This window comes from Brevundimonas sp. (assembly GCF_041648615.1).
In the GTDB taxonomy this organism is placed as follows: domain Bacteria; phylum Pseudomonadota; class Alphaproteobacteria; order Caulobacterales; family Caulobacteraceae; genus Brevundimonas.
The window spans coordinates 1-56510 of record NZ_JBAZOS010000004.1 but is presented as its reverse complement, the minus strand read 5'-3'; the positions used below and the strand labels follow the sequence as shown (position 1 = coordinate 56510).

Here is a 56510-nt window from a genome sequence, read left to right as displayed (position 1 = left end):
CTCGTTCGGGGCGACGCGGATGGCCTTGTATTCGATGTCGGCGTGCGATCCGGCGCCGGCGACCGTGTCGATGCGCAGCGCATCCTTCTGATAGGTCTTGGCCAGCTGCACGATGTCGCGCGCCAGGGTGGCCGAGAACATCAGGGTGCGGCGCTCGGCCGGCGCGGTCTCGAGGATGAAGGTCAGGTCCTCGTGGAAGCCCATGTCCAGCATCTCGTCGGCTTCATCCAGCACGACGGCCTTGAGCGTCGTCAGGTCCAGCGAGCCGCGCTCGAGGTGGTCGCGCAGGCGGCCGGGGGTGCCGACGACGATGTGGCAGCCGCGATTCAGCGCCTGGCGCTCGACCTTGGGGTCCATGCCGCCGACGCAGGAGACGATCCGCGCCCCGGTCTGGGCGTATAGCCACTGCAATTCGTTCGAGACCTGCAGGGCCAATTCGCGGGTCGGGGCGATGACCAGGGCCACCGGCGCGCCGAACTCGGCGAATTTCTCGGCCTCGCCCAGCAGGGTGGGGGCCAGGGCCAGGCCGAAGGCGACGGTCTTGCCGGAGCCGGTCTGGGCCGAGACCAGCAGGTCGCGACCCGAGCCGTCCTCGTTCGGCGCGGCGTCAAGGACGGCGGACTGAACCGGCGTCGGCTCGGCATAGCCGCGGTCGGAAAGGGCGCGATCGAGCGCGGGATGGCTGGCGGGGAAAGGCATGGGCAGTCCGTAAGGCGCCAACGCGGCGCGCGCCAGCCTCGCCCCGGAGAAGGGGCGACCGGCGAAGGGCGGGCGATGTATGCTTGGAACAAGGCCGAAGGGTGGCCCCCGCTGATTTAGGCCCCGACGAATGGCCGCTGACAGACCCCCGTTTCGCGGGCAGAGTGGGATTTCGGGGGATCACATGCTCAAGACCATACTCGCCGCCACCACCGCGCTGACGCTCGTCTCCATGGCCGGCGCCGCCTGCGCGCAGGCGTTGACCCCGCCGCAGAGGCCTGTCGGGAGCCGGCAGGCCGCGCAACAGACGCCGACTCCGGACGCGCAGGGCGCGGGGGTCCTCACCAGCGGACGGCCCGTTAGCGGCCGGCTGGCGCGGGGCGACGACACCCTGCAGAGCGGCGAATACGCCGACGACTGGACCTTCCCGGTCCGCCGGGGGCAGACCTATGAGCTGAATCTCTCGTCCTCGGCCTTCGATCCCTATCTGATCGTGCGCGGCCCCGGCGGGCTGAGCGAGGACAATGACGATGATCCGGCCGCGCGCGGCTCGCACGACAGCCGGGTGCGGTTCACAGCCCCGGCCGACGGCGTGGTCGAAGTTTCTGCGACCAGCTACGAGCCCGGCGAGACCGGGGCCTACACCCTGACGCTGGGCGGCGCGGCGACCGGCTCCGTCGCATCCCGGGCCGCCGTAACGGCCTCGGACCGCGCCATTCGCCTCGGCCAGACGCTGGACGGGCGGCTTGGCGCCGGCGACCGTCAACTGGACAGCGGCGAATACATCAACAGCTATGTGCTGCACGGGCGGCGCGGACAGACGCTGGATCTGCGGCTGACCTCGACGGCCTTCGATCCTTACGTCGCCATCAGCGGCCCCGGCGATTTCTCGGCCTTCAACGACGACGATCCGGCGGTGACCGACGGGCGCAACAGTCGGCTGGTCGTCACCCTGCCGGCCGACGGCGACTACCGCATCACCGCAACCAGCTACGCCTCGGGCGAGCAGGGCGGATACCGTCTGGCGGTGCTGGACGGCGCAGGGGCCGCAATCCCCGCCCCGCCGCCGGTGCGCCCGTCCGAGCGCGCTTCGGCCAACGGCGGGATCACCCTCGGCCAGGCCGTCAGCGGTTCGCTGGACGCCGGCGACGACACCCTGGAATCGGGCGAATACGTCGATCATTTCCGTTTCACCGGCCGTCGGGGCCAGCGGGTGGCGGTGGAGCTGACGTCCTCGGCCTTCGACGCCTACACCATCCTGACCACCCCGTCGGGGGACCAGCAGGAGAACGACGACGCCCGCGACGGCGGCCACGACAGTCGGCTCGACACCGTCCTGGCCGAGGACGGCGAATACGAGGTCATGGTCACGTCCTACGCCCCCGGCGAGACCGGCTCCTATCGCTTCAGCGTCAGCCCCAGCCTCGGCTCGCCGCGGCAGGCCTCGGTGCAGGGCGGGGCTCGGGTGTTCGCGGTCCTGGTCGGGGTGTCCGACTACGGCGGGGCCCAAAGTTCCCTCGATTTCACCGACGAGGACGCCCGCAAGCTGGCCGAGACCCTGCGCGCGGACGGCTCGCTGAACGACGCCAGCGTGGTGCTGACCAACGCCGAGGCCACGGTCGCCGGCGTGCGCCGCGCCTTCGCCCGGGTCGCGGCCCAGGCGGGGCCGCAGGACACCTTCATGTTCTTCTTCTCGGGCCACGGCGACCAGTCCGATACGCAGGTCAGCGGGCTGGAGCCGGATGGCAGGTCCGAGTCCATCGTGCTGCGCGACGGCGAGATCAGCGACGGCGAAATGGCCGTGCTGTTCGGCACATTGCGCACGCGACTGTCGCTGCTGGTGATCGACTCCTGCTTCTCGGGCGGCTTCGCGCGTAATGTGGTGGACCGGCCCGGGGTGATGGGGCTGTTCAGCTCGGAAGAGGACCTGACCAGCGCCGTGGCCGATAAATTCCAGGCCGGGGGCTATCTGTCCCACTTCCTTCGCGCGGGCATGGGAGGCGAGGCCGACGGAGACGGCGACCGGCTGGTGACCGCCGGTGAGCTCTCAACCTACCTGCGCCGCCAGTTTCGGGAGCAGGTCGAGAACGTCGAATCCGAGACCCAGGAAGGCCAGCGCAACTACCAGAACCTCGTCGTCGACCGGGGCGGGGTGCAGGTCGATGATGTGATCGTCCGGCTGCCCGCGACGGCGGCGGGCGCTCAATGACCGGCGTTTGCGCTGACAGGGAGGAATGGTGGATGCGACAGGGATTGAACCTGTGACCCCCTCGGTGTGAATCGCCTCAAGAGCCATTTCAGGGTGTTTCACTACATTCCAAAACTCGTGTAATATTTTGAAAACGTTGATTGTCGGATTTTTTGGCATTTCAGCGGTTTTCAACGAGTGCTGCATAAAATGCCCCACTGGCGCCCCACGAAAGGCTAGTCTGGCCAGCCTGTCCCATGATTTGCGAACAGGCGGAGGGTGTCTTGGGAACGTCCATTCAGCTTGCCACAGACCGGCAGATAGCGGCGCTCAAGCCGGCGGCCAAGGCTTATGAGAAGAAGGTCAGCGGAACCCGGGGCCTCGGGGTTCGGGTCTTCCCGTCGTCATCCAAACAATTCGAGCTTCGCTACCTCACCGAGAGCGGCACGCGCAGACGTCTGGTGCTTGGTCTCTATCCCGGTCTCTCGCTCGCCGAGGCCAAGGCAAAGGCGGCAACAATGCGCGTCGCGGTGCATGAGGGACTGGACCCGGTCGGCGAGAGGACTGCAGCGCGAGACCGGGCGCTCGAGGAAGCGAAGGCCGGAGACACGCTCGACCAGCTCGCCGAAGCCTACTGGAGTGCCGCGGAAGTCGGATTGCACGGCGGTCGGCGCAAACCGAAGCGCGCGGTCACCATCCAGAATGAGCGCAGCGTCTGGAAAAACCACATCCAGCGTCCGCTGGGCGGACGCGAGTTCGCCGAGATTCGGCGCGCCGACGTGAAGGCATTCATGCGAAACCTGATCACCGAAAAGCGTTTGTCGGCGGCGAGCGTGGCCTCGATCGGAGGTGTCCTGCACGCCGTGCTCGGGTTCGGCGTTCTTGAGGAAAGGCTCGAATCAAACGTCGCCGCCGGTCTGGCCCGGCCGCTCGCCCTGACATCCCGCGAACGCATGTTTGACGATGCCGCACTCCAGGTGCTCTGGCAGGCGGCCGTGGAGGCCAGCACGCCGAGAACTCCGGGCGAGAAGACCGCCGGGGTCCACGCCCGCCTCGAACCGGTGATGGGGCTGGCGATCCAGCTCCTGATGCTGACCCTGACCCGCCGCAACGAGGTCGCTGGCGCGCTCAAGACAGAGTTCGATCTCGCCGCCAAGGTCTGGATCATCCCGTCGACGCGCGCCAAGGCGAAGCATCAGCACGTCGTGCCCCTCGGTCCGGATTGCCTGACCGTTCTCGAGGAGGCTTTCGCGCTCGATCCGAAAAGTCCGTTTGTATTTCCGTCCGGACGGGCGCCTGACCAGCATCTGGATCCCCACGCCATCACGCGGGCCTTTGCGCGCACCTGCGCCCGCCGAAAGATCGCGGTCGGCTCTCCGCATGATGTACGGCGTTCGGGAGCGACCACTTTGACCGGCCGGTACGGCGTCACCCGGTTCGTCGTCGGCCTGGTCCTGGGGCATACGGCAAACGAGGGGGCCGCGGTCACCGGCGTTTACGACCGTCACACCTATCTGCCGGAAAAGCGGTCGGCCCTGGCGGCGTGGGCCGGACATCTGACTGGATCAACGGCGGCCGCAGCCGAAAAGGGGGGCGGATCCCTCGACACGCTGGCGGCTACACCCGCATCAGAGATCGAGACAGCCAAGGCCCGGGCCCTTCGACTGGTTGCGGAGGGTGACCTGCACCACGCCGTCGTCTCGCTCTGCATGGACATGGCTCGCCGGCCCGAGGTCGCGTCGTCGCACATGGACATCCTCGCAAAGGCGGGCCTCGATCTAGCGCGGGGCGGGCAGAAGGTCGAGATCGAGCGCTGGATTAGAGGGTTCCGCTGACAATGCTTTGGCGTCTGGTTGATCGTGAATAGCCGCTCCTGACTCATTGGACATCAAGGACGTCTGCTCCGCAGAACCAAAGTTTCTTCAGAGCGCATGGGAAGAGGCCTCTGACACTCGGCCCGCTTGTTCGGACATGACCATCTATCCGTACGACCCGAACCGGTATCGAAGTGTCCTAGGAGATCGTCGGCCACTCAGGCATTCAGCCCTTGGACTTCGGATCCTTAGCGGGCCTGATCGTCCGCTCTTCCTGGATGGTGTTGTCGACCTTGCGGATCCGGACGGAGCCGCCGGCTTTGCCGATGGCCGCCGACAGGGCTCCGCCTTTGGTGGCGTCGGCCTTGGTGTCGAAAAGTTTGACGGCCCGGTCCGAGCCTTCTTTTTCCAGACGCCACCGCTTTGACGCCGAGTCCTTGTGTAGGGTGAATTTGTCCATCGCCATCGTCGTGTTCCTTCTTCGACCTAGAGAACCAGGGACGAATAGTTGGACTCGAAGATCCGCTGATCGCTCTCGATCGCGAGCCGCATGTGACAGTAGAGGGCCCAGTATTTGCGCCAGGTCGGATCGGACATCGGCCGGTAGTCGATCTCCAGACCCATGTCGCGGGCCGCTTCCCATCCGATCATCTGTCCGTGGGACGGGTATCGGGTGATGTCCATCAGTTCACTGGCGATCTTCGAAAAATTGGCGCCTTGGCGCTTCAGCAGGTTCTCGGCGAATTTCTGGGCCCGGTTCCGGACCGAGGTGAACTTGCGCACTACGGTCGGATCGAATTTCTCGAAGGTGATGCGCGCCGCGACGTCGTCGGGATTGGCGCGTACCGCATCCTCCGCGTCCTTGTAGGCCATCAGGTAGTTGAGCGCCGATTGAGAGTGTTCATTACCGTTGCCGTCGCGCAGGGTGACCTGGGGATCGATCGGACCGAGTTCGGAGGAATCGCTCATGATGATCTTGTTCGCGCCGAGCGACATGAGGGTGCCGGCGCTCTTGGCGTAGTCCGGAACGATTACCCGGAACTCGCTGTCGTCGCCGACGGCGGCGCGGACCAGGGTGATCAGTTTCTCCGCGGCATCGACATCCCCGCCCGGCGTATGCAGCAAGAGATCGACCGGCTGACCGGGCGTCACATTGTGCAGCATGTCGACGAAACCGAGCGTATCGGCGCGTTCGACAGGGGCCTTGGGCCCCGCCACGTAGCAAAGCAGGTTGGGGTTATCGGTCTCGATCTCCCGGATCAGCGCCTGGCGCTGGTAGCGTGCCGCGTTCATCGCCGTGAACATCGGCGTCTTTTCGATGATCGGCGCGGCACCCGCTGCAGATGGAGACTGTTTGGCGTTCGTCATCAGAGACTGTCTCCCACCCACTCAATCCGACCGTCGTGAACGAAATAATGGCAACGGCGATTGCCACCCACGTAATCTATACTCGGTGAGATTGTGATTGTGCCGCCGCTTTTCAATGTCCAGTAAGGACGACGCGCGCTGTCCGCATTGAGCATGATCCGATGACCGCGCCGGCACGGGCAGTCGAAGACGATCCATTTGAGCCGGTCCTCGCCGATCAGCACCACGCCATTGCGGGGCAGCCGCTCGGGCACGTCGCCGGCATAGTCGGTCTCGCCGATCACGCGCCAGCGCCAGAACGGCAGCCAAGTCCACCAAGAAAATCTCATGCGTCAGGCCACAATTGTCCGAGGAAGGGATCTTCGCCGCCCGCGCCCCAGTGAGCTTGGGACGGATGACAGTAATGATGCGGTCGGGGGTCGGCTCGGTTGGTCGAGATCTCGCGTTCATGAAGTCGGAGCAGGGTTTCGCTCGGCCGCTCCGGCGGACCATAGCCGATCAACCGGTCCAGCAGTTCGTTGACCGCCGCGGCGGCCACGGCGGTAGTGAAGGCGACGACGGCGGGTTCGGTCTGGCCGAGGGCGGGGGCGTAGCCCTCGTCCGCGAGCCGCTTTCGTTCGTCGGGGGTTTGCAGTTCCGCCGCGGCCCGCGCGAGGTCGATACGATCGCGGCATACGAGACAGGCGTGGCCCGGCGCCAGGGTGGTGACGCGACCGTCGATGCCGGTCAGGCCGCCATCAGCGGTGCTGCTGAGCAGGACGCCGATGTCGATCACCGGCGTGAGGAACCAGGTCGATAGACGCGACAGGACGAGACGCCCGGCGTTGTCGTCGGTGCAACCAAACACAACGTCGGCCCCCGTCAGGCGCCGTGCCGTCGCCTTCAGCGTGCCCATACCCTGCACGGTCGAGACCACGGCGTCCGGAGCGATGTCCATAAGGTGGTCGCGCAGGACCTCGACCTTGGGTCGGCTGACGTCTGCTGGGGTGGAGCCGTAGACCCGGGTGACATTGCTGTCCGAGAGCATGTCCGGGTCGACGAGTGTGAAACGCCGGACACCAAGCCGGACCAATTGCTCGGCGACTGCAGAGCCCGTGCCGCCAGAACCGACGATCGCGACATCGAGTTGGCCGAGAACGGACTGAATAGTAGGGCCGAAAGCCCGCACGTTGCGGTCGAAGATGTCTGGAAGGACCGCCTCGGCGGCGTCCGCCGCGCGGGTCAGCCGCCACGGGTCGCCGACCGACCAGATGCGGTCAATCGCAAGGCGCTTCCCCGTCTCCGGGTGCACGGCGCCGGTGAAGCTGTAATGCGCACCGTGGGGCGACAGGATAAGGGTGGCATAGTCCGGCGAACCGGAGCGGAGCCGGAACAGGTCGGCGATGTCGCGGTCCACCTTGCGATCCCAACGGCTCGGTCTGGGCGAGGCGCCCTCGCCCGGATGAGTGTGGAACCAGATGGGCACGCAGTCGTCGAGCTCTGCTGCCCCGAGGGCCGGAACATAGCCTTGCGACGCGATTACCATATGGGTCTCGCTGCGTTCCAGATAGGCGGCCTCGTCAACCCAGATCATGCGGCGCGCAAGTAGGCGCACGCCGGTGGGCGTGTCCACCCGACGGGCGAGCAGCACGCCGGCGGTCTCCAGCAGTGCGCGGGTGCTGGCCAGCAGCTCCTGCTCGATCGGACCCGGGAGGACGAGGGTGAGGGTCATGCGGCTCGCGCCATGGCCGCGACCCGCAGCTCCTTGTCGACGAGTGAGAAATAGCTCTCCAGCGAATCGACGCCCGAGCGCCACTGCCCCGGATTGAGATGCCGGGACCAGCGCTGCCAGATGCGGCCGAGATGGCTTTCCCGACATTCCGTGGCGACGATCACCTGGCCGTCAGTCCGCTGGACCGGCGGATCGAACCACCACATGTCGGGCGGCACGTCGGGATAGCCGGGCGACAGCCGGAGCAGCAGGTCGGACGCCGCCGTGGTGAAGCCGGGCGGCAGGGGATACGCGGGCAGCAGGACGCAGATCATGCCCCCCTCGACGGAGACCGTCCGGGCAGGGGCGCGTTCGTCGAGGTAGGCCTGCTCATTCGGGGGAAGCATGGTCGTTACTCCTGGATTCGGCCGGGGTTGATCTGGGCCGGCGCGGTGAAGAACCGCATGCCGTCACGCAGGCGGACTTGGGCGTCGAGCTCGACCTTCACGTCGGAGCCACCGGGCACGACCTCGAACAGATCCCGATCAGGACCGATGTCGGGCTCCGGTAGCTTGCGCAGGTCGGCGCCGGTTAGGACCGCCTCCTTGACCTTGTAGTGGGTCCGATCGATCCGGATTTGGGACGTGTCGCCCTTGCCAGGGCCATTCTCCTTGCGGTCGTCCGCGATGTCGTTCTTGCCGTTCATTGATACCTCCTAAACTTGATACCAAGATACCACACCACCGATCGTATTGACAAGCACTCGTTTTCGGTGCACTGGTGCGGCGATGAAATCTCCTAAAGCCATGACCGTCCGCCTGTCCGAAGAGCAGGCCCAGGCTCTCGAGACCGTCGCCAGCGTCGAGAACCTGCCAGTATCGGATGTGATCAGGGCCGCGATCGCGACCCATATTGATACGCGACGCCGCGATCCCGACTTCCAAGCCGGCTTGAAGGACAGAATCAGTCAGGCGAGACGGCTGCTTGACCGCTAGGGAGCGAGTTGAGGTCGTGCGCGGCCTTGCTCCTCCCGCGCGCGGTCGTGCTAGGATCGATTCATGAAGAAGCCCGTCAAAGCTCGTATCGCATCGCCGGACGCCCGCGTCTTGGGTGACCGGACCTTCGCCGCCATCTCGGCGGTCGAGGGCATCAGTCTGAGCAAGGCCAGCCTCGACCGAATCGCCTCGATGCGGCGCAGGAAGCTGTCGCCCGACGAGCAACGCGCCGAGGTCGTCCGCGCCTATTCCGGCAACAAGTCGCGCTGATGGACGACGGAGGCTATGACGCCTTCGACGACCCCTACGCCTACAAGAACTTCCGAACACTCAAGAACCTCCTGGGCATCCGCGATTTCGAAACGCTGGAGGCGTTCGAGCTCGAGATGACGACGCTGCGCGCCAACGAGCCGCTCCCGATCGGCAATTTCAGCGTGGCTCACTATCGGGCGATCCACCGATTCCTGTTCCAGGATGTCTATAGGTGGGCCGGCGAGTACCGCACGGTGCGGACCTCGAAGGGGGGCAACCCGTTCTGCTTTCCAGAGCACATCGCTTCGACGATGACGAAACTCTTTCGCGGTCTCGAAGGCGGTCCTGACTTCGGGGCGACCTCCGCAGAAGACTTTGTGGCGGCCGCTGCGGTGTTTCTCGCCGAGCTCAATGCAATCCACCCATTTCGCGAAGGCAATGGTCGCTCGCAGCTCGCGTTCTTGCACCTGCTCGGTGACGCGGCAGGCTATCCCTTCGACCTGACTCGGCTGGATCGCGACACTTTTCTGCCAGCCATGATCGCAAGCTACGACTTGAACACGGTTCCCCTGATAGAGGAATTGAGGCGTCTCCTCGCGCCAGCAAAGGCGGGGTAGGCTCCCCGTACACATTCTTTAGTTCCGGCGCGTTTCTCCTAGGGGCTGCACCTCTCGATCCGGCGTTCGACGGCCATCATGTTGGGGATCAGACAGTCGGCAGAGAGGCTGCGATCTGGCTAAGTTCCGGGAAATCCGACAGACAGACGCGTGCGCTCGCAGTCAGTCTGTCCTCGGGCGTGCCGTGGGGGGCCAGGAACAGATATCGATTTCCGCCGCGCGTGCGGGCGAAGATGAGGTGCTCACCGGTAGCCGTCGGAGACGGCCAGCATCTGGACGCCCCGGTCGATGGGGCCGCCGCATGACCAAACCGTCGCTAGGGGCCGACATCGTTCGCATCGGCGCGCCGTTCGTCTGGTCGCGGCAGGCGCAGGGCGATGCCCAGAGCCCCGGCCAGACGGGCGTCGCGCCGATAAATGTCCTCACGAAAGGCGACACGGCCCTGTCCGTCGAGGAAGGCGGTCCAGTACAGCAAGCGCACGTCGATCGGTCGCCCGGTCGCCACACGGACGGTTCGGCCGCTGTCCAGCGCCTCATCGAAGCGGGCGAGCCGATCGGGGTCGGGCGCCAGCAGCAGGCGGGCGAAGCCCACGGCGTCCTGCACCCGCACGCATCCGTGGCTGAGATGGCGGAAGCTCTGGTCGAACGCCCCGCGCGAGGGGGTATCGTGCAGGAAAATGGCGTAGCTGTCCTGGAGCTCGAACTTGACCTGACCCAGGGCGGCGTTGGGGCCCGCGCGCTGGACTACCATGCCGTTCTGGATCGTCATGTTGTTCGCCCGCATATAGGCTGGGCCGCGCGGCAGGATTTCCCGCTGGGCGATGGAGGTGGGCACCGTCCAGGGCGGATTGGCGACGACCGAAGCGAACGGCCGCTCAAGGCTGGGCGTCGGATTATCGGCGTCGCCCGTTACGACCCGCATGGAATGCACCGGCCGCCCGTCCTTCCAGTAGACCATGATGGAGGCGGCGGTGTTGACCTCGATCCGCTCCGGCGCCACGTCCCGCTTGAGCCAGCGGCGGCGTTCCAGGTTCAACGCGATCTGGCGGGCCCGGTCCTCGGCGGAGATCGACAGGGCCCGCTGTGTCGCCGGGCCGATGCGGGCGTCCGCCTCCAGGCCATGGCGGACCTGAAAGGCCCGAACAGCCTCCTGCAGCACCGACCCGTATTCGACGGCTGAAGGGTACAGCATCGAGGCCGCCGCATCGCTCAGGTCGCCCTCCACCCGCAGGCGCGGCAGGATGGCGGGGATACGCGGGTCGGAAGCGAAGGGTTCGATCGTCGCGCCTAGGGCGAAGGCGGGCCAGCCGCCGCGATCGGCGATGCCTCGGTAGCGGAGGAAGCCGTCGCACAGGCCCTGGTAGCCCCGATCCTGGGGCGCGAGGCCGGCCATGGTCTCAATCAGCGTCCCGTCTTCGACGGCCTTCGCCAGAAGCGGCGGCGTATCGATATGGTTTCGATCCATCTCCCACAAGGTCTCGACCGTCGCCGGATCGACCCGCCCGTGCGCCAGCGCCTCGGCCAGGGTTAGGATGGCCCGGGTGAGTTCGGCTTCGTCCAGAGCCAGACCGTCCGGCGCCGGGAGGCCGTGCCGGTCGGCCAGGGCCAGAGCCCGGATCGCCTCCTGGCGCGCCGGGCCGGACCAGGCGGAGCGGCGGCCGCCGCTTGCGGCGTAGAAATCTGTCGCCAGTCGTTGGACTGATGAGCCGGCCGGCATCCCGGTCTGGGCCCATGACGGGCCGGGCGCCAGCAGCGAGGCCAGCAGGATTCTGCGGTTCAGGAGGGGGGAGCGGTGTGCGGCCATGCGACCGACACCGCGTCGCCAACCTTATGGCAGCCTTAAGGTTGGCGGGTCCGTCAGCCCCAGCGCGCAAAGATGGCTGCGCCGTCTTCGGACTTCAGGAAGTCAAGGAAGGGCTGGGCGTCCGGATCCTGGTGGCCGCCTGCGGTCACGACCGCGCCCGCGTCCCGATAGATCCGATAGGGCTCCGCAACCTCGACGCGTCGGCCAGGTCTCGGCGCGGATGCGACCGTCCAAGGCGGTGACGATATCCGTCATCATCATCTCCGAGCCGAAGAAGATCAGGTCGCCGTCTGTCCTGGCCTGGTCCAGCCATTGCGGGCCCCGCGGGCCCGTCGCCCGTCCGCGCGGCTGCCAATCGTGACGCGCGTTCACGTCCGGGCGCTGACGAGCCAGACCTTGGCCGGCATCATGACTCCGTTCGGGGTGTGGCGATCATCGTATAGGTCCATGAGGTCGCGAGAAAGTCGCGTGACCGAGTCTGGTTCGATCGTTGCGATCCGGTTCCGGAATGCCATGCCGTCAAGGGCGAAGGCGACGGCCTGATCCGGCGTGGCGCCTGGGCCGCCAAACGGCAGATCGCCACTCCAGGTCTCGAATTCGATCTCGGAGAACCCATTCGTCGCGAGGACGTCGCCCAGATATTCGGTGTCCTCGAAGGCGAAGGGGCCGGGGGTCCGCGGTTCCGGGCGTGGCAGATCGATATAGCGGCGCATGATCGCGACCATGGCGGCCATCCAGAGATTATCGCGGGGCGCGGCCCAGACGGCCAGATCCAGCCGGCCGCCGGGCCGGATCATGCCGCGTAGATTGGCGAAGGCCGGATAGGGCTCCGGGAAGAACATGCTGCCAAAACGCGAGATCATCCGGTCGAAGGGGGCCGCGTCCAGCTGGACCGCCGCGGCATCGGCACAGACGAAGTCTACATCGATCTCGCTGGCTCCTGCCGCCCGCTCGCGGGCCCGACGTAGCAGAACCGGCGAGATGTCCAGCCCCAGAGCGATTCCGTCCGGCGCGACCGCGCGGGCGGCCGCGAGTGTCGTGGCGCCGCCTCCGCACCCGATGTCGACGACCCGTTCGCCCGGTGCGAGGGCGGCTCGGGCGAGCAGGGCCTCGCCGATCGGGGCGATCATCCCCTCGAATGTGTCGAGATGGGTGAGCCAGCGCGCGCCCATTTCGCCCGCCCAGTCCTCACCAGGCTCGGGGGCGTGAGCGGTGCGGGTCAGGCCCGTGGCCGTATCCGACATGTTGGTCTTCCTGTGAAGAGGCTGCGGGGCGCGGTCAGACCCCGTGACGCGCCGAATGGCGGCCGCTGACCGGTCCGCCCCGCGGCGGACGGGTCAGGCGCGGTTATACATTCCGGCCGACAGGGGGCATCAGGCCAAGGATCATCACGGGCGAGCTCCATGATCATTCCCCTTCCCAAAACCCCAATCGCTCAAGGTCGGGCCGGAACGATGATACCGAACAGGCGGTCAGGCTGCTGGCCATGACCGACGCGAGACCCGATTGAGCGAACGACATGGTCGTGATCCTCCCCGATGGCCAGCCCTCACTCTGCCTGCGGCCGTCTGGCGGTATACGGGCTTCTTCAGCTCCCGGCGAGTTCGAGCACGCCCCAAACGCATAGGCGACCACAGGTGTTCAGATCTCCGGCCAGATGGTTTCATAATCCCGGACGCCGATCCTTCCGATATCCGGCACCATCGGATCATCAGACCCACCCGCCGGCGCCTTGCGGGCCCGATCAGGGCGTCTCCATCGCCACGGGGGCCGAGAGATCGGTCTGTGGACCGGAATATCCACCACCCAGGGCCCGGACAAGGGCGACGGCGGCCTGCATCCGCGACGTCTCGACCGAGAGGGCCGCACGCTCGCTCTCGAGCGCCGCCGTTTGCGCCGTCACGACCTCGAGAAAGTCGCTCGCGCCTTCCTCATAGAGGATGAGGGCCAGCGCCTCGGTCCGTTTCGCGGCGTCCGCGGCCCGACGTTGCTGCGTGGCTTGCTCCGCCAGATCCCGGGCCGCCGCCAAGGCGTCCTCCACCTCGCGAAACGCCTCAAGGACGGTTCCCCGATAGGCGGCCGACAGCTCCGCGTGACGGGCCCGGCTCGCCGCGACCTCCGCCTTTCGCGCGCCGCCGTCCCACAGCGGGATCGTCGCCGAAAGGGGACCCAGGCTCCAGAAACTCGCGGGCGCCGCGAGCAGCGCGCCATGGGCCGCCTGATATCCTCCTCCCAGACCGATGTTGAGGACCGGGAAATAGGCGGCCCGCGCGACGCCGATCCGGGCATTGGCCGCCGCCATGCGACGCTCGGCGGCGGCGATGTCGGGCCGCCGTTGCAATAGCTCCGAAGGAACGCCGCCTGGAATATGGGGCGGCAAAGGCCGGCTGCCGGACCGGGGGACGGTGAACTCCGAAGCGGCGTCTCCTGTGAGCGCCGCGATCTGGTTCTCGACCTGGACGCGACGGCGGTGGACGTCGACGCGGCGCGCTCGCGCGCCGGCGAGTTGCGCTTCTGCCCGGCCCACATCCACCCCCGACGCGACCCCGACCTCGTGACGGGTCGCGGTGAGCGCATGGGCGTGGCTGTAGGCCGTCACGGTCTGATCCAGGAGCGCCATTTCCGAGTCCAGCCCACGAAGCCGGAAATAGGCGTCGGCCAGGGTGGCCTGCAGGCTCAGCCGGACATTGACCAGATCCGCCCCGCTGGCGTCCGCCTCGGCGCGGCTGGCCTCCACGGCGTCGCGGACCCGGCCCCAGAGGTCGAGTTCATAGCCGAGCGCCGCGCCGAGGAAGGATTGATCATAGGCGTCTGTCGGCGTCTGCCCGCCCGCGCGGGTCTGTGACTGCTGTTGGCGTTCGACCCTGCCGCTGACGGTCAGTCGGGGATGAAGACCTGCGGAGTCGAGGCCTGCGGTCGCGCGGGCCTGATCGTATCGGGCGAGCGCCGCCGCGAGCGTTGGGCTCGCGCGATCCAGCTTGAGAATGAGCGCGTCGAGCACGGGGTCCTGAAACACGCTCCACCAGCCACCTCGAGGGACGGCCTCGCCGGGCGTCGCCGAGGCCCAGGCCGCGCCGGCGCCTTGCCCCTCCGGCCCCGTCGCCAAGGCCTTGTAGACGGAAGGGGTCGGGGTGACCGGAAGTTCAAGCGGCGGAGCCAGGGCGCATCCCGAAAGCGCGGCGAACGCGAGAGGCCAGGCCAGCCTAGTCCTGAGCATTGGCGCGGCCCCGAGGTGATTGTTGTCGGACACTCACCCGATCGCCGTCGGCCAGGGCGTCGGGTGGCGCATTGATGAGGCGCGTTCCCGGTCGCACGCCGTCGAGGATCTCGACGGTGCGACCCTGGTCGCGACCCAGGCGCACCGGGGTGAGGGACACCCTGCCTTTGGAATCGACCGATGCGACGGAAGGCCCGTTGCGGCCGAGGATCAAGGCGCTCGCCGGGATGATGACGCCGCCGCCGCCGGTAACGGGGAAGGTGACTTCAGCGTAGCTTCCGGGCTTCAGCCGCCGCAGCGGGTTGTCCGCCTGGAGTTCCACCAGCATCGTGCCGGAGCGCCCATCCACGGCCTGGGCGCTCCGGGTCACCACCGCCGGAAAGGGCTCGCCGGGCGCCTCGGGCAGCCGCAGCTCGGCGCGCATGCCGGGCCGGATATCGGCAGACGCCGATTGCGGCACGCGGACCTGGACGCGCATTCGACGCGTGTCGGCGATCGTGAACAGCGGCGCTGCAGCCACGCCCGCCGTCACCAGGGCCCCGACCTCCGCCGAGCGGCTGGTCACGATTCCATCGAACGGCGCGGCAAGCCGTGTGAAGCCCCGGAGCGCGGCGAGCCGCTGGACGTTGGCTCGGGCGGCGTCGGCGACCGCCGCGCTGGCGGCCAGGGCGCCGGTCTTCTCGTCCGCGGCCTGGCGCGATACGGCATCCCGTTCCAGCAGCGCGCCCCAGCGGTCGGCGGTGGCCCGCGCGAGCGACAGATCGGCCAGGGCCATCTGATGCTGGGCGCGCGCCTGGGCCAGTTGAAGGTCGAGTTCCGGCGCGTCGAGCACGGCGAGGATCTGGCCGTCGCGCACGGGGTCGCCGATATCGACCAGCCAGCGTTCGACATAGCCGTTGGTGCGCGCGTGGATGTCAGCGGTGTTCCACGCCTGGATCTCCGCGGCCAGGACCAGCTTGCCTTCCGTGTCCGCGGCGGTCGCCTGGATCAGGCTGACGGTCGGGATCGCCGCCTCGCGGGAGACTTCGGCGAGCGCGTCGTCGTTCGCATCGCGCGCCCACGCGCCCCAGGCGATGATCGCGACCGCGCCAAGGGCGCCGGCCGCGAGGGCGGGTTTCAGCCCGACCGCGCGAACCTTACTGAACATGGGCGACATCGAGTTTTCCTGTTGCGGAGCGTTGACCCGCGCGACGGTGAACGAAGCTGAAGATGGCGGGCACCAAAAACAGCGTGGCGGCGGTCGCCAGGATCAGCCCGCCGATGACGGCGCGCCCGAGCGGCGCATTCTGTTCGCCGCCCTCGCCGATCCCGAGCGCCATGGGCGACATGCCGATGATCATGGCCAGGGCGGTCATGAGAACGGGCCTGAAACGGACGAGCCCGGCTTCCAGCGCGGCCTGGGTGGCGTCTCCGAGGACGGCGAGCCGCTCGCGGGCGAAACTGACGATCAGGATCGAATTGGCCGTCGAGACGCCCAGGCACATGATCGCGCCGGTCAGGGCGGGCACCGAGAGCGTCGTGCCGGTGACGAACAGGATCCAGACGATTCCGGCCAGGGCGCCGGGCAAGGCCGAGATGATGACCAGCGGATCGGCCCAGCTCTGGAAATTGACCACCAGCACCAGATAGATCAGCAGCACCGCGCCGATCATCCCCAGCGTCAGGCCCGCGAACGCCGCGTTCATCGTGGCGTACTGGCCGCGGACCGTGACCTTGGCGCCCTTCGGCTGGCCCTGCTCGAGATCCTTGATCACGGACTTCACGTCACCGGCCACGGCGCCGAGGTCGCGGCCATGGGCGGTGGCGAAGATATTGATCGTCGGCTGGATGTCGTAATGGCTGATCACCGAGGCGACGCCAGTTCGGCGCAAGTCGCTCAACCCGCCCAGAGTTTGCGCGGCCGAACCGCCCGCACCGGTCACCGGAAGCGATTGCAGGTCCTCGATGGAGCCGACCCGATGCTCCGGCACCTGGGCCACGACGGGGTAGGAGACTCCGTTTTCCGGGTTGAGGAAAAACACGGGGGCCGTCTGCGAGGTGCCGGCGAGGGCATTGCCGACACTGACGGTGACGTCGCGTTCGGTCAGGCCGTATTGCGCGATGCGGGCGCGATCGACATCGATGTTCAGCTGCGGATAACGGGCGGACTGCTGGATGCGCGCGTCAGCGAGTCCGGGAACGGCGCGCAGGCGGCGGAGCAGCGTTTCCGCATAGGCCGCGTTGGCCGCGAGATCACGTCCGCTGATCTGGATGTCGATCGGCGCCGGAGAGCCGAAGTTCAGAATCTGGGACGTGATGTCGGCGGGCAGGAAGGCGAAGCTCAGTCCCGGAAAGCTCTTGGGGAGTTCCTCCCGGAGCCGCTCCACATGGCGTTCGGTCGGGCGATGCCCTTCTTCCAGGGCGATCAGAATGTCGCCTTCGCTCGAACCGACCGTGCCGCTGTTGTTGTAGACCGTGTTCAGCGGGGCGCTGGACAGGCCGATATTGTCGACGATGGAGCGCAACTCGCTGTCGGGGATCAACTGGCGGACGCGCTGCTGGACGCGGTCCATGACGACCGCCGTCTCTTCGATCCGGGTGCCGGCGGGGGCGCGGACGTGAAGCGAGATCTGCCCGGAATCGACGCTGGGGAAGAAGTCGCGGCCAAGCCAGGGCGTCAGGGCGAACGACGCCAGCACCACGGCCAGAAACACGGGGATGAACACGCGCCGGCCCCCGAGGGCCCGGCCCAGCAGCCGACCATAGGCGATCCGCGTCCGCTCGAATCGCGCTTCGAACGCGCGCTGGAAGCGCACCAGGGGGTTGCGGGAGCCCGGTCTGCCGGCGGCATGGAGATCCAGGCCGGGCACATGCGGCCGAAGCAGATACTTGGCCAGGGTCGGGACCAGGGTTCGCGACAGCACGAAGGAGGCGATCAGGGCGAACACCACCGCCAGCGCCATCGGCACGAAGAGGTAGCCGGCGACCCCTGGCAACAGGAGCATCGGGACGAAGACGATGCAGATGCACAGGAGGGAGACGAAGGCGGGCGTCACGATCTGGGCCGCGCCGTCCATGATGGCGTCGCGCACGCCCTTGCCCTGCTCAAGATGCCAGTTGATGTTTTCGATGGTCACCGTGGCGTCGTCGACGAGGATGCCGATGGCCAGGGCCAGTCCGCCCAGGGTCATGACGTTCAGCGTCTGTCCGCTGGCCGAGAGGGCGGCGATCGCGGCCAGGACGGCCAGGGGTATGGAGAGGGCGATGATCACCGTCGATCGCCAGGATCCGAGGAAAAGAAGGATCATGAGCGAGGTGAGCGCCGCGGCGATCACGCCTTCGACGACCACGGCTTCGAGCGCCCCCCGGACGAAGACGGACTGATCGCCGATGGTTTGAATGGTGAGGGCGTCGGGGAGCCCCGCCGCGATTTCAGGGATCTTCGCCTTGATGCCCTCGACGATCGACAGGGTCGAGGCGGACCCGCCCCGCAGGACCGTCATCAGCGCCGAGCGCTGACCGTTGACGTGAACGACGTTGGTCTGGGGCGCGCTTCCGTCGCGGACATTGGCGACGTCGCGGATATAGATGGTGGCCCCGTCGACCACTTTCACCGGCAGATCGTTCAGCGCCTCGATCGATCCCGGGGCGTTGTTGAGCTTTATGTTGTACTGGAACTCGCCGATCTTGGCGAAGCCCGCCGGATTGATCTGGTTCTGGGCCGCGATCGCCAGCGAGACGTCCTGGGCCGACAGACCGCGGGCGCGCAACGCCTGGGGGTCGAGGTCGATCTGCACCTGCCGCTGTCGTCCGCCGGCGGGGAAGGGCACGGCCGCGCCGGGGACGGTGATCAGCTGCGGTCGAACCTGATTGAGACCGAGATCGTAGAGCTGCTGTTCAGTGAGCCCTTCCCCCGAAAGGGCCAGCTGCACGATCGGGACGGTCGAGGCGTCATAGTTGACGATGAAGGGCGGGCTTGTGCCAGGGGGCAGCTGGCGAAGCATGGTCTGGGAAATCGAGGTCAGCTGCGCGGTCGCTGTGCGGATATCGACGCCGGGCTGAAAATAGATCTTCACGATCCCCACGCCGGGCATGGACTGGCTCTCGATATGTTCGACATCGCTGACCGTGGCCGACAGGGCCCGCTCGAACGGCGTGATGATCCGCCCGGCCATTTCCTGCGGTGGCAGGCCCGCATAGGTCCAGGCCACGGCGATGACCGGCACCCGGATGTCGGGGAAGATGTCGATGGGCGTGCGAACGGCCGCCACGGCTCCGCCCAGCGCGATGAGGATGGCCATGACGATGAAGGTGAGCGGACGCGTCAACGCGATCCGGACGATCCCCATCATGACGCTGTCCGACCCAAGGCCGTCGTATGCGACGCTGCAACGCTCATCATGGTCCCTCAAGTCGTTCGGGAAGCCGAAGACGCGGCTCAGCTTAAGTCGATCTTAAGAGGCGTCGCGCCGTGACGACTGATCCGATGCGGGGGACGTTTGAGTGAGAACGCTTCATTGCCCCGGGGTCCGGCGGGCGAAGCGCCGAACCGGAGACCCGGCATGGGCGCCGCCTGACGCTGAGGTTTCCCGGGGCCGTCTCCGACGGGATCAGGACGGCGGGTGGCCGCGAGCTTCATCGCCCTCAAGCCGACGGACCCGACGTCGCAGATAGTACCAGACCAACAGGATGGTCACCGGCGCCGCGAGCGCCGCCAGCGCTTCCGGCGAGACGCCGTAGCTATGCGCCAACGGCTTGAGCCCATACCCCAGGAGGCCCAGCGCATAATAGCTGACGGCCACGACCGACAGACCCTCGACCAGATGCTGGAGCTTCAATTGGCGCGCGCTGGTCCGCTCGACCGAATGCAGCAAGGCGGTGTTCTGGGCCTGGACACGCATCTCGATCCGCGTCCTGAGCAGGGCCGTCGCGCGTTCCAGCCGCGTGGCCAGGGCGTCCAGGCGTCCCGAGAACGCCTGGCATGTCCGGGTCGCGGGGGTCAGGCGGCGGTCGATGAAGTCGTCGAGGCGCTGGAAGCCCTCGATGCGGACGCAGTCCAGATCTCGCAACCGGTCAGCCACGATGCCGGAATAGGCCGCCATCGCACCCAGTCGGAAGGCGGTGGTCGCCGTCAGGCTGGCGACCTCGGCTGACAGCCGGCTGATCTCGCCGAGCAGCGTCTGATCGTCCCGGTCCTGGGTCAGTCGCTCCGAGACGGCGACCAAGGCGGCCTCCAGTCGGTCGAGGTCGGCGGCTCGCTCCTGAACCATCGGCAAGGCCAGCAGCGCCAGGTTCCGGTAGTTGCCGAGCTCCTGGACCCGCTGCGCCAGCCGTCCCAGATCGGCCGGATGCATGCCGCCCGCGGCCAGCACCAGACGCCCCCAGCCGTCATCATGGACCTTGAAGTCGGACCACAGGCGCGCCTCGTCCTTTCGACAGCTGATCAGGTCTTCGGGATCAAGCTCGGCGACGGCCGGGACGGCCCGACGCTCGTCGGCCTCGACCACGACCCGGACCGCCCGGATCACCAGGCCCGGGGCGGTTTCCAGCCAATCCAGCAGAACGGGCGGATGAGGCTCCAGGGAGAAGGGCTCGCCCGCCGCGTCGGAGATGACCGTATAGGTCGAGGCCTCGCTGTGCCGTTCCCAGAGCCACACCGGACCGCCGGCGATCATGCCGCGTCCATGGCGCGGGAACACCTGATCCTGATCGCCCGATCGTTCGGCCAGGGCGAGGAGCGACGCATATTCCCGTTCCCGGTCCGCGCCTTCGACAAGACGCAGGACCTGGAGGATCCGGCACGGCGTCGTCAGGGGCGGCATTCGGCGTAGATGCATTTCCGAGACGATTCGGTCCCGCATCGGATGGCTCTTCAGTTCCATCGCGACGCCCCCTGGTCGGCGATCGTCAGGCGCATCGCATTGGCCGTGACCGCCAGGGAACTGGCGATCATGGCGACGGCGGCCCAGGCGGGACTGAGCAGGCCCAGAGCCGCCGCCGGCAAGGCGAAGAGGTTGTAGGCGAGGGCGAGCACGATGTTCTGTCGCAACCGGCGTCGCGCCGCCGCGGCGAGGTCCAAGACGTCGACCACCCGGCCCAGCCCGCCCCGGGTGATGACGACGGCGGCGGTCGCCGCCGCCGCGGCGTGCGCTCGCGCGACCGATATCCCGCAGTCCGCGGCGGCCAGCGCCGGCCCGTCGTTCACGCCGTCGCCGACGAACAGCACCGGCCCCCGTGCGCGCCGGACCAGTTCGCCCTTGGACAGGGGGGTGCAGCCGGCGAAAACGCTGGACGGGCTGAGGCCCACCGCGCGGGCGACGGCGTGGGCCGGACCTTCGGCGTCGCCGGTGGCCAACAGGACGTCGATGCCGCGCCGCCGCAGCTCCAGAATGGTGTCTCCGGCCTCGGGATCGATCGCGTCCCCGATCAGCAGGTCCCCTACCGGGACGTCGTCCAGCCAGACCCGCAGGCGCGTGGCGCCCTCCGACGCGCCGCCTGGCGCGCCGCCGACCCGGATCCGGCGACCGGCGGGGTCGAACCCCCGGGCGTCGCGGGAGCCACGCGATCCTCCAGCCCCGAGGGGACCGCCATGATGCGCCGTCACGGCCCGGGCGAGTGGATGGTCGAGACCCGTCTCGGCCCGAGCGGCGAGCGCCACGACCTCCGCGTCGGTCCAGCCGGCCCGGGACTCGACCGACAGGACCCGGGGCTGACCGGCCGTCAGGGTGCCGGTCTTGTCGAAGATTGCCGTACGGGCCCCGGTCAGGCGTTCGACCACGGCGGCGTCCGCCAGACGAAAGCCGCGTCCGGCGGCAATCACGCTGGCCCGCAAGTGGACGAGGGGCGCCGCGAGACTCAGGGCGCAGGGGCAGGCCGCCAACATGACGACCAGGCCCCGGACCAGTCCGGTTTCGATCGAACGCGTCAGGATCGCGGTGACCAGAACGATGAGCAGCGAAACGACGGGAATGGCGGTCGTCAGGAGGCCGGCCGCGCGGCTCACGCTGTCGATCGGTTCGCCCCGCGCCGCCAGTTCTATCGCGATGCGGCCGCCCATGCGGTCCACCTCGCGGTCGCCTGATACACGATCGACACGCACCTCGACAGCCCGGACGAGATTGACCGTGCCGGCGGCGACGCGGTCGCCGACCCCAAGAGCGCTCGCGCCGCTTTCGCCTGTCAGAATAGCGGTATCGACGGCGCTTCGCCCGCTCACGACGACGCCGTCGACCGTCGAGACGCCGCCCGCTCGAACCTGAACGACATCGCCGATCGCCAGCTGATCGCAGGCCACCGGCTCCCAGCCGCCCGCGCCATCGCGCCGCTCAGCGGTGTCGTCGAACAGACGACCGAGGGCGAGCGTGGCGTCCGTGGCGTTTCGGCGGACGCGGGTCTCGATCAAACGGGCCAGCACAAGCAGGGTGACCAGCATGGTGGCGGTGTCGAAATAGACCTGCGCCTCCCCGCGAGCGAGGGCGAGCGCCGAGGTGGCGACGGAGCCGACCACGCCGAGGCTGATCAAGAGGTCCAGACCGGGCGCGCGAAGACGGATCGACCGCGCCGCCATCCGTCCGATTCCTGCGCCGCTGAACAGGATAACGGGCCCGGCCAGGACGCCGCTGGCCAGGGCGATCCACCACGCTGCGGCGGGCGACAATCCCGGGTCCAGATACAGCACCACCGCGCAGGCCATGGACCACATGCCGAAGGCGATCGCCACGACCAGGCGCAGGGTGAGCGAACGGACCTCCCGGTCCAGTCGCAGGCGAATGGTCTGGGGGTCGCTGCGCTCCAGAAGGCGGTAGCCCGCCTCGTGCACGCAGGCACGGACGGCCTCCGCGTCGCACCGGTCCGGGTCCCACTGCACCAGGGCCGAGGCGGTGACATAGTGGACGCCGGCGCCGATCACGCCGTCGATCGCGCGGAGGCGGCTTTCCAGGCCTCGCGCGCAGCCGCCGCACCACAGGCCGTCCACGGCGAACAGCTGCCGCGTGACGGCGGCGGCGGGCACCGGCCTAACGTCCCCCGGCCGGCGCCGCTGGCGGGGCGCCGGCGCCCAGCAGCCGGCCGTGATAGATCCGCCCGTAGAAAGTCTCCGCGCCGGTGTGGTTGCGCGCGGCGTTCTCGGCGACCGTACCGGTCTGGCGGGGGTCCCTGGGGCGTTCCTGGCTGTTGATGTAGGCCGCCACGTCCCACGCCTGCTGATCGGTCAGCCGGTTGGTCTGGCCGAGGGGCATATTGGCCTTGATGAAGCCCGCGGCCGTGTTCACGCGCGCCATTCCGGCGCCCCAGTTGTAGGACTGCGGACCCCAAAGGGGCGGAAAGACCGTGCGCCCGTTGGCGTCGGCCTGGCCCTGGCCGTCGGCGGAATGGCAGACCGCGCAGTTGGCGGCGAAGACCTGCTGCCCGCGGACGGGGTCATATCCGAGGGCGGTCTTCTGCAGCTCCGGATAGCCCGAGCCCTCCATATCGACGCCCGTGGGGGCCCCGGTGGCGAGGAAATGCATATAGGTCTGCAGATCCTTGTAGACGTCGTGGCCGGCGGGCGGTGGGCCGCCGCTCGGCGAGGCCTGGGCGTTCATCGAATAGGTGAAACAGCCCTTGATCCGATCCTCCATCGTATTGATCTGCTTGTTCTTGGAGCGATATTTCGGATAGGCGACCCAGGCGGCCCACATCGGCGCCGAGTCCGGCCGTCGTCCGCCGTCCAGATGGCAGGCCGCGCACGACAGGCTGTTGCCCACGAAGTCCGAGGCATTCGCCGGGGTGTTCATGAAGATCGCCTCGCCGCGCCGAATGGCGTCGCCGGAGGGACCGTCCGGTATGGCCGAGGACATCGGCGGCTGGAAATAGGCGGCCGGCTCGAGACCCGGTCCATCGCCGCCTTCGCTGCCCTTGCGATCGCGAATCCAGCCTGCGTCGACGGCCAGGGTGCCGATCACGAAGAGGGCCAGTCCGCCGGCGACGGCGAAGATGGCGTCGCGGGCGAGGCCGCCCTTGCGCGGCTTGTCGGGGCCGGTGGCGGGGGGCGGGGATTTGGGGTCATCGGACATGGTCTAGCGCCTGTCGTCAGGAGGTGAAGCGGGATTGGGCGGCAAGGTGGCGAGATAGTCCGCCACGGCGCGGCGATCGGCGTCCGACAGGTTGCGGGAGACGGCGTTCATCAGATCGACGGAGGAATTGTCGCGCTGTCCTCCGGCCCAGGCGGAAAGTTGAGAGGCGGTATAGGCGGGATGCTGGGCGGCCAGAGACGGGAACTGCGGCGCGACCCCAAAGCCCGAGGGGCCGTGGCAGGAGAAGCAGGCCGGGACATTCTTGGACCAGTCGCCATAGAGCGCCAAGCGTTCGCCCCGCGCGATGTCTCCGCCGAGCGACGGCCTGGCCGTGGAGGGGGCCCGCAATCGCGCATAATAGTCCCCAAGCGCGCGGCGCTCGTCCGGCGACAGGGCGGAGGCCACAATGGCCATCGACTCGTTTTCGCGGGCGCCCGCGATATAGTCGTTCAGCTGTTTGACGATATAGGCCGAGGGCAGGCCGGCCAGTCGGGGCACGGTCTCGCTGCCCTGGCCCCGGGTCCCATGACAGGACGAACAGGACCAGGCGTCGCCTCGCCCCTCGTTGATCAGTCGGATCACCCCGGCGTCAATCGCGGCCGGGGGCGGCGCGACGAACACGGGTTGCGGCGCCAGGTCCGGCGCCATGCGGGAGACGATCTCGACGCCGCCCCGCCAGGGCCCCCGGTCAGGGAACCGGCGACGCTGTGCCGCGACGAAGGCGGGGGTGACCGGGGCCTCGGCTCCGCCCCAGGTTTGGCGGACGTACGAGGCGACGCGGGCCAGTTCTTCGTCGGACAGAACGCTGGAGAAGTTCGGCATATGGCCGTTGAAGGTCCGACCGCTGACGGCGATGGGGCCGTCGATCCCGTGCAGCAGTATCTGGACCACGACCTGGGGATCGGCCGAGACGAAGGCTGAGCCTTCCAGGGGCGGCACGGCGCCGCGAACCCCCACGGCGTTGGGCTGATGGCAGGAGGAGCAGCGGGCCTCGAAGATCTGCGCCCCGGAATTGACCGCATGACGGGGCAATTCGGCCATCTGGGCGGCGCGTTCGGACCGGCCGATCGCGACGGCCTGGCTGTTGTCCCACAGGGTGATGCCGCCCCAGAGGGCCAGGGCGACGGCGATCCAGAGAACCGGGAGCGGGATGCGCCGGAACTCCTCATAGGGTTCGTAGGCCTCGTCCGTCTCGCGTCGTTCGACCGGGTCGGGGGTTCGCCGTGTCCAGGGAAGGCGGATCATCGCGGCTCGCCCCTCTCGCTGTAGCCGTCATCGCGAACGCCGGCGCGGGGCGCCGGGAAAGTCCTGTCCAAACTCTTGAGATAGGCCACCAGATCCAGGGCCTGGGAGCGGGCCACGACGACCTTGCCCGCGGGCGCATAGCCCCCGGGCATGGCCACGACGACATCGCCCCTGGCCGCCTTGTCCTTGATCTCGAACAGATAGGGATAGGCGGGCATGATGCTCCAGTCGAACACGGCCCGGGGCTGGTAGAGATGGGTGAGATGCCAGTCCCGGCTGGGAAGCCGTGCGCCGACGTTCTGAAGATCCGGCCCGGTCCGCATGGTGCCCAGCTGGTGGGGCTGATCGTAGAAATAGTCCGAGGCCACCGAGGCGCGCCCCCAACCACGTTCGGCGTCGGGGGCCTGGTCCAGCGACCGGGGCTGCTGGCTGTGACAGGACACGCAGCCCTGCGAGACATAGATGTCGCGGCCGCGCGATTCCGCCGCAGTATAGGCCTCGAGACCCGGTGTGGGGGGCTCGGTCCGTATCTGGATGCCTGGGAGGATCACGAGAAGGAGGGTGGCGAAGGCCAGGATGGCGAGGGCGAGGACGCCGAGGGGAATGACGCGGTTCATGCGGCGGTCGCCGGAACGGTGTCGGGCGGCGAGTCAGTGGCGTCCGACGCGGACGACGGGGCCCGTCCGCGCACGATCACGGCCATGAAATGGATCGCGAAGATCAGATGGCCCACGGTCATCAGGATACCGCCCACGGACCGGGCCTCGAGATATGGCTTGAGCAGCGTCACGCTGTCGGCGAAAGGACGGGTCACATCCAGCATCGCCAGGCCCTGGAGGACGCCGCCCACCGTCAATGACACGAAATAGACGGCGAAGCCGGCGACCACGAGCCAGAAATGGGCCGCGATCAACCTGGGCCAGGGCCAGGCGCGACCGGTCAGCCGCGGCAGGGTGTGGTAGACGGCGCCGAACAGAACGAAGGACACGAAGCCATAGGCGCCGAGATGGGCGTGGCCGACCGTGTATTGTGTGAAGTGGGTCACGGTGTTGACGCTGCGCAGCGCCTCGATCGACCCCTGGAAGGAGGCCGCCGTGTACATGAGCGCGCCCAGGGAGATGAATCTGAGGGGGATGGAAGCCTTGAAGACCCAGAGGTTGCGCGCGACTGTGACGTGCTGATTGACGGCCACGGCGATCACCGGGACGAACATCATCACGCTGTGGACGATGGACAGGGTGACGACCCAGGTGGGGACCGGGCCGCCGATCAGATGGTGGATGCCGACCTGGCTGTAGAAGAGGGCCAGGGCCCAGAAGCCGAGCAGCGACAGGCTGTAGGAATAGATCGGCTTGCCGATGATCTTGGGAATGAAATAATAGGCCGCGCCGACACCGAGGGGGGTGAGCCACAGACCCAGGACATTGTGGGCGAACCACCAGTTCACGGTGGCTTCCTGCACGCCCGAATGCAGGCCGGGCAGGTTGGCGATGAAGAACAGGATCGGAAACCAGCACAGGGCGCCAAGATAGTACCAGCCGGTCACATAGATGTGGCCGACGTTGCGATTCAGCGCTGTTCGCAGCAGGGGCAGGACGAAACAGGCCCCGGCGGCGGCCAGCAGGATGTCGATCTGCCAGGGAATCTCCAGCCATTCCTCGCCGTCGGTCCAGCCGGAAGCGATGGCCGCGGCCCCGGCGGCCAGGGCGATGTTCCAGAGCGCGGCGCCCAGGATCGGAAGGCGCGGATGACGCAGCGCGGTGTGGAAGATGCGCGGCGCGATCCATATCGCCACCCCGATGCCGGTCAGCGACAGCCAGCCGTAGGCCACCATGTTCAGATGCAGGGTCCGGACCCGCCCGAAGGTCAGGGGACCATAGGCCGAAAGCCAGTCCGGCCAGTGCAGTTTGAGCGAGGCCATGACCCCGAACACGGACCCCAGCACAAGCCAGAAGATGCCGCTCGCCAGCAGGACCAGAACGGGCCGTCGCGAGACAGCGTCGATCCCCGCCCGCGCGGTGTCATAGTGGTGCGGGCCGAGGGCCTGTGGGTCGTCGCCGGCCATGGTGGCGTCGTCGGCCTGCCCGGCCTCGCCGGGGACGAACACCGTATAGGCCTGACCCTGGTGCAGTTCCATCTGACGGTTGGTCACCGCCCAGATCAGGAAGGCCAGCGCCAGCAGGGAGACAAGGAAGCTGAGAGCCAGCAAAAGGCCGATCGTCACCGACACGCGCGTTCTCCCGGATCAGAATGCGACGGTGACATCTGCATATCCATAGACGGTATCGCCGGTATCGGGCGCGCCGGGCGCGTCGGTCAGAACCCGCCCCTTGAACAGCCGGGCCGCTCCGACTTCCAGCCAGGCGCCATCGGGTCGCAGCGCATATCGCGCCCGCGCTTCGATCTGCTGCCCGGCGAACCGCCCGGAGCGACCCGAAGGGTCGGCGACCAAGGTCAGGCCGAGGGCGTCGGTCGGGCTGTCCAGCCAGAGCCCCCTGTACATCGCCATCGCCTCGAACCGGGGGGAGGGCCTGACCTCGACCCGGACGCCAGGCGACCTCAGGTTCTGGCGCGAGACGGGCCCGTAGAGACCGGCGGGGCCGAACTCGAACCGACGGGCGCCGAACAGTGGATCAAACCGCGCGTAATGGTCTCCGCCTTCGTCGCCGCTGGCGTGGTCATACTGGACCGCCAGCCGGGGCTTCCAGACGCGATCGAAGGTTCGGCCCACTTCGGCGTGCATGAACCAGGCGCCGACGTCCAGATCGCGCGTGTCGGCCACGGCGGCCGTCCGTCGGGCCGTGCCGACCTGTCCCGCGGCCTCGAGCTCGAAATCCACCCGACCGGTCCCGGGCCCCCGACGCAAGCGAAAGCCGGGCGTGAACAGCCGCCTGTCCCGGGTCTGCAGGGCCGGGTCATCCTGTTCGTTCAGCCCATAGCCGTAGATTTCCAGGGTGGTGGCCCGATCATCGAGCGATCCCACCCATGACGCGCCAAAGAACTGCAGGTCGGTGCTTTCGCGGTCCCATTCGACGGCATGGCCTTCCACGCCGGCCCGGTCGTCGGGCAAGCGGTACTGGGGCATGACCCAAAACGCGGTCAGGTTCCCGCCCCCCAGCGGGGTCTGAAGCCGCGCGCCCGTATAGGCGTTGGTGGTGTTGCGGAAATTCTGTCGCGAGACCAGCCGCTTGGACCCGACGTCCATCGTCATCCGGCCCAGGCGGAGAACGCTGTCGCCGTCGCCGCCGAGATCGATATCGGCAAAGGCTTGCACCAGTTCGAGTCCGTTGACCTCGCTGGTGCCCACGGAGGACAGGGGATCCTGTCCGAACGCCCGAGAATCGTACAATTCGGTCCCGAAGCGAACGCGACCGGCGTCGTAGCCCACGGCCAGGGTCGCGCGGGTGAACAGGACGTCGTCATGTTCGGCGAAACGCGGACGGAACTGGCCCGCCAGGGTTTCCGCGCGAACCCGCAGGCTGCCAGATACGGTCCAGCGCGAGGGTGTGGCGGGGGCCTCCGGAGCGATCACCGGCGCCGACTGCGCCGCGGCCGGATGGGATATCGCCAAGACCGCGAGGAGCGGTGCGATCATCGGGCGACGGGTCCAATACGACGAATCCTACCCATGGCAGGGGCGGTCAGGACGCCGCGGCGAACCATCCCCTCCTCGACGACCTGGGTGACGCTGACATCATGCACCTGGGTGTCCTGGCCCTGGGCGAAGGCGGCATAGCGATGCAGCCCTTCCAGCATGCCGACATTGGTGGCGGCGAGATACAGCCGGTCGGCTTCGATCGCGCGGCCATCGATCGTGACGTCGCTGACGCGCCGTCCAGCTGGACGGTTAAGGTCGAAGGTCCAGCCGATGCCGGAGGTCTGCACCAGGCCTCCGACGCGGTCGAAGACATCTTCGGGTCCGAGGTTGGTGGCGCTCTGTTCGAGGATCGACAGGACCTGGGCACCCGTCAAACGCAGGGTCACCATCCTCGTCGGATGGGGCAGCAGGGTGACCAGGCGATCGCGCGTGACCGGTCCCGGGGTGATGGAAACGCCGTAACCGACGCCGGGCATGAAGGCGATGTCCGCGCCCGTGCGTTCGCGCATCAGGTCGCCGACCAGAACGTCGAAGGGGCTTTCAGATTTGTACTGGCGTCCGATCCGATCATAGGCCGTGGCCAGGACCTCATCGAGGCGGGCGCGATGGGGTCCGTCCAGATCGGACACCAGGGCGGCGATGCGGGGATCCGGGTCGATCCGGTCGTTCCAGAGGTCGGTCACCTTGCCCTCGACCGCCGACACCTCGCCGTCCGCGTCCACGGTGACGGTCAGCTCGCCAAGAGCGGCCGCATCGGACACGGCTTGGGCGATCCAGACCCCGTTCACCCGCTCGGGGGGATCGATCCGGTCGTGGGAATGAGCGGCCACGATCAGATCGATGTCGGGAATCTGTCGCGCCATCTCGCGATCTACGGCGGTGCCCTGGTGCGACAGGACCACAACCACTTCGGCGGCCTCGCGCATTTGCGGCAGAAAGGCGCGCGCCGCGTCGATGCCGTTGGTGAAGGTCACGCCCCGGGTGTTGGCCTTGGATCCGGTCTCGCCGGTGTTGTGATAGCTGAGGGCCAGCACAGCGACCCGGACGCCGCCGACCTCGAACAACTCCCACGGCCGTCCGAATATGGGTTCGCCGTCCATCAGGGCGTTGGCTCCCCGCATCGGAAAGTCGGCGATGGCCTGAAGTTCCCGGGTCCGGTCCAGCCCGTAGTCGAAATCGTGATTGCCCAGGGCCATGAAGCGATAGCCGACCGCGTTCATCAGCCGGATCATCGCCTCGCCTCGCGTGGCGTTGCCGACCAGGTCGTCGCTGAAGGTGTCGCCCCCGTCCACGAGCAGCACAGAGTCGGGTCCGACTTTCCGGCGCACGTTTTCGATCGCGGAGGCGAGGTAGGCGAAGCCGCCGATCATGGCGGCCCGGTCGAACTGGGCCGGGTCGCGGCCGGGATCGCCCGTCTGGGCGGTGGCGTCGCCCGGCGCGACCGGGAAAGGCGTATGACGCCCGTGCATGTCGTTGGTGTGCAACAGGGTGAAGGCGCGATCCTGGGCCAGAGCCGGGCGCGGCGCGGCCGCGACCACCAGTCCAAGCGCGACCGCGATCATTCCGAGCTTCATGCGTTTTTCTCCCGACGTTTTGCCGCAGGAGCCACACGTCCTACCTTAAGGCAGTCTTAAGGCCGGATTCGGTCCACCATTTTTACGACCACCGGTCGCTCCGCGGCGAGAGCAAATCCGGCGTCAGGTCGGGGCGGACCGTGATTGGGGTCGGGACGGGGCGTTCGACGAACGTCGATGTTTCCGACGTTCTGGGGGCAAGGTCTTTTCAGACCTCGGCGCGCACGTCGGTTACGGGCATGATCAGGTCAACCCGCAGCCCCCCAAGCGCCGAGCGCGCATAGTCCATCCGCCAGCCTTGAGCGCGCGCGCAGGCCTGGGCGATTGACAGCCCCAAGCCGTTGCCGCCCGGACGGGCGTTGGCCGCCCGGAAGAAGCGATGGCCGAGGCTGGTCAGATCGGAGAAGCCGACGCCGGGGCCGTCGTCTTCGACGATCAGTCGGGTCAAATGTCCGTCGGCCTCCAGGCGGACCTCGACGCGGGATTCGGCATAGGTGGCGGCGTTGGACAACAGGTTGCCGAGGATGACGGAGAGCGGATGGGGTTGCGCGTGCAGGCTCAAGGGGCCGGGCCGATGGATCGCGATGCCGGGGTGGTCTCCCGCCCGCTTGATGAGATCCGGCCAGAGGTCGGCCAGCGGGATCCAGCGTCGCTCCTCCAGGGTCGATGAGAGGGCCTCGCTGCGCGACATTTCCAGCAACTGGCTGACCAGTCGCGCGGTGCGATCGACGGACTCGGTCATCTGCGCCAGGGCGCCGTCGCGCACGGTCTTGTCCTTGGCGGCGGCGGCGATCTGGGCCTGGACGCGCAGGCCGGCGAGGGGGGTGCGCAGTTCATGCGCCGCAGCGGAGATGAATTGCGACTCGCGCTGTCGCGCCGCGTCCAGACGCCCGATGAGGCCGTTCAGGGCGTCGGTGAACGGCTTGAGTTCGTCGGCGGCCTCGGGCGTCATGACCGGGGTCAGGTCATCGGCGTCGCGCGCGGCGATGGCGCGGGTGACCGACCGGATCGGGGCAAGGCCGCGACCCACCGACATCCAGATCAGGCCCGCCATCGCCAGCAGCCCCAGCCCGGCCGGGGCGATCAGGCCTGCGATCACGCTCTGAACCAGATGGTCGCGCATGCCGAGATTGTCGCCGACCAGGACGCGGACGCCGGCCTCGCGGTTCTCGACGGCGTAGACACGCCAGCGCTCCCCGTCGATCACCGTCTCGGAGAACCCCGTCGCAGCGGTCGTGAGACGCGAACCCGGAGCCCCGTCCGAACGACCGATGAGCGCGCCGTCAAGCGACCAGATCTGGCAGGACAGCTGGCGGGCGTAGGAGGTTCGGCTCGTGGCGGACGCCAGCGCCGCGGCGTCCGACGGTACGCGGGCGACATCGCCGCTGGACAGCAGAGACGACACCATGCGCGAGGCCTCAATCAGGCGGGCGTCGAGGACGCGCTCGACCTCGTGCTGGGTGCGGACATAGACCCAGCCCGCCGCCAGGCTCCAGACGACCGTCGAGGCAAGGGCGAGGATGACGAACAGTCTGAGGCGAATCGAGCTCATCGCAAGGCGTATCCCAGGCCGCGCATCGTTCGGATCAGATCGGCGCCGAATTTGGCGCGCAGATGGTGGATGTGCACTTCCACGGCATTGCTGCCGATGTCTTCCTGCCATCCATAGAGCCTCTCTTCCAGTTGTCCGCGCGACAGCACCTGGCCCGGACGCTCGATAAGGGCCTCCAGGATCGCGAACTCGCGGCGCGAGAGGGGGACGTCCCGGTCGCCCAGCCAGGCGAGACGGGCCTTCGGATCGAGAACGAGATCGCCGTGTTTCAAGGGCGCGGACGCCCGCCCGAGGACCCTGCGACGGACCGCTCTCAGCCGCGCCGCGAGCTCCTCCAGATCGAAAGGCTTGCCGAGGTAGTCGTCGGCGCCCGCATCCAGGCCCTCGACGCGATCGGGTGCGGAGTCCCGGGCGGTCAGGAGCAGCACGGCCACCGCCATCTCGCGGCGTCGGACGAAGCGCAGCACCTCCAGACCGTCGCCGTCCGGCAGGCCGAGATCCAGCACGACGGCGTCGAAGCTGGAACAGTCCAGAGCGGCCAGGGCATCCTGGACGGTGCCGGCGACATCGACGGTCCAGCCATAGGTGGTCAGACCGACCTGAAGGCCGTTGGCGAGAATGGGGTCGTCTTCTACGGCGAGGATGCGCATGGCGATCGGATCGGCCTCCAGGCTTAAGGCTGACTTAAGCTGCGATGACGATCGACGCCGCATGAAAAAGCGCTTCGCCTTCATTTCCGGCCTGAGACTGGCCCTCGCCCTGGTGATCATGGCGCTGGCCGGAACCTTGCCCGCCGCAGCCCAGGCGCCCCTGTCTCCGCAGGACGCCTTCGACCTCTCGGTCACCCGCACCGAGGCCGGCGATGTGACCTTCGCGTGGCGCATCGCGCCCGGACACTATCTTTACCGGGGCCATACCGTGGCCACGGCGGCGGACGGCAAGACGGCGCTCGCCCTGGACCTGGCTCCGGGCCAACAAAAGGACGACCCCGGCTTCGGCGTCGTCGAAATCTGGCGCGACGCCGGCCAGGCGACCCTGACCCAGGCGACGCTCGAGGGCGCCGGCTCTTCCCAAACGGTCAACATCACCTATCAGGGCTGCGTCGAGGACTCGATCTGCTACCCGCCCGTCACCGAGACCGTGGCCCTGCCGGTTCTGCCGGAAGGCCGCGCGGCGCCCGCGCAAACCCTGGCGACCAGCGACCCTTCGGACGCGGTCGCGGCGAGCGCCAGCGCCCTGGCGATCGCCGCCGCCGAAGCGTCGTTCGCCGAAAGCCCCGGCGGCGTCGCCGCCCCGGGTCCCGTCGCCTCCGGAACCGGCGAGGTGCAACTCCAGTCGGGCGGCGGAATGGTGGAATCCCTGTCCCTGCACGGCGGCGCCCCTTGGGTGCTTCTGGCCTTTTTCGGTTTCGGAATTCTGCTGGCGTTCACGCCCTGCGTCTTCCCCATGTACCCCATCCTCGCCGGCGTGATCGGACGGGGCGTGGACGGGCGCGACCCCCGGCGGGGTTTCATCCTGTCCGGGTCCTATGTTCTGGGCCTGGCGTCCGCCTTCGCGCTTCTGGGCATGGCGGCCGCCTGGTCGGGGCAGAATCTGCAGATGGCGCTGCAATCCGTCTGGGCGGTCGGCGCGCTGTCGCTGGTCTTCGTGGTTCTGGCCGCGTCCATGTTCGGACTGTTCGAACTCCAGCTGCCATCCGCCTGGACGTCGCGGCTGTCGGTGGACCGGGCACGGGCCGACGCTCGGCGCCCTCCGCGGCGGGCATGGGATTCGTATCCGCCTTGATCGTGGGGCCCTGCGTCACCGCGCCGCTCGCGGGAGCCCTGCTCTACATCGCCCAGACCGGCGATCTCGCGCTGGGGGCCGGCGCCCTGTTCGCCCTGGGTCTCGGCAAGGGCGTGCCGCTGATCATGTTCGGCACCATGGGCGCGCGCCTTCTGCCCAAAGCCGGCCCCTGGATGAACCGCGTCAAGGCCGTCTTCGGTTTCCTGTTCCTGGCGACCGCCTGGTGGCTGGGATCCCGCATCCTGCCGCCGGTCGTGACCCTGGTGACTGGCGCCGCGCTCCTTCTGATGGCGGCCGCGGCGCTCGGGCTGTTCCAGCGTGATCCGGCGCACGGCCTCGGCGCGCGGATGGCGCGTGTCGCGGGGCTGGCGGCGACCGTCTGGGGCGTGATGCTGTTGGTGGGCGCGGGCGCGGGCGCGACCGATCCCCTGCAACCCCTCGAGCCCTTCGGCGGCGTCCGGGCGGCGGCGGCTCCCCCGGACTACACCGAAACCGTGGTGACCGACGAGGCCGGGCTGCGACAGGCGACCGCCCTGGCGAGCCAGTCCGGACGGCCGTCGCTGGTCTATTTCACGGCGGACTGGTGCGTGAGCTGCAAGGTCATCGAACGCGAGGTCTTCGAGGATCCCGAAGTCCGGGCCCGTCTGGGGGAGGTCTCTCTGATCAAGGTCGATGTCACAAAGACCGACGTCGAGGCGCGGTCCCTGATGGAAGCCTTCGCCGTGGTTGGTCCCCCGACGATGATCTTCCTGGATGCCGAAGCGCGCGAGCCCGCCGATACGCGGATCGTCGGCGAAACCGGAGCCAAGGGCGTTCTTGACGCCCTGACCCTGGCGCAGGGAGGCTGAGATGGGCGCGATCGTCATCGGGCCTCTGGTCCTGTCCGCCGAACGGTTCGCCATCATTCTCGGCGTGGCGGCCTTCCTGATCGTGTCAGGGATTCTCGCGAGCCGGGTGAGCGGACGGTTCAACCCCTGGAGCACGGTGGTGGCGCTGGGCGGCGTGGCCATAGCGCGCCTGGCTCATGTGATCGGTCACTGGTCCTATTTCGAAGGGGACCTGCTGCGAATTTTCGCCGTCTGGCAGGGCGGTTTCTCCTGGCCCTGGGCCCTGGTCGCGGTCGGCCTCGCCAGCCCTTTAATTCTCAAACAGCGCCGTCTGATGGCCTATGGGCTCGCTCCCGTGATCGCGGCGGTCTTCGTCTGGAACGTCGCCTACCAACTGACCGCCCAGACCGACGCCAAGCCGATGCCGGACCTTACCCTGGCTCAGATCGACGGCGCCCCGCTGAACCTCGCCGAGGGCGACGGCCGACCGACCGTGATCAATGTCTGGGCCACCTGGTGCCCGCCGTGTCGCCGGGAAATGCCGGTCCTGGCGGCCGCCGAGGCGGCCAATCCGGACGTCCGGTTCCTCTTCGTCAACCAGGGCGAAGGTGCTGAAACCATCAACCGCTTCCTCGACGGCCAGGGCCTGGAGCTGGACACCGTCCTGCTCGACGAGGCGATGGCCTTGCCGAGACACTATGGGACCCTCGGCATTCCGGTGACGCTGTTCATCGACGCCGACGGCGCCCTGCGAAAGTCGCACATGGGCGAGATTTCGCCCGAACAGATCGACGCCGAACTGCAGGCCATCGCCCGCTGACGGTTCCACATCATTCGAGACAGCACTGGAGAAGAGCATGCTCAACACACATCATATGGTCGCCACCGTCCTGGGCGCCCTGGCGCTCGCCGCCTGCAACCCCGCGGGAGCCGAGAATTCCACGACGGAATCCGCCGGCACGGCCACGCAGGACGGCGCCCTCGTCACCAGCGTCGGCTTCGCCGACCTGCTGCGGACGCCGGCCGCGCCGTTCATCGGGGCGGAGAAGGCCGACGTCACGATCATCGGCTTCATGGACTACAACTGCCCCTACTGCCGCCAGATGAACCCGGAACTGGCGGCCCTGCTCGAAGCCGACCCCAAGGTCCGCATTCTTTACAAGGACTGGCCGATCTTCGGCGAGCCGTCCACGGCCGCGGCGCGGACCGCGCTCGCGGCTGGCTATCAGGGCAAATACGAAGCCGTTCACAACGCCTTCATGCGCTCGGCCAATCGCATCGCCGGCGAGGACGACATTCGGACCCTGGCTGAATCCGCCGGCGTGGACATGACCCGGCTGGATCGTGACCTCCAGACCCACCGGGCCGAGATCGACGCCGTGCTGGACAGAAACAAACGCGAGGCCTCCGCGTTGGCCCTTCAGGGCACGCCGGCCTTTATCATCAACGGCAACCTGATCCCCGGGGGTATGCCCCTGGCGCAGCTACAGGCGGTGATCGCCCGCATCCGCGCGGGAGAGCCGCTCCGCTGAACGGAGCACGACCGCCTTGGCCCATCTGACCCTGCTTCAGCTCAACGACCTGCACGGCTATCTCGAGCCTCATCCAGAACTGGTGCGAACCGGAGGCGGCTGGCGGTTCGAGAGGCTGGGCGGGCTGGCACGCATCGCCTCGATCTTCGCCAAGGCGCGGGTCGAGTCGGAGGGCGCCGTTCTGACCCTGGACAACGGCGACACCTTCCACGGCACCCATGTCGCCCTGGAGTCGAAGGGCGAGGCCCTGGTTCCGTTGATGAACGCCCTGAAGATCGACGCCATGACGGCGCACTGGGAGTTCGCCTATGGGCCGGCCGGATTCGCCAGGCTCGCCGCGCAGCTGGACTATCCGGTGCTGGCCGCCAATGTCTTTCGCAAATCGGACGGCGCTCCAGCCTTTGAGGGGCGTCGCGTGTTCGACCGCGGCGGACTCAAGGTCGGGGTCGTCGGACTGGCCTGTCCCATCGTCGACAAGACCATGCCCCCCAGTTTCAGCGAGGGACTGCGCTTCGAGATCGGCGTCGAGGAATGCCGGGATCACGTCGCGGCGCTGCGCTCGGACGAGGGCGTCGATCTCGTCGTGGTCCTGTCGCACCTCGGCTTTCCCCAGGACGTCCAGCTCGCCAACGACGTGGCGGGCATCGACGTCATCCACAGCGGCCACACCCACAACCGCATGCATGAGCCGGTGGTGGTGAACGGTGCGATCATCTTCCAGTCCGGCTGTCACGGCGCCTTCGTCGGACGGCTCGACCTGGACGTCGAGGCGGGGCGGATCGTCAGCCATCGCCACCAGCTGATCCCCGTTGACGACGGCTGGCCCGAGGATCCGGAGATGGCGGCCCTGGTCGAGAACGCCATGGCGCCGCACCGGGACAGGCTCTCCGAAGTGGTCGGCCGCACGACCCGGCCGCTGCACCGCTACGCCATGCCCAGCGCGCCGATGGACGACGTCCTTCTCGACGCGATCGCGGCGGCGGCCGAGGTCGAGATCGCCTTTTCCAACGGGTGGCGTTACGGCGCGCCGGTCGCGCCAGGCCCGGTGACCCTGAACGATCTCTACAACAACATTCCGATGAACCCGCCGGTCTCCCGGGTCGATCTGACCGGAGCGGAGATTCACGAGCTTCTGGAAGACAATCTCGAGCGCACCTTCGCCGCCGACCCCTATGCCCAGATGGGCGGTTACATAAAGCGCTGCCGCGGCCTGACGGTGTTCGTGAAACTCGAGAACCCGAAGGGCGAGCGCGTCGATCGCCTGTTTGTCGGCGATGAGCCAGTCGATCCGGAGCGCGTCTACCCTTGCGCCTTCGTCACCACCCAGGGCGTGCCCAGGCGATATGGAACCGGGCGTCGCGATCTGCAAATCGATGCGATCACGGCCCTGCGACGCTGGCTGTCAAGGAACGTCGTCGGCGACGGTCTGCGGCCCCCCAGCGTCATTGTCGTCTGACCCTCGCGCCGTTCATCCCGCATCCTTTGCGCAATCATGGAAGTTATTGCGCCTGACGGCATCCGTCACGCCGGAGGATCATCGATGCGATACATCAGCCATGGCGGCGCGCAGGTGGCGGCGCTGCATGACGAGAAGACCGGCAGCTGGCAGTATGTGGTCAGCGATCCGGACTCGGGCGTGGCGGCGATCATCGACCCGGTGTGGGATTTCGACGAAAAGGCCGCCGCCACCTCCACCCGCAATGCCGACGCGCTTGTGGACCATGTCCGCGAGGCCGGCCTGAAGGTGGAGTGGATTCTCGACACCCACCCGCACGCCGACCATTTCTCCGCCGCTCCCTATCTTCACGAGAAGCTCGGGGCACCGACGGCCATTGGCGAAAAGGTTCGGGGCGTCCAGGCCCTGTGGAAGGACATCTACCGGCTCCCCGAAAGCTTTCCGACCGACGGGCGTCAGTGGGACCGGTTGTTCGCCGCCGGCGACACCTTCCGGATCGGCGGACTGGAGGGCCGGGTGATGCTGTCCCCCGGCCACACCCTGGCGTCGATCAGCTATGTCGTCGGCGGCTGCGCCTTCGTGCACGACACCCTGATGATGCCCTATGCGGGCACCTCCCGCGCCGACTTTCCGGGCGGTGACGCCCACGTGCTGTACGGCAGCATCCAGGACATCCTGGCCTTGCCGGAAGAAACCGGCGTCTTCGTCGGCCACGACTACGGGCCGGACGGTCGGGAACCTGCCTGCTTCAGCACCGTGGCCGATCAGCGCCGCGACAACATCCACGTCGGCGGCGGGCGCTCCGAGTCCGAATTCGTCACCCTCAGGGAGGCGAGGGACGCGACCCTGCCGCTGCCCAAACTGATGCTCTACGCCCTTCAGGTGAACATCCGCGGCGGCGTCCTGCCCGAGGCGGAGGCCGACGGTCGTGTGTTCTTCCGTATTCCCGCCAACTATTTTCCGGTCAGCCTGGGTTGAACGACGGACGCCGCAAGGCGCCGCCGCCCTCGCCCCGCCGCCACCCGGCCCAGGAGAGAACCGTCATGGACATTCGCCCGCTCGATGAAACCCTCTCGATCTCGCCGCCGCTGAGTCCGGCGGACCTGCCGTCCCTCGCCGCCCGGGGCTATCGTTCCGTCATCTGCAACCGCCCCGATGGCGAGGCGCCCAGGCAGCCCGCGGCCGCCGAGATCGCCGCCGCGGCCGAGGCCGCCGGTCTTGAGTTTCGCCACATCCCCGTGGTTGGCGACGCGATCGGGGAAGCGGACGTCGCCACCTTCAGGGTAGCGTTGGCCGATCTGCCCGGGCCGATCCTCGGCTTCTGCCGCCCGGGCGCGCGCACGACGAAGCTCTGGGCCCTCGTAGGCAAGGACGAGCAGCGGGCGGCTGCCCTGATCGCGACGGCGAAAGGCGCCGACCATGATGTGACCGGCCTCAAGCCGCGCCTCGAAGGACCCATCTGATGCCCGCGCCCGCGGCCCAGGGACCCGGGCCGTGACGACCCTGAGCCTGCTTCAATATTTCCTCGGTGCCGGCGCCGGCGCGGTCGTGGGTTTCTCGCTCGGCTTGGTCGGCGGCGGAGGATCCATTCTGGCCGTGCCGCTGATCGTCTATCTGGTGGGCGTGAAGGATCCGCATCTGGCGATCGGGACCAGCGCGTTCGCGGTCGCCGCCAACGCCGCCGCCAACCTGGTCAACCATGCGCGCGGCGGCACGGTGAAATGGAAGATCGCCGGCCTGTTCGCCGGGGCCGGCGTGATCGGGGCGCTGGTCGGCTCCACCCTCGGCAAGGCCATAGACGGACAACAGCTGCTGGCCCTGTTCGCGGTGCTGATGCTCGTCGTGGGCGCGCTGATGATGCGCGGCCGATCGGCTTCGGGCGATGCGACGGTCCTGTTGACGCGGCAGAACGCCCCCAAGCTGATCGGCACAGGAACGGCGACCGGCATCCTGTCCGGGTTCTTCGGGATCGGCGGCGGCTTCCTGATCGTGCCCAGCCTGATGTATTCGACTCGCATGCCGATTTATTACGCCGTGGGCTCTTCGCTCGTCGGCGTGACGGCCTTTGGCCTGACCACGGCATTCAACTACGCCATGTCCGGCTGGGTCGACTGGCCGCTGGCCTTCGCCTTCGTCGGCGGCGGCGTGGTGGGCGGGTTGTTCGGCTCGCGACTGGCCAGGCACCTTTCCGACAAGAAGGGCGCGCTGAACTCGGTGTTCGCGGCGCTGATCTTCGTCGTGGCCATCTACATGCTCTATCGAAGCGCCGATGCGCTTGGGTTTGTCTAACCGATGTTTTCAGGCGACCGGAGGTTCTTAAGGCTGGCGTAAGTCTCGGGCGCTCTGGATGACGCCCAATCATCAAAGGAAACGCCAGATGACACAGTTGGTTGACGGCGAAAGAGATTTCACGACCAGGCTCGACCGGCGACGGCTCCTGGCGGTCAGCGTCGCGGCAAGCGCGGCGACCTACGCGGGGATGGCGGTGGCGGGTCCCAGGCCCGCGCCGGGGCTGGAGATCGCGACGGCCCCCAATCCCCATGTGTTTCCGCTGATCCTGGCGATGAGCCTAAATCCCTCGCTTCCAGTGAGACTGCTGCCGATCGCCGAGTCGCGGGACGCCGACGCCCTGTTCGCTTCGGGCGAGGCGGATGCGATGCTGGCGATGACCTATGTCGCCGCCCGGAAGCGTCTGTCCGGCGCCGTTCCCGACCTTCGGCTTCACACCCTCACCACCTGGCGGGGATTTTTCCAGGTCGCGGCCGCCGGGGTGCGAGGTTTCCAGGATCTGAAGGGGCGGACCACCATCGTCAGCGGCCCGGTCGGATCCGGCCGAGGCGGCGGTGGAGACCTGATCTTCCAGGCGGCCGCCCGTCGTCAGGGCATCGACCCGGTCAACGACCTACAGGTGGAGTACCTGCCGATCAAATCGGGCATGCAGCGCATGATGTCGGGCCAGGCCGCCGCCATCACCGTGCCCAGTCCGGGAAGCACCGGCCTGGTCGCGCGATCAAGGACGCCGGCGGCAGCCGGGCCGGCGGCGCCGTTCACGGCCCTGGACCTGCAGGCGATCTTCTCAGGGTTCGCCGCCTTCCCCGCCGACCAGTTACCACTCGGCGGCCTGCATGTTTCGGACAGGGTCTTGGGGGTGAGTGAGAAGCGCCGGCAGCTCGAGGTCGTCGTCGAGGCCTACCGCGACGCCGCGGAGCGGCTAACGGCCGATCCGGCGCTTTACGCGCCGGTGGTCGCGGCCAACTACGGACGGCATTTCGACCGGGTCGGCGCCGGCGGCTTGTCCGCTCCGCTGCTCGCGCGCTCCCTCCACTCAGGCGATCTCGTCTACCGCGCGGAGCGCCCGAATCCCGCGCTTGGACGCGATCTGCGGGCCTGGGTGGGCGAGGTCCTGGATCGACCGGTCGGCGCGGACTTCCTCGTCGAGGGGGGATGAGTAGACCCTGCGAATCTGGTGGCGGCGCGACCGACGGATCAAGGCGACCCGCCGTTCGTTACGGCCCTGCGAGACCGCAACGCGTCGGCCTGGCGCCATCAATAAGGACCGCCCCATGAAGTCGCATATCCTGATCGTCGGCGGCGCGCTCGCGTCGCTCCTGTGGGCCACGGCAGCCCGGGCCGATCCGTTGCATGTCTACGGGCCGGGCGGGCCTGCCCCGGCGATGCGCGAGGCCGCCGAAACCTACACGAGGACGTACGGACGCGAGGTGACCGTCGTCGCCGGTCCGACGCCGCAATGGCTGGCCAACGCCAAGCTGGACGCGGATGTGATCTTCAGCGGCTCGGAGACAATGATGACCGACTTCGTCACCGCCATGGAGGGGCGTATCGAAGCCGCAAACGTCGAGCCCCTCTATCTGCGCCAGGCGGCGATCCTGGTGCGTCCGGGCAACCCGGGTACGATCGAAGGCTTGGCCGACCTGTTCGAGCCGGGCCACCGGATCGTGGTGGTTAACGGCGCAGGACAGGACGGCCTGTGGGAAGACATGGCCGGACGCGCGGGCGACATCCGCAGCGTGCGCGCGCTCAGGAAGAACATCGTCCTGTTCGCTCCCAACAGCGCCGAGGCCAGGACGGCCTGGGTCGCCGACCCCACCCTGGACGCCTGGATCATCTGGAACATCTGGCAGGTGGCCAATCGGGAGGTGGCGGATCTGGTCGAGGTCGAGGAGCCCTACCGGATTTATCGCGACACGGGCGCGGTCGTGACCACGCTGGGGCGCGAGGATTCGGACAGCCAGAAATTTCTGGAGTTCCTTCAATCCCCGGCGGGCGCGGAAATCTTCCAGCGCTGGGGCTGGATGACCGACGCGTCTCAAGATGAGCCCAACGACGATTGATCGCCACGCGATATCTGCAACGGAGACAAAGCCGTGACCTACTATTTTTCCAGGACCCTCGAGGGCGGTTTCGACGAGGTGGTCGGCCGGACTCGCGAGGCGCCGAAGCAGGAAGGTTTCGGGGTCATCACCGAAATAGACGTTCAGGCGACGTTGAAGACCAAGATCGACGTGGACTTCCGACCCTATCTCATCCTGGGCGCCTGCAATCCGGCGATGGCGCATGAGGCGCTGCAATTCGAGGACAAGGTCGGCACCATGCTGCCTTGCAATGTGGTGGTGCAGGAACGCCCGGACGGGATGATCGAGGTCGCCGCGATCGATCCGGTCGCCTCCATGCAGGCGATCGGAAATCCGGCGCTGTCGGACAAGGCGGCGGAGGTCGCGGCGAAGCTTAAGGGGGCGCTGGAGCGGATATGATCTGTTCCCCGGCCTGCAGACAGGCCCCAGGCTGGCGGTTCCCGGGAGGATCCGAGGTCTCACAGACCAGGCCTTGCCTTTCCCTTCAGATCGCGACCATCGCTGAGCGTCGGCGGGCCAGTGCCTTGGCGGCACAGGTGTCCGGCGAACCGCAGAACTTCAACCTCGAGTGCGCCGAAGGCCTTCGAGGAACTCGACGGGGTGGGGCGGATGAAGTCCTCAGCCGACTGATGATTCCAGTGCGGTCGAGGGCGGCGACTAACGGCCAGGAAGCCGCTCAGAGGGCCGCCGTCCCTCCGCCCGGACGACGCGATACCATAGACACAAGCCCTGCCGTCGCCAGCAGGGCGAACACGGCGCCGGCGAGGAAGGTCGTCTCCGGTCCCATCCGGGACCACAGCAAGCCGGCGACGACACTGGCCGCCAGCAAGGTCACGCCGCTGGCGAGATTGAACAGACCAAAGGCCGTTCCACGCATGTGCGACGGGGCCGTATCCACGACCAGAGCCGCCAGCAATCCCTGGGTCAGGCCCATGTGCAGGCCCCACAGGGCGACCCCGATCAGAACACCGGGAATAGTCGCCACGAAGGCAAGGACCAGGTCGGCGGCGATCAGAATCGCGAGGCCCAGGATGAGCAGCCAACGTCGACCCATCCGGTCCGACAGGCTCCCGGCGGGCGCGGCCACGACCGAATAGACCACATTCATCACCACCATCACCACGGGCACAAGAGCGATGGCGAGGCCGACATCCTGCGCCCTCAACACCAGGAAGGCCTCGCTGAACCGCGCCATGGTGAACACCACGCCCAGGGCGACGACAGACCAGAACGCTCCGCCCATCGCGAGCACATCGATCCATCGGATCGGCGGTCGCGGATGACGCACGCCGTCGACGGGGCGGGGCTCCTGGACCGCGAAGATGAGCACCACGACCGCAAGCGCGGCTGGAACCACGGCCCAGGCGAATACCGCGCGGATGTCGCCTGCGAGAACGAACATGAGGCCCATTGCCACGAGGGGGCCGGCGAAAGCGCCGATCGTGTCGAGGGACTGGCGCAGACCGAACGCCGCCCCGCGGATCCCGGGCGGCGCGATGTCGGCGACCAGGGCGTCGCGGGGCGCGCCGCGAATGCCCTTGCCGACGCGGTCCGCGAATCGCGCGCCGAACACCTCGAACGGGGTCACCGCGAGCGGAAAGATCGGCTTGGTCAAGGCGCCCAGGCCATAGCCCGCCACCGCCAGCCATTTGCGGTGGCCAAGGCGGTCGCTGAGCCAGCCGGAGAAAACCCTGGTGATCGACGCCGTGGCCTCGGCGACGCCTTCTAGCAGTCCAACGAGCGCGACGCTCGCGCCAAGGCCGGTCACCAGAAAGACGGGCAGGAGGCTGTGAATCATCTCCGACGAGACGTCCATGAACATGGAGACGAAGCCGATCGCCCAGATGCTTCGGGGGACCGCTCGAAGGCCGGACCTGAGGGGTGCGCTCATGCCGTTGGTCTTAGCCCGGATCGACGCATCCAGACGAGTAGCCGACCGACGCTCATGGTTTTGAAAGCTCGCCCGGGCAAGTTGAGGCCCATGAGGACAGGATCGAAATCCGCCCAAGCCGACGCCGACCGTCGTTCCATTCAACGGGAGCGCTGCGTTTTGCGCTGCCGGATTACTTACGGTCCCTGGAACGAGGTCGTGGACGCGATCCTTCGCGACCTCCACGAGGACGGCGCGCGGCTTCGCCTGAGTTCCCGCGTCGTCTTGACGGGCCGACTGCGCCTGGAGATCCAGCCGGGCGGCGCCGTGCATATGGCGGATGTCGCCTGGCGACGTGGCGATGAAATCGGAGTCCGATTGGTCGAGACGCTTGATGAGACGGTCGAGCGGCAGATCGAGACTCTGCAGCGCGCCGGCGCACGGATGCGTCAATCAAGGTTTCCGGCGCCGAACGACGGCAGCTACTAGCCGCGAACACCGGCGTCAGTGCGGGCAGCGCAGATTTCAGGACCGGCCGATGAGCTGACCGCTTGACGGCACGTCCAACCCAGATGCCCCGGTCCGGCATCGGGTCCAGGCCCGGTCGACCCGGGCGGCCGCAAGCTTTGGACGACCATCAGTGCAGCACTTCGCCGCCGACCGGATCGACCTGGCGAAGTTGGCCGGCCGCGTCCTGGACAAAAACCTCGACCCGAGCGCCCTTGTCGATCAGCGTCGTCGCCCGGACCAACGCGGACTCGATCGCGTCGACGCTGAAGTCGAATTGTCCGGAATTCCGTCCATCGCGGAGAACGCGCCAATCGCCATCGCCGCGGATCACGGTGAACTGGATGACTTCGGGGTCTATGGCCAAGGGATCACTCCTTCCCCCACCGCCCGTGCCGCAAGCGGTCGGGTTCAACCTATCCGGCTTCAGGGCAAGTTCAACAGGACCCTGAGCCAACCGATTTGCTGGAAATGCTCAAGGCTCTCGAACAGGGGGAGGGCCAGCAGCATGACGAAACCGTCTCTGAGCGTCGTGAGGAAGAACCGGGGCCTCACCTCGATGATCTCCTGGTCTCGCCACATCGAGAAATTAGGCCAGAAGCGCGGCGTGCGCGCGACATAGGCTGCGTAGGTCGGCCCGAAGGTGTCGGCGAGCCACGCCTCCTCGCGTTTCACCGTGGCGGCGAACACCAGCACGGCGATCAGGACGAAGAGCCCTGCGATGGTCGCGCTGCCGGTCTGGGCGCCCATGCCGAAGGCGCCGAGGAAGCTGAAGACATAGAGCGGATTGCGGCTGATCGAATAGGGTCCGCGATCGACGATCTCGGCCTTCTTGCGCCCGCCAATGTAGAGCGAGCACCAGGCCCGGCCGACAATGCAGATGATGATCGCCGCCATGCCGAATGTTTCGAGGCCCTCGTGCCATTCCGTCTCGCCGCCGATGGACTGGGTGATCGCGGCCAGGGCCACGACAGACAGGATCGCGACCAGCAGAACGGCCTTGCGGATCAACTGAACGCGGCGGAGGTCGAGGGGTCGAACGGAGTTTGAGGTGGTCATCTGGAACCCGTCTTTGAGTAGCGACCGCACCGCGCCTCACGCGGCGACGATCAGAAGGATAGCGTGTCTGTTCGTCGTCGTCTCAGCGTCTGATCCCTTTGATGATCATGGTGAGACCGCGACGGTGATCGGCTGTGAGACCCGACGCAGATCCGGCTTTGGAAAGGTCCATGAACCGAGGGCGGCACAGAAGAAGGCGGGCAGGGGCCGGCCCGTCAGCCGCCAGTGGAGGCCCAGCGGCTTTTCGGTGCGCTCGCCCGCCTCCGGGCGCGGCGCGGTCAAGCGACGGCTCGCTGCTTTTTGGCCCGGAGGCTCCAGCTCGTCATCAGGACCATGGCGATCAGGATGGCGAGCAACACCGCCGTTGATCCAATGGTGCCGAAGCCGAGGCCGCCCTTGTCCGGCGTCTTGGTGAGCAGGTCGCCCATCGTCGCGCCGAATGGTCGGGTCAGCACGAAGGCGATCCAGAACAGCACCGTGCGCGAGATACGGGTGAAGAAGTAGGCGAGCACAGTCAGGCCGATCCCGGCCGCGATGAGCAGATTGCTGAGTCCGTAGCCGAGACCCGAACTGTCGGCCAGGAAGTCTCCAAGGGCGGTGCCCAGGGTGTTGGAGACGAGGATCGCGATCCAGTAGAAGGTTTCGATCTTCGGATCGCGGATGTGATCGACGGCGATCGAGCCCGTCGTCAGGCGCCAGGCCGCGAGCACGGCGACCAGCGTCGTGGCGATAAGGGTCGCGCCGGTCGCGTAGCCCAGGCCGAGACTTCGATCCATGAAATCCGAGAGGGTCGTGCCCGCCGTGCTCGTGGCGAGGATGACGGCCCAGTACAGGAAGGGGTGGAACCGCCGGGCCCTCAACTGGAGCGTGAGGGCGACGACGAAGAAGCCGATCAACACCACCGAGCTCGCGGCGTAGCCGATGTTGAGCGTCATCGACAGCAGGTCGCCGCCGGTTTCGCCGACGGTGGTGGCGCAGATTTTCATGACCCAGAAGGCGAAGGTGACCGTGGCGACCTTGCTCGCCGTATCTGCGATCGGAGGAGAACCGGCATGGGTCATGCGGCAAGGCTTTCTGTAGTCGCGCGCTCGAACCCGATCGAAGCGACCAGGCCGGGCTCGCCGGATTGAAGTGAAAGTCGGGCGTCGTGCAGGGCGGCGATCGCGGCCACGAGGGCGAGGCCCAGGCCGGAGCCCGGAGATCCACGGCTGTGATCGAGGCGATAGAAGCGCTGGGTGACCTTCGACAAATCGGCCGACGGGATTCCCGGGCCGTTGTCCCGAACCGCGAGGATGACCCTGCCGTCCTCGATGCGGGCGTCGAGGCCGATGTGAGCCGGCGCGGGCGAGTGGACAATCGCGTTTTCGACCAGGTTGGACACCATCTGAACCAGGAGATCCTCATCTCCGGTGATTGCGGCCCCGGTTTCCGTTCTGAACCCCAGCACGTGCCCGGCTTGCTCGGCGACCGGCTGATAGGCCTCGAACACCCGTTGCATCATCTGGCCGGCGTCGATCGGGCCGAAGCTCGACCGTCCGGCGCCCGCCTCGATCTGGGCGATCCGGAGCAGCGCCGCGAAGATGTCGAGCGTCTGGTCGAGCTCTGTGAGGGAGAGATCGACCGTCGCCTGAAAGGCCTCGACCGTGGTGAGGTTCGCCCTCGCATGTTCCAGGCGATGCCGCAGCCGGTTCAGCGGGGTGCGCAGATCGTGGGCGATATCGGACGAGACATGACGTATCGCCTCCATCGAGGCCTCCAGTCGGTCCAGCATGCGATTGAGGTTCCGGCGCAGCGCCTCGAACTCGGTTCCGAGCCCGATCGGCGGCATTCGGTCGCTCAGATGACCCTGCATGATCCGCGCCGTCGCCGCGTTCACGCGGTCGAGCCGGCGGGCCAGGACGGCGCCCGACGCCAATCCTCCGATCGCCGCGAGCACGGTCATGCCGATCACGCCCCAGATCGTGAGGAGCCCCATCCACTCGCGCAGTTCGTGAATGGCGTAGTTGCTCTTGCCGACCACAAGGGAACCCCGTGGGAGTTGAGTGACCAGCACCTCGATCGTGGCCAGTTCGCCGGACGTTTCCCGACCGTCCGGCGGCGCCGGCGCCGTGACCTCGCTGAAGCCTGCGACGGTGGGCCTTGCTGGAAGCCCGCCCGCTAGGACGCGGCCCTCGGCGTCCAGAACGAGGTATTTCAGCGCGTCGGCGGCCTGGATTCGAGACGCGACCCGGCGCGCCAGGATCGCAGGGTTCTCAGCGCCGCCGTCCGACAACAGAATCCGGGTTTCCGTTCGCAAGTCATCGCGGATCGAAGCGTTCGCATAGCTGGCGACCGACCAATAGAAGGCTGTGAACATCAGGGCGCCGCCGAGCGCGAAGATCACGGCGAACACGGCCGCCAGCCGCAGGGCGGACGAGGCCAGGAATCTAGGCGCAGTCATCGATCATGTATCCCGCGCCACGGACCGTATGGATGAGATCCTGACCGAAGGGCCGATCGACCTTGGCCCTGAGCCGGCTCATATGGGCGTCGACCAGATTGGTCTTCGTATCGAAGTGAAATCCCCAGACCTTGTCCAGCAACATGGCCCGGGTGACGACTTGACCGCTATGGCGGACAAGAAACTCCAGAAGCCTGAATTCCTGGGGCGTGAGGTCCAGCCGGGTCGATCCGCGCCGCGCCGTCCGGGCGGCGAGATCAAGCTGCAGATCTCCCACGTCGAGGACGGGTCTCAGATCGATGGACGGCGAGCGCCTGCCCAGGGCCTGCACCCGCGCCAGCAGTTCGCTGAACGCATAGGGCTTGACCAGATAGTCGTCGCCGCCCGCCTCAAAGCCTTCGACACGGTCGCGGACGCCGCCGACCGCGGTCAGGAATATGACGGGCGTGGCCTTGCCCGCGTCGCGAACCGCCCGGACCACGGACAGGCCGTCGCCGCCCGGCACCATACGATCGATGATCAGAACGTCATGCGCGCCCTCGAGCGCCAGATGCAGCCCGTCGTCGGCGTTAGTGGCGAGATCGACCGTATGCCCGGCCTCCGCGAGCCCGCGTTGCACGAACTCGGCGGCCTCGGCGTCATCTTCGAGAAGGAGGAGTTTCATTTGGGCCACTCGGTGAGGAACCGCCGCCCCCCGATGAGGGACGGCGTCCTGGTCAATCGTTGTCTTCGGGACCTTCGTTGGCTTCGTCGGCTTCTTCGGCGACCGCGCTCACCGCCCCGCTGGCGGCATCCACGGCATAGGTGGCGACGCGGTCGCCGCTTGCGATCTCGACTTCCCAGCTACGGCCGTTTTCGTCGTCGAACGAGGCTTCCATGGCCTTGCCCGATCCCTGGCGTTCCCCGATGGCTACGGCTTGGGCCAGCGAGACGCGCGCGCCGTTGACGGCGGCAATCTCATCGCGTTCGTCCTCGCCAGGCGGGCCCGGATTGGCGGCGACCGCCGCCCCGCCGATGGCCGCGGCCGAGATCAGCGCCGCCGCCGACAAACCGAAAATGAGTTTCTTGCGAGTCATGTGACGTCTCCATTCGCCCAGCATCGGGCGTGATCGAACACTAGGCCGGCCAACCTTCGCCAATGCTCTCGCGCGCGTTACAAGTTGGAAACACGCTTGCTCCGGGTTCACCGTGAGGGTCCTGATCGTCGCGACGCGTCTGAGTGTGGAATACAGGCCGAGGAACAATCATGCATCGTCCGACCAACTTGCTCGGCCTGAACGCGCTCAGACAGCGGCGGCCGACCCTTCGGAACATCAACGAACAGACCAGAGAGCGGTTGTCTCCGCTCGACCGCTTCGCCATCACGATCACGACACGGGTCGGAACCATGGGGTTCTTCCTGATGATCGCCACATGGTCGGTTCTCTGGCTCGGCTGGAACCTGCTCGCCCCGGTTCATCTCCGGTTCGACCCCCCGATGGGGTTCGTGCTCTGGCTGTTCATCTCCAATCTCATCCAGATCCTCCTGATGCCGTTGATCATGGTGGGCCAGAACATTCAGGGGCGTCACGCGGAAGCCAGAGCCGACGAGGATTTCGCCGTCAATCAGAAGGCCGAGCTCGAGGTGGAGGAGATCATCCGGCATCTCGAAATCCAAACAGAGATCCTCCAGCGGCTGGACGCCGCGAGCAAAGGCCCTGCGTCAGCGTGACCAGAACATCTGCCGAAAAAGCCGATGGCCCGCGACTTCGTGCAGGATCGCAAGACTGGCGTGACCGATCACATAGGCCCAGACGAGCTTGGATGACGCCTCGTGGACGCTCATGCCCGCGGTTCGGACGGATTCGGGAAGGACGGAGATGAGGCTCATCGTTCCCGTCACCGCCATGACGCTCATGACGATCAAGCCAAGACCGTGGACGGCGTGCGCGAAGGGATGAGAGTCGATGTCAGGCAGTCGTCCACGCCGCCAGGCGGACAGGTGAAGGCGAAAGTCACGCCAGACGGCCAGGGTCGCCTTCGGCGAGAACCATGGAACCAGAAGCCTGAAGCGAGCCTCGCCCCGACGGACCAGGGTCCACAACCAGTAGGCCAGCAGAAGGCCGAGGCTGGTCAGGCCCACCCATTCGTGAAGCTCGAACGCGAAGTTTTCGGCGCGTCCGGGCTTCGGCGCGATCATGAAATTGATGATCACCAGCTGATGGATCACCGCAATGGCCAGGAGCCCGTGCAGGGCTTTGGTCAGCAGGCTTCGGTCTGTTGACATCAGGCAGTCTCCTGGGGGCAGGTCAAGGTTGGCTTCGGTATGACGGCCCCTCTCCTCTATACGCAAATAGTCAGCCAAGCCATCAAACAAATCTATTGTAAAAATGAGAAGAATTCGCGAAACGGCAAGTACTGCCGTGGTCGGTTACTGATAGTATTGACCCGCTCCACCTTTCGGACTCGAAGACGGGGCAAGACAGGAAAGAGCGGGATGCTGTTGCACCGGGAAAGACACCTCGTGGAGAGGATTGGCTGGCTTCGCGCCGCGATCCTCGGCGCCTACGACGGGATCGTTTCCACCGCCAGCCTCATCGTCGGCGTGGCTGCGGCGGCGGCGCGGCCCAGCGACATCTTGCTGACGGGGATCGCCGGTCTGGTCGCGGGCGCGATGTCGATGGCGGCGGGCGAATATGTCTCGGTCAGTTCGCAGGCGGATACCGAGGCGGCGGATCTGGAGCGCGAGGCGGGCGAGATCGCCGCGGACCCGGAAGCCGAGATCGCCGAGCTCGCGGCCATCTACGTCCGACGCGGCCTCAACGACGAAACAGCCACCGCCGTAGCCCATCAGTTGATGGCTCATGACGCGCTGGCTGCTCATGCCCATGACGAGCTTGGTCTGGTTCCCGGAATGAAGGCGCGGCCGGTGCAGGCGGCCCTGACGTCGGCCGTGACATTCTCCGCCGGCGCCGGCTTGCCCCTCCTCATCGCGCTTGGAGCGCCCCCGACCTGGGTCGCGCCGGCCGTGGCGACCGGAGCGCTCGTCTCGCTCGCCGGGCTTGGGGCCATCGGCGCCGCTGCGGGCGGGGCAGGCCGGTTGCGCGCGGCCGGGCGGGTGGCGATCTGGGGCGCTCTGGCCATGGCGGTCACCTCCGCGGTGGGAGCGGCGGTGGGCGCGTCGCTCTGAAGCCCGGCGACCGGAGGCAAGATCGCGACCGCCCGGTAACCGCGAGGCATCCGCACCGCCCGAGCGCGCTCGACCCGTGACGAAGCCCGGGCGTGCTGTTCGCGTCTCCCGGGATCATCTCTCCCGGTTCTGGAACAGATCGGCGGGGGCCGCGGAGGGTCGATCGGCCTGGGATCGCCCCTGATCCTCCAGCCGTCGCAGGCGTCGCGTGAGATCCTTGAGGATCAGCTGTCGGGCCCGTGGCTGCATTTTGCGCCAGGACCGGATCTCCGGAACCGAACGGCCGCAGCCCACGCACCAGCCGGTTCGACCATCGAAGCGACAGACGTCGATGCAGGGCGAATCAGAACTCACGGCATGGCCGCCGCAGGACGGACGCCGATCGGTGTCGGCGCGGGGATCGCCTCATCCGTTCTGGCCACGGCGGGCAGGAGCCGGGCCGAGTTGAGAATGAAGGCGAGCTCCGACGCGACGTGGATGAAGGCGGCGAACAGCGGATTGAGAAAGCCCGCGGCCGCCAGACCGATCCCCAGGGCGTCGATGGCCAGGGTGCCGGCGAAATTCTGCCAGATGATCCGGCGGGTCCGTCGCGCGATCCGCAAGGTGTCGACGAGGCGCACGAGATCATTTCCCAGAAGAACGACATTGGCGCTTTCCTGGGCGACATCCGTTCCCGAGCCCATGGCGATGCCGACGCTCGCGGCGGCGAGCGCGGGGGCGTCATTTACGCCGTCGCCCACCATGGCGACGATCCGCTTCTGCCCCACGAGCGCCTGGATGCGGGCGAGTTTGTCTTCCGGGAGCAGGCCCGCTTCAATGTCCCGAATGCCGAGGTTGGCTCCTACGGCCTGGGCGACGGGAAGGGCGTCGCCGGTCAGCAGAAGGGTGCGGATGCCGAGGCCGTGCAGCCCTTCTATGGCGCGCCTGGCTTCCGGTCGTACGGTGTCGGCGACCGCGATCGCGCCCAGCAGGCAGCCGTTCCGGGCGACGTAGACCTCGGAAGCCGCCTGGACGCCGGCGCTGAGCGTGCCGGGGATCGACACCGCATTGTCCTGCATCCAGGCCTGATTGCCGACAAGGATGACGGAGGAGCCCGCCCTGGCGACGATTCCCCGGCCTGGCGTGTAGGCGAAGTGTTCCGGCTCGGTCACCGTTCGCCCCTGGTTCAGGGCGTAGGCGACGATCGCCTTGCCCAGGGGGTGTTCGGATCGCAACTCGGCGGAAGCCGCCGCGTCGAGAAGGTCGTCCGGCGTTGCGCCGGCCACGGTCACCACCGCCTGGACCTCGGGCCGGCCGAAAGTCAGCGTTCCCGTCTTGTCGAGCACGACAGTATCGACCTTGCCGAGCGTCTCCAGATGGACGCCGCCCTTGATGATCGCGCCGAGCCGGGCGGAGCGACCGATACCGCCGAGGATGGCCAGGGGCGTGCCGGCGGCGATGCCGCAGGCCCCTGCGACGATGACCACGGAAATCGTGGAGTAGATGTTCTGGGTGATCAGATAGGTCAGGACGGCCGAGCCGAGGGCGAAATAGACGAGGTAGCCCGCCATGCGGTCCGCAAGCCGTTGAACCGGCGCTCGGGAGCGCTCCGCGCGCTCCACCGCTTCGATGATCTTGCCGTAGCTCGTGTCCCTGCCGATACGTTCGGCTCGAACTTCGAGCGCGCCGGACTGATTGATGGACCCGGCGAAGACAGCAGTCCCTTCCGTCTTCTCCACCGGCATGGATTCACCGGTGATGCGGGACTCATCGACGAACGAATGGCCTGACAAGACCGCACCATCGACCGGAATACGTCCGCCTGGCGCGACGAGGATCGCATCGCCGATGCTGAGTTCCTCGGCCGAAACGGTCCGGATGGCGCCCGTTCGGCGAACCGAGACCTCGCGGGGCAGGAACTCCAGCAGATCGCGGATGGCCTTTCGGCCGCGGCCGACCGTCAATCCCTCCAGCACCTCGGCCACCAGCACGAAGAGGGTGATGATCAGCGCCGTGAAGAACTCGCCGATCGCCGCCGCGGCCACGATGGCGATCGTCATCGACAGTTCCATGGTCATGCGACGCTGAAGGACGTTCTCGAAGGCCTCCTTCACGATAGGCCAACCGCCCACCAGCAGACCGACGACCCCGATCAGGCTGATCGCTTCAAGCGGCTCCCAAATCCGGAACCACACGAGCGCCGCCGTCACCGCCACGAAACCGATGCGGATCGCCTCCGGCCACTCGAACGGATGCTCGTGATCGTGACCATCGTCGTCGTGGTCATGGTCGTGATCGTGGTGATCGCGGTCATGACCGGCGTCGACAGGGGCGTGCCCGGAACCGTCCTCACAATTCGAGGCGGCCGGGACGATAGTGCGGGCCTCCGCCTGGTCGGTGAGGGCAGGGAGGCTGCGTCCGGATTGATCGCCCATCGGAAAGTCCATTTGCTGGCTGGATGCGGGTGACGTCATGCCGACCCAGTAGGTTTGGCCGGTTGCGCGATCCGGATTTTCCGGTCGCGAGGTCGTTCGTCGGCGGTCGTCGTCGCCATGGGCCCGGCTACTTCGAATAGCGACGAATGATGGTGATCAGTTCGTCGGCCCCGCTCCGGCGCTCGGCCTCGTTAAGATCGGGGCGGGCCACGTGGTGCCGCAGGTGATCCTCGATCAGTTCCTCCAGCAGCCCCCCCATCGCTCCCCGCGCCGCTGCGACCTGCTGCAGAATTTGCGAACAGCCGGCCTCGGACTCGATCGCGCGTTCGATCGCACCCAGCTGTCCCGCAATGCGACGGACCCGGGTTACGAGCTTCTTCTTGTTCGCGGAGGTGTGCGCCATGGATACTCCCCTATAGTATCTTGCAGCGGGGCGCGAGACCCTCTAGAAGACCGCTTCCTGTTGGGGAGTAGCTTCCGGCATTTGATCGCCGGGGTCGGATCAACACACTCGCGTTTCGACGCGTGGTCCGACCAGCGGAACCGCCGCCTAGCGAGACCAGCGCGTCCCACCGCCGCACCGGCCGGAGTGGGAAGCGCTGTCTGTCGCCCGGTGGAAATCCCCAATGACCCCCGTCGCCATCGCTATCCTGTCCCTCAGCATGTCCACGGACGCCTTTGCGGCCGCCGTCGGACGGGGGGCCACGCATCGGCCGACCCTGCCCGGCGCGCTCAAGGCGGGCCTGGTGTTCGGCGTCATCGAGGCCATCACGCCGGTGATCGGCTGGGCGCTCGGCATGGTCGCCGCCGGCCTGGTCGAACGGATCGACCACTGGATCGCTTTCGGCCTCCTGGCCGCCGTGGGCGGCAAGATGATCTGGGAGGCGACCCGCGCCCGAGTTGAGGAGGAGAGCGACGCTCCACGCCGGTCGGGGGCGTGGGGACTGATCGCCACGGCGGTCGGGACCAGCATCGATGCGGCCGCCGTCGGCGTCGGTCTGGCCTTCATCGGCGCCAACATCTGGGTCATCGCCGCTTCGATCGGCTTTACGACCTTCCTGCTGACCACGCTCGGCATGCTGATCGGCCGGGCGGTCGGCCAGCGCTTCGGCAAGATCGCCGAACTCCTCGGAGGTCTGGCGCTGGTCGTCCTCGGGTTGACGATCCTGCTCGAACACCTGGGTGTTTTCGGGGGCTGAAAAGGACGACAGGGCGTGGGTTGAGCATCGGTCGGGGCCATCCTGCGCTCGTCCACTGGCCTGGGCGCACCGGCTCTCGCCTGCCGAGCGGGGCGGGCCGTTCGGAGACTGCGGACGGGCCGACGGCGCGCCGCCTGGCCGCTGTCAGAGATATTTGGTGATCGCCTTGAACGCGGCAACCGCCTGTCGGGCTTCCGCCGGATCGCCGTCCGAAGCGTGCGCGAGGCAATGGTCGATATGATCGTGGATCAGGGTTTTCTTGGCCGCTGCGACCGCCTTTTCGATCGCATGAAGTTGCTGGGCCAGGTCGAGGCAGCTGCGTCCCGCCTCGATCATGCCGATGGTCTTGCGCAGATGCCCCTCGGCGCGTTTCAGCCGATTGACGATCTCGGGGTGGGATTCATGAGCGACGTGAGCCATGATACAATGCTATCCCCCTGGAAGGGATATGGCTAGCGGCTTCATCCGCGCGTTTCAGACGGTTCCTGATGTTCTCTCCACTTCGCCACGCCGGCTATCGCCACCTCTTCATTGCCCAGGTCTCAGCCTTGCTGGGGACCGGGATGGCGACCGTGGCACTCGGGCTGCTGGCTTACGACCTCGCGGGTGCCAGTGCGGGCCAAATCCTCGGCGCGGCGCTGGCGATCAAGATGATCGCCTATATCGGCGTGGCGCCGTTCGCGAGCGCGCTTTCGGCCCGGCTGCCCAGGAAGGTGCTGCTGGTTTCTCTGGACGTCGTCCGCGCCGGCGTGGCCGCCGCCCTGCCGTTCGTCGGCGAGGCCTGGCAGGTTTATGCCCTGATGACCGTGCTCTATGTGGCCTCGGCCGCCTTTACCCCGGCCTTCCAGGCCATGATCCCCGATCTGCTGCCGGACGAAGGGGAATACACCAAGGCCCTGTCTCTCTCGCGGCTCGCCGCCGACCTGGAGAGCGTCGCCAGTCCCGTGCTCGCGGCTCTTCTGCTGGCGGTAATGAGTTACAGCAACCTGTTCGCGGGCACTGCCGTGGGTTTCGTGGTGTCCGCTCTGTTCGTGGTCACCGCTGTCCTGCCCAAGCTCGGCAAGGCGGCCCAGAAGCCCTTCCTGCAACGCCTCACCGGCGGCATGCGCCTGTTCGCCCTGACGCCGCGCCTGCGGGGCCTGCTGGCCATCAGCCTGGCGACCGCGGCTGGCGGAGCCATGGTGTTCGTCAACACCGTCGTTCTCGTTCAGTCGCGCTTTGGTCTGTCTGGCCAGGCGACGGCCTGGGCGCTGGCGGCGTTCGGCGGCGGCTCCATGACCGCGGCGGTGTTTCTGCCGCGCCTGCTCGGTCGGCTGACCGACCGCTCGGCCATGGTGCTTGGCGCGGCGACGATGACCGGAGTGTTGCTGGCCGGGACCTGGTTGGCCGTCAGCTACGTCGCGTTGTTGGCGCTTTGGGTGATCATGGGCTTCGGATATTCGCTGACGATCACCCCGGCGGGGCGGGCTCTGCGCCGGTCGTCCAACGCGGGAGACCGACCAGCCCTGTTCGCGGCGCAGTTCGCCCTGTCCCATGCCTGCTGGCTGATCGCCTACCCCGTGGCGGGTCTGGTCAGCGCCGCCGTCGATCCGGGCGCGGCCTTCCTGGTGCTGGCGGGGCTGTGCGCGACCGGAACTGTCCTGGGCCTGCTGATCTGGCCCGCCCATGACCCCGAGAACCTTCCCCACAGTCATGGGGATATGCCGGCCGACGATCCTCACCGGCGCGAGGGCCGCGGCGAGGATGACGCGGCCCACGCCCACCCCTTCGTCATCGACGAACGCCATGATCGTTGGCCGACGACGAAGAAATGACCCGGTCGCTCAAACGACCCGATTGACCTCGCTGTAGGCGCCCTCGGTGATCAGGGTGATGGTCACGGGTTGGCCCGTCCGATTACGCCAGAACCAGCCGTGACTGCCGGTGAAGGCGGCAGTCAGTTCATCCTCGACCCGCTCGGCCGAGCCCTTGTTATAGCCGTGGTAGGGCGTGCCGGGCCGGTCGGCGTGGGTGTCGTAGTTGATCCGCCCGCCACTGCTGGTCCAGGTGAAACGCGCCGTGGCCCCGGCTTGCATCACCAGCTTGATTTCGGCGCCTTGGTCAGGCGCGAGGGTAAGAACCGTTCGGTCGGAGCGCAGACCGGCCGGGGCCGCTGAGGCGGCCCCGGCCGGCGTCGGCGCCGCCGGCGTCGGCGCCGCCGTCGTCGCGACGGGGGCCGGACCGCCTGCGGCGGC

The 56510-nt window shown here is 67.5% G+C and carries 57 protein-coding genes, 1 pseudogene and 1 riboswitch (1 of these 59 running past the window's edge); of the genes and pseudogenes, 21 read left to right on the top strand and 37 right to left on the bottom strand.

Annotation, left to right across the window (positions count from 1 at the left end; genetic code table 11):
• Positions 1–699, bottom strand: the 5' end (the start) of a protein-coding gene (locus WC555_RS03325; protein ID WP_373251101.1) for a DEAD/DEAH box helicase. The gene continues 1512 nt to the left of window position 1, outside the view; only the first 699 of its 2211 coding nucleotides appear in the window; its start codon is at positions 697–699; the stop codon falls past the left edge of the window.
• Between the two features lie 184 nt (positions 700–883).
• On the opposite strand from WC555_RS03325, the gene WC555_RS03320 reads away from it, so the two are divergent.
• A complete protein-coding gene (locus WC555_RS03320) occupies positions 884–2908 on the top strand; it encodes a pre-peptidase C-terminal domain-containing protein (RefSeq protein ID WP_373251100.1) in 2025 nt (674 codons plus the stop codon).
• A gap of 263 nt (positions 2909–3171) precedes the next feature.
• Complete coding sequence (locus WC555_RS03315) at positions 3172–4722, top strand: tyrosine-type recombinase/integrase (protein ID WP_373251098.1); 1551 nt, start codon at positions 3172–3174, stop codon at positions 4720–4722.
• A gap of 205 nt (positions 4723–4927) precedes the next feature.
• Here WC555_RS03315 and WC555_RS03310 read toward each other — a convergent pair whose 3' ends face one another.
• The 6 genes from WC555_RS03310 to WC555_RS03285 are packed head-to-tail and all read right to left on the bottom strand — an operon-like array spanning position 4928 to position 8465.
• Positions 4928–5167: a DUF2188 domain-containing protein gene (locus WC555_RS03310; RefSeq protein WP_322260313.1), complete on the bottom strand. Its 240-nt coding sequence runs from the start codon at positions 5165–5167 to the stop codon at positions 4928–4930.
• 20 nt (positions 5168–5187) lie between these two features.
• Positions 5188–6069 (bottom strand): hypothetical protein, encoded by an 882-nt coding sequence (locus WC555_RS03305; protein WP_298747890.1) that lies wholly within the window; start codon positions 6067–6069, stop codon positions 5188–5190.
• Positions 6069–6353, bottom strand: a complete 285-nt coding sequence (locus tag WC555_RS03300) for a DUF6527 family protein (RefSeq protein ID WP_298747893.1) — start codon at positions 6351–6353, stop codon at positions 6069–6071. The genes WC555_RS03305 and WC555_RS03300 overlap by 1 nt, the downstream gene beginning before the upstream one ends.
• Before the next feature lie 41 nt (positions 6354–6394).
• Entirely contained in the window at positions 6395–7780 is a 1386-nt protein-coding gene (locus tag WC555_RS03295) for a ThiF family adenylyltransferase (RefSeq protein ID WP_298747896.1), read from the bottom strand.
• On the bottom strand, positions 7777–8166 hold the full coding sequence (locus WC555_RS03290; protein WP_298747898.1) for an E2/UBC family protein: 390 nt from the start codon (positions 8164–8166) through the stop codon (positions 7777–7779). Before WC555_RS03290 ends, WC555_RS03295 begins: the two co-directional genes overlap by 4 nt.
• Positions 8167–8171: 5 nt before the next feature.
• Positions 8172–8465, bottom strand: coding sequence for a multiubiquitin domain-containing protein (locus WC555_RS03285; protein ID WP_298747900.1), 294 nt, complete (start codon positions 8463–8465; stop codon positions 8172–8174).
• A gap of 100 nt (positions 8466–8565) precedes the next feature.
• Between WC555_RS03285 and WC555_RS03280 the strand changes: the two genes are divergently transcribed.
• The 3 genes from WC555_RS03280 (at position 8566) to WC555_RS03270 (ending at position 9623) form a co-directional block, all read left to right on the top strand.
• Complete coding sequence (locus WC555_RS03280) at positions 8566–8754, top strand: DUF6290 family protein (protein WP_298747902.1); 189 nt, start codon at positions 8566–8568, stop codon at positions 8752–8754.
• A gap of 63 nt (positions 8755–8817) precedes the next feature.
• Entirely contained in the window at positions 8818–9024 is a 207-nt protein-coding gene (locus WC555_RS03275; protein WP_322260307.1) for a hypothetical protein, read from the top strand.
• Positions 9024–9623, top strand: a complete 600-nt coding sequence (locus WC555_RS03270) for a Fic/DOC family protein (RefSeq protein WP_373251096.1) — start codon at positions 9024–9026, stop codon at positions 9621–9623. Before WC555_RS03275 ends, WC555_RS03270 begins: the two co-directional genes overlap by 1 nt.
• 316 nt (positions 9624–9939) lie before the next feature.
• Here WC555_RS03270 and WC555_RS03265 read toward each other — a convergent pair whose 3' ends face one another.
• The 16 genes from WC555_RS03265 to WC555_RS03190 form a co-directional block, all read right to left on the bottom strand.
• On the bottom strand, positions 9940–11427 hold the full coding sequence (locus WC555_RS03265) for a murein L,D-transpeptidase (protein WP_373251094.1): 1488 nt from the start codon (positions 11425–11427) through the stop codon (positions 9940–9942).
• 53 nt (positions 11428–11480) lie between these two features.
• The gene (locus WC555_RS03260) at positions 11481–11600 is read right to left on the bottom strand and encodes a substrate-binding domain-containing protein (protein ID WP_373251252.1); all 120 of its coding nucleotides are present in this window, start codon (positions 11598–11600) and stop codon (positions 11481–11483) included.
• Between the two features lie 195 nt (positions 11601–11795).
• Entirely contained in the window at positions 11796–12599 is an 804-nt protein-coding gene (locus WC555_RS03255; protein ID WP_373251092.1) for a class I SAM-dependent methyltransferase, read from the bottom strand.
• Between the two features lie 572 nt (positions 12600–13171).
• Positions 13172–14644, bottom strand: a complete 1473-nt coding sequence (locus WC555_RS03250) for an efflux transporter outer membrane subunit (RefSeq protein ID WP_373251090.1) — start codon at positions 14642–14644, stop codon at positions 13172–13174.
• Positions 14631–15800 carry an efflux RND transporter periplasmic adaptor subunit gene (locus WC555_RS03245; RefSeq protein WP_373251088.1) on the bottom strand — a complete coding sequence of 390 codons (1170 nt, stop codon included), beginning with the start codon at positions 15798–15800 and terminating at the stop codon, positions 14631–14633. The genes WC555_RS03250 and WC555_RS03245 overlap by 14 nt, the downstream gene beginning before the upstream one ends.
• Positions 15781–18975, bottom strand: a complete 3195-nt coding sequence (locus WC555_RS03240; protein ID WP_373251086.1) for an efflux RND transporter permease subunit — start codon at positions 18973–18975, stop codon at positions 15781–15783. The genes WC555_RS03245 and WC555_RS03240 overlap by 20 nt, the downstream gene beginning before the upstream one ends.
• Before the next feature lie 258 nt (positions 18976–19233).
• On the bottom strand, positions 19234–20484 hold the full coding sequence (locus tag WC555_RS03235) for a DUF3422 domain-containing protein (RefSeq protein ID WP_373251084.1): 1251 nt from the start codon (positions 20482–20484) through the stop codon (positions 19234–19236).
• Positions 20485–20495: 11 nt separating this feature from the next.
• Entirely contained in the window at positions 20496–22634 is a 2139-nt protein-coding gene (locus tag WC555_RS03230) for a heavy metal translocating P-type ATPase (protein WP_373251082.1), read from the bottom strand.
• 4 nt (positions 22635–22638) lie between these two features.
• On the bottom strand, positions 22639–23676 hold the full coding sequence (locus WC555_RS03225) for a c-type cytochrome (protein ID WP_305758926.1): 1038 nt from the start codon (positions 23674–23676) through the stop codon (positions 22639–22641).
• A 3-nt stretch (positions 23677–23679) separates the two neighbouring features.
• Positions 23680–24921 (bottom strand): c-type cytochrome, encoded by a 1242-nt coding sequence (locus WC555_RS03220; protein ID WP_298747939.1) that lies wholly within the window; start codon positions 24919–24921, stop codon positions 23680–23682.
• Entirely contained in the window at positions 24918–25538 is a 621-nt protein-coding gene (locus tag WC555_RS03215) for a cbb3-type cytochrome c oxidase subunit II (RefSeq protein WP_298747941.1), read from the bottom strand. Before WC555_RS03215 ends, WC555_RS03220 begins: the two co-directional genes overlap by 4 nt.
• Positions 25535–27151 carry a cbb3-type cytochrome c oxidase subunit I gene (locus tag WC555_RS03210; RefSeq protein ID WP_305758927.1) on the bottom strand — a complete coding sequence of 539 codons (1617 nt, stop codon included), beginning with the start codon at positions 27149–27151 and terminating at the stop codon, positions 25535–25537. Before WC555_RS03210 ends, WC555_RS03215 begins: the two co-directional genes overlap by 4 nt.
• A gap of 15 nt (positions 27152–27166) precedes the next feature.
• A complete protein-coding gene (locus tag WC555_RS03205; RefSeq protein ID WP_373251080.1) occupies positions 27167–28516 on the bottom strand; it encodes an alginate export family protein in 1350 nt (449 codons plus the stop codon).
• Positions 28513–30093 carry a bifunctional UDP-sugar hydrolase/5'-nucleotidase gene (locus WC555_RS03200; RefSeq protein WP_373251078.1) on the bottom strand — a complete coding sequence of 527 codons (1581 nt, stop codon included), beginning with the start codon at positions 30091–30093 and terminating at the stop codon, positions 28513–28515. The genes WC555_RS03205 and WC555_RS03200 overlap by 4 nt, the downstream gene beginning before the upstream one ends.
• A 208-nt stretch (positions 30094–30301) precedes the next feature.
• On the bottom strand, positions 30302–31645 hold the full coding sequence (locus WC555_RS03195) for an ATP-binding protein (RefSeq protein WP_305758930.1): 1344 nt from the start codon (positions 31643–31645) through the stop codon (positions 30302–30304).
• Complete coding sequence (locus tag WC555_RS03190) at positions 31642–32295, bottom strand: response regulator (protein ID WP_305758931.1); 654 nt, start codon at positions 32293–32295, stop codon at positions 31642–31644. The genes WC555_RS03195 and WC555_RS03190 overlap by 4 nt, the downstream gene beginning before the upstream one ends.
• A gap of 61 nt (positions 32296–32356) precedes the next feature.
• On the opposite strand from WC555_RS03190, the gene WC555_RS03185 reads away from it, so the two are divergent.
• From WC555_RS03185 to WC555_RS03135, 11 genes are all read left to right on the top strand, one after another.
• Positions 32357–33430: a protein-disulfide reductase DsbD domain-containing protein gene (locus WC555_RS03185; RefSeq protein ID WP_373251076.1), complete on the top strand. Its 1074-nt coding sequence runs from the start codon at positions 32357–32359 to the stop codon at positions 33428–33430.
• A complete protein-coding gene (locus WC555_RS03180) occupies positions 33409–34278 on the top strand; it encodes a thioredoxin family protein (RefSeq protein WP_373251074.1) in 870 nt (289 codons plus the stop codon). Before WC555_RS03185 ends, WC555_RS03180 begins: the two co-directional genes overlap by 22 nt.
• Before the next feature lies 1 nt (position 34279).
• The gene (locus WC555_RS03175) at positions 34280–35077 is read left to right on the top strand and encodes a TlpA disulfide reductase family protein (protein ID WP_298747962.1); all 798 of its coding nucleotides are present in this window, start codon (positions 34280–34282) and stop codon (positions 35075–35077) included.
• Between the two features lie 37 nt (positions 35078–35114).
• The gene (locus WC555_RS03170) at positions 35115–35789 is read left to right on the top strand and encodes a DsbA family protein (protein WP_298747965.1); all 675 of its coding nucleotides are present in this window, start codon (positions 35115–35117) and stop codon (positions 35787–35789) included.
• Positions 35790–35805: 16 nt separating this feature from the next.
• The gene (locus tag WC555_RS03165) at positions 35806–37245 is read left to right on the top strand and encodes a bifunctional UDP-sugar hydrolase/5'-nucleotidase (RefSeq protein ID WP_373251072.1); all 1440 of its coding nucleotides are present in this window, start codon (positions 35806–35808) and stop codon (positions 37243–37245) included.
• A gap of 84 nt (positions 37246–37329) precedes the next feature.
• Positions 37330–38223, top strand: coding sequence for an MBL fold metallo-hydrolase (locus WC555_RS03160; RefSeq protein WP_305758934.1), 894 nt, complete (start codon positions 37330–37332; stop codon positions 38221–38223).
• A gap of 65 nt (positions 38224–38288) precedes the next feature.
• The gene (locus tag WC555_RS03155) at positions 38289–38708 is read left to right on the top strand and encodes a TIGR01244 family sulfur transferase (protein ID WP_305758935.1); all 420 of its coding nucleotides are present in this window, start codon (positions 38289–38291) and stop codon (positions 38706–38708) included.
• A gap of 31 nt (positions 38709–38739) precedes the next feature.
• The gene (locus tag WC555_RS03150) at positions 38740–39534 is read left to right on the top strand and encodes a sulfite exporter TauE/SafE family protein (protein WP_373251071.1); all 795 of its coding nucleotides are present in this window, start codon (positions 38740–38742) and stop codon (positions 39532–39534) included.
• 58 nt (positions 39535–39592) lie between these two features.
• On the top strand, positions 39593–40693 hold the full coding sequence (locus tag WC555_RS03145) for a hypothetical protein (protein ID WP_373251069.1): 1101 nt from the start codon (positions 39593–39595) through the stop codon (positions 40691–40693).
• A 115-nt stretch (positions 40694–40808) separates the two neighbouring features.
• Positions 40809–41597, top strand: a complete 789-nt coding sequence (locus WC555_RS03140) for a substrate-binding domain-containing protein (protein WP_373251067.1) — start codon at positions 40809–40811, stop codon at positions 41595–41597.
• 33 nt (positions 41598–41630) lie between these two features.
• Positions 41631–42017 (top strand): DUF302 domain-containing protein, encoded by a 387-nt coding sequence (locus WC555_RS03135; protein WP_373251065.1) that lies wholly within the window; start codon positions 41631–41633, stop codon positions 42015–42017.
• A gap of 277 nt (positions 42018–42294) precedes the next feature.
• On the opposite strand, the gene WC555_RS03130 is transcribed toward WC555_RS03135, so the two are convergent.
• Positions 42295–43626 (bottom strand): MFS transporter, encoded by a 1332-nt coding sequence (locus WC555_RS03130; RefSeq protein WP_373251063.1) that lies wholly within the window; start codon positions 43624–43626, stop codon positions 42295–42297.
• Here WC555_RS03130 and WC555_RS03125 point away from each other — a divergent pair.
• Positions 43564–43977 (top strand): PilZ domain-containing protein, encoded by a 414-nt coding sequence (locus tag WC555_RS03125; protein ID WP_373251061.1) that lies wholly within the window; start codon positions 43564–43566, stop codon positions 43975–43977. The genes WC555_RS03130 and WC555_RS03125 overlap by 63 nt on opposite strands.
• Before the next feature lie 148 nt (positions 43978–44125).
• Here the strand turns inward: WC555_RS03125 and WC555_RS03120 are convergent, their stop codons facing one another.
• The 7 genes from WC555_RS03120 to WC555_RS03090 all read right to left on the bottom strand — a co-directional run bounded on the left by WC555_RS03120 (position 44126) and on the right by WC555_RS03090 (position 48570).
• Positions 44126–44362, bottom strand: coding sequence for a hypothetical protein (locus WC555_RS03120; protein WP_373251059.1), 237 nt, complete (start codon positions 44360–44362; stop codon positions 44126–44128).
• Between the two features lie 59 nt (positions 44363–44421).
• Entirely contained in the window at positions 44422–45054 is a 633-nt protein-coding gene (locus tag WC555_RS03115; protein WP_373251057.1) for an isoprenylcysteine carboxylmethyltransferase family protein, read from the bottom strand.
• A gap of 105 nt (positions 45055–45159) precedes the next feature.
• Positions 45160–45336: a hypothetical protein gene (locus WC555_RS03110; protein ID WP_373251056.1), complete on the bottom strand. Its 177-nt coding sequence runs from the start codon at positions 45334–45336 to the stop codon at positions 45160–45162.
• The gene (locus WC555_RS03105; protein WP_305758942.1) at positions 45333–46115 is read right to left on the bottom strand and encodes a hypothetical protein; all 783 of its coding nucleotides are present in this window, start codon (positions 46113–46115) and stop codon (positions 45333–45335) included. Before WC555_RS03105 ends, WC555_RS03110 begins: the two co-directional genes overlap by 4 nt.
• Entirely contained in the window at positions 46112–47446 is a 1335-nt protein-coding gene (locus tag WC555_RS03100) for a HAMP domain-containing sensor histidine kinase (RefSeq protein WP_305758943.1), read from the bottom strand. Before WC555_RS03100 ends, WC555_RS03105 begins: the two co-directional genes overlap by 4 nt.
• A gap of 34 nt (positions 47447–47480) precedes the next feature.
• A complete protein-coding gene (locus tag WC555_RS03095; RefSeq protein WP_305758944.1) occupies positions 47481–48158 on the bottom strand; it encodes a winged helix-turn-helix domain-containing protein in 678 nt (225 codons plus the stop codon).
• Between the two features lie 52 nt (positions 48159–48210).
• The gene (locus WC555_RS03090) at positions 48211–48570 is read right to left on the bottom strand and encodes a PepSY domain-containing protein (protein WP_373251054.1); all 360 of its coding nucleotides are present in this window, start codon (positions 48568–48570) and stop codon (positions 48211–48213) included.
• 170 nt (positions 48571–48740) lie between these two features.
• On the opposite strand from WC555_RS03090, the gene WC555_RS03085 reads away from it, so the two are divergent.
• The gene (locus WC555_RS03085; RefSeq protein ID WP_373251052.1) at positions 48741–49205 is read left to right on the top strand and encodes a DUF1003 domain-containing protein; all 465 of its coding nucleotides are present in this window, start codon (positions 48741–48743) and stop codon (positions 49203–49205) included.
• Here the strand turns inward: WC555_RS03085 and WC555_RS03080 are convergent.
• Complete coding sequence (locus tag WC555_RS03080) at positions 49197–49838, bottom strand: cytochrome b/b6 domain-containing protein (protein WP_373251050.1); 642 nt, start codon at positions 49836–49838, stop codon at positions 49197–49199. The two genes, WC555_RS03085 and WC555_RS03080, sit on opposite strands and share 9 nt — an antisense overlap.
• Before the next feature lie 132 nt (positions 49839–49970).
• On the opposite strand from WC555_RS03080, the gene WC555_RS03075 reads away from it, so the two are divergent.
• On the top strand, positions 49971–50663 hold the full coding sequence (locus tag WC555_RS03075) for a VIT1/CCC1 transporter family protein (protein ID WP_373251049.1): 693 nt from the start codon (positions 49971–49973) through the stop codon (positions 50661–50663).
• A gap of 114 nt (positions 50664–50777) precedes the next feature.
• Here WC555_RS03075 and WC555_RS03070 read toward each other — a convergent pair whose 3' ends face one another.
• The 3 genes from WC555_RS03070 to WC555_RS03060 all read right to left on the bottom strand — a co-directional run bounded on the left by WC555_RS03070 (position 50778) and on the right by WC555_RS03060 (position 53480).
• A complete protein-coding gene (locus tag WC555_RS03070; protein WP_373251047.1) occupies positions 50778–51017 on the bottom strand; it encodes a DUF1289 domain-containing protein in 240 nt (79 codons plus the stop codon).
• Positions 51014–53077, bottom strand: coding sequence for a heavy metal translocating P-type ATPase (locus WC555_RS03065; RefSeq protein ID WP_373251045.1), 2064 nt, complete (start codon positions 53075–53077; stop codon positions 51014–51016). The genes WC555_RS03070 and WC555_RS03065 overlap by 4 nt, the downstream gene beginning before the upstream one ends.
• Before the next feature lie 127 nt (positions 53078–53204).
• The gene (locus WC555_RS03060; protein ID WP_373251043.1) at positions 53205–53480 is read right to left on the bottom strand and encodes a metal/formaldehyde-sensitive transcriptional repressor; all 276 of its coding nucleotides are present in this window, start codon (positions 53478–53480) and stop codon (positions 53205–53207) included.
• 53 nt (positions 53481–53533) lie between these two features.
• Positions 53534–53698, top strand: a riboswitch (yybP-ykoY riboswitch).
• A 5-nt stretch (positions 53699–53703) separates the two neighbouring features.
• Between WC555_RS03060 and WC555_RS03055 the strand changes: the two genes are divergently transcribed.
• Positions 53704–54276, top strand: a complete 573-nt coding sequence (locus tag WC555_RS03055; RefSeq protein WP_373251042.1) for a manganese efflux pump MntP family protein — start codon at positions 53704–53706, stop codon at positions 54274–54276.
• A 144-nt stretch (positions 54277–54420) separates the two neighbouring features.
• Here the strand turns inward: WC555_RS03055 and WC555_RS03050 are convergent, their stop codons facing one another.
• Positions 54421–54696, bottom strand: a complete 276-nt coding sequence (locus WC555_RS03050; RefSeq protein WP_292098942.1) for a metal-sensing transcriptional repressor — start codon at positions 54694–54696, stop codon at positions 54421–54423.
• 68 nt (positions 54697–54764) lie between these two features.
• Here WC555_RS03050 and WC555_RS03045 point away from each other — a divergent pair, with 68 nt between their 5' ends.
• Positions 54765–56090: an MFS transporter gene (locus tag WC555_RS03045; protein ID WP_373251041.1), complete on the top strand. Its 1326-nt coding sequence runs from the start codon at positions 54765–54767 to the stop codon at positions 56088–56090.
• A 9-nt stretch (positions 56091–56099) separates the two neighbouring features.
• On the opposite strand, the pseudogene WC555_RS03040 reads toward WC555_RS03045, so the two are convergent.
• A pseudogene (locus WC555_RS03040) lies at positions 56100–56510 on the bottom strand (transmembrane anchor protein); the annotation flags it as partial.

Coding starts and splice junctions, on each gene's coding strand:
- WC555_RS03320 (WP_373251100.1), top strand. CDS start 884: ATGCTCAAGACCATACTCGCCGCCACCACCGCGCTGACGCTCGTCTCC.
- WC555_RS03310 (WP_322260313.1), bottom strand. CDS start 5,167: ATGGCGATGGACAAATTCACCCTACACAAGGACTCGGCGTCAAAGCGG.
- WC555_RS03305 (WP_298747890.1), bottom strand. CDS start 6,069: ATGACGAACGCCAAACAGTCTCCATCTGCAGCGGGTGCCGCGCCGATC.
- WC555_RS03295 (WP_298747896.1), bottom strand. CDS start 7,780: ATGACCCTCACCCTCGTCCTCCCGGGTCCGATCGAGCAGGAGCTGCTG.
- WC555_RS03290 (WP_298747898.1), bottom strand. CDS start 8,166: ATGCTTCCCCCGAATGAGCAGGCCTACCTCGACGAACGCGCCCCTGCC.
- WC555_RS03285 (WP_298747900.1), bottom strand. CDS start 8,465: ATGAACGGCAAGAACGACATCGCGGACGACCGCAAGGAGAATGGCCCT.
- WC555_RS03280 (WP_298747902.1), top strand. CDS start 8,566: ATGACCGTCCGCCTGTCCGAAGAGCAGGCCCAGGCTCTCGAGACCGTC.
- WC555_RS03275 (WP_322260307.1), top strand. CDS start 8,818: ATGAAGAAGCCCGTCAAAGCTCGTATCGCATCGCCGGACGCCCGCGTC.
- WC555_RS03270 (WP_373251096.1), top strand. CDS start 9,024: ATGGACGACGGAGGCTATGACGCCTTCGACGACCCCTACGCCTACAAG.
- WC555_RS03265 (WP_373251094.1), bottom strand. CDS start 11,427: ATGGCCGCACACCGCTCCCCCCTCCTGAACCGCAGAATCCTGCTGGCC.
- WC555_RS03255 (WP_373251092.1), bottom strand. CDS start 12,599: ATGGGCGCGCGCTGGCTCACCCATCTCGACACATTCGAGGGGATGATC.
- WC555_RS03250 (WP_373251090.1), bottom strand. CDS start 14,644: ATGCTCAGGACTAGGCTGGCCTGGCCTCTCGCGTTCGCCGCGCTTTCG.
- WC555_RS03245 (WP_373251088.1), bottom strand. CDS start 15,800: ATGTCGCCCATGTTCAGTAAGGTTCGCGCGGTCGGGCTGAAACCCGCC.
- WC555_RS03240 (WP_373251086.1), bottom strand. CDS start 18,975: ATGATGGGGATCGTCCGGATCGCGTTGACGCGTCCGCTCACCTTCATC.
- WC555_RS03235 (WP_373251084.1), bottom strand. CDS start 20,484: ATGCGGGACCGAATCGTCTCGGAAATGCATCTACGCCGAATGCCGCCC.
- WC555_RS03225 (WP_305758926.1), bottom strand. CDS start 23,676: ATGTCCGATGACCCCAAATCCCCGCCCCCCGCCACCGGCCCCGACAAG.
- WC555_RS03220 (WP_298747939.1), bottom strand. CDS start 24,921: ATGATCCGCCTTCCCTGGACACGGCGAACCCCCGACCCGGTCGAACGA.
- WC555_RS03215 (WP_298747941.1), bottom strand. CDS start 25,538: ATGAACCGCGTCATTCCCCTCGGCGTCCTCGCCCTCGCCATCCTGGCC.
- WC555_RS03205 (WP_373251080.1), bottom strand. CDS start 28,516: ATGATCGCACCGCTCCTCGCGGTCTTGGCGATATCCCATCCGGCCGCG.
- WC555_RS03200 (WP_373251078.1), bottom strand. CDS start 30,093: ATGAAGCTCGGAATGATCGCGGTCGCGCTTGGACTGGTGGTCGCGGCC.
- WC555_RS03195 (WP_305758930.1), bottom strand. CDS start 31,645: ATGAGCTCGATTCGCCTCAGACTGTTCGTCATCCTCGCCCTTGCCTCG.
- WC555_RS03190 (WP_305758931.1), bottom strand. CDS start 32,295: ATGCGCATCCTCGCCGTAGAAGACGACCCCATTCTCGCCAACGGCCTT.
- WC555_RS03185 (WP_373251076.1), top strand. CDS start 32,357: ATGAAAAAGCGCTTCGCCTTCATTTCCGGCCTGAGACTGGCCCTCGCC.
- WC555_RS03180 (WP_373251074.1), top strand. CDS start 33,409: ATGGGATTCGTATCCGCCTTGATCGTGGGGCCCTGCGTCACCGCGCCG.
- WC555_RS03175 (WP_298747962.1), top strand. CDS start 34,280: ATGGGCGCGATCGTCATCGGGCCTCTGGTCCTGTCCGCCGAACGGTTC.
- WC555_RS03170 (WP_298747965.1), top strand. CDS start 35,115: ATGCTCAACACACATCATATGGTCGCCACCGTCCTGGGCGCCCTGGCG.
- WC555_RS03160 (WP_305758934.1), top strand. CDS start 37,330: ATGCGATACATCAGCCATGGCGGCGCGCAGGTGGCGGCGCTGCATGAC.
- WC555_RS03155 (WP_305758935.1), top strand. CDS start 38,289: ATGGACATTCGCCCGCTCGATGAAACCCTCTCGATCTCGCCGCCGCTG.
- WC555_RS03145 (WP_373251069.1), top strand. CDS start 39,593: ATGACGCCCAATCATCAAAGGAAACGCCAGATGACACAGTTGGTTGAC.
- WC555_RS03140 (WP_373251067.1), top strand. CDS start 40,809: ATGAAGTCGCATATCCTGATCGTCGGCGGCGCGCTCGCGTCGCTCCTG.
- WC555_RS03125 (WP_373251061.1), top strand. CDS start 43,564: ATGGTTTTGAAAGCTCGCCCGGGCAAGTTGAGGCCCATGAGGACAGGA.
- WC555_RS03115 (WP_373251057.1), bottom strand. CDS start 45,054: ATGACCACCTCAAACTCCGTTCGACCCCTCGACCTCCGCCGCGTTCAG.
- WC555_RS03105 (WP_305758942.1), bottom strand. CDS start 46,115: ATGACCCATGCCGGTTCTCCTCCGATCGCAGATACGGCGAGCAAGGTC.
- WC555_RS03095 (WP_305758944.1), bottom strand. CDS start 48,158: ATGAAACTCCTCCTTCTCGAAGATGACGCCGAGGCCGCCGAGTTCGTG.
- WC555_RS03090 (WP_373251054.1), bottom strand. CDS start 48,570: ATGACTCGCAAGAAACTCATTTTCGGTTTGTCGGCGGCGGCGCTGATC.
- WC555_RS03085 (WP_373251052.1), top strand. CDS start 48,741: ATGCATCGTCCGACCAACTTGCTCGGCCTGAACGCGCTCAGACAGCGG.
- WC555_RS03075 (WP_373251049.1), top strand. CDS start 49,971: ATGCTGTTGCACCGGGAAAGACACCTCGTGGAGAGGATTGGCTGGCTT.
- WC555_RS03065 (WP_373251045.1), bottom strand. CDS start 53,077: ATGGGCGATCAATCCGGACGCAGCCTCCCTGCCCTCACCGACCAGGCG.
- WC555_RS03060 (WP_373251043.1), bottom strand. CDS start 53,480: ATGGCGCACACCTCCGCGAACAAGAAGAAGCTCGTAACCCGGGTCCGT.
- WC555_RS03055 (WP_373251042.1), top strand. CDS start 53,704: ATGACCCCCGTCGCCATCGCTATCCTGTCCCTCAGCATGTCCACGGAC.
- WC555_RS03050 (WP_292098942.1), bottom strand. CDS start 54,696: ATGGCTCACGTCGCTCATGAATCCCACCCCGAGATCGTCAATCGGCTG.
- WC555_RS03045 (WP_373251041.1), top strand. CDS start 54,765: ATGTTCTCTCCACTTCGCCACGCCGGCTATCGCCACCTCTTCATTGCC.